Genomic DNA, 55,853 nt, shown 5'->3' on the forward strand with positions numbered 1-55,853 from the left:
GACGTCAGCATCAGGCAGGCGAGTCCGGGCATCAGGGCGCGCAGTTCCCGGCACACCTCGATCCCGGCGTGGTCGCCGCCCCGGTCGTCGCCGAGGCGTACGTCCAGCACCGCGACCTGCGGCCTGGTGGCCGGTACGCGCACCAGCGCCTCCCGGGCCGTGGACGCCTCGCCGACCACCTCGATGTCGCCCTCGGCCTCCAACAGGTCGCGCACCCCGCGCCGTACGACCTCGTGGTCGTCGAGGATGAAGACGCGCACGGGGGCCGCGGGCCGCGACGGGTCCGCGTCCGGCGGGGTCGCGCCCAGGGGGTCCGTGCTCGGCGGGGTCGTGCTCGGTGGGGTGTTCACGAACTCACTCACATCAGGCTCTATCGGTTCGGGGAGAGGGCCGGGAACAGTATGTGCCCGGCTCCGGAGGTGCTTGTGGCGGGGTGTCACGGCATGGTGAACGGCGTCTGAACAGGGCCGAAAGTCCCTGTTGCCGGGGGCCGGTCAGCGGGCGGGGTCCGGTGCCATACTGACGCCGCCAAGATCGTCCGGGCGCCACGGACATCTCCCTTCCGGCCACCCCCACTGCGCTGCATCAAGGAGCCCCCGGCCCATGAACACCTCCAGCGAGGACTACCACGCACTACTCGCACGGCACGACGCCATGCGGCTGCGACGACGCATCCTGGCGCCGGCCGACAGCCGTACGGACCGGTGGGGCGCCGAGGTCCCCCGGGCCTACGACGGCACGGCCGACCAGTTGCTGATCAGCGACTCGCTGGCGCTGGTGGCCCCGATGGAGGAGCTGATCGCCGAGCTGTACCGGGTCCTGTTCGAACGACACCCGTACCTCCGGGCGCTGTTCCCCGAGTCGATGGCGTTCCAGCAGGACCATCTCGCGTCGATCTTCCACTACTTGATCGGCAATCTGCACCGCACGGACGAACTGATCAGGGTCTTCGGCCAGTTGGGGCGCGACCATCGCAAACTCGGGGTCCGTCCGGCGCAGTTCGCGGCCTTCGAGGCGGCCCTCGTCGAGGCGCTGCGGCTGCGTGCCGGGGGCCGGTGGACCGGTGCGCTGGAGGACGCCTGGCTGCGGATGCTGGACCTGGCGGTCTCGGCGATGGTCCGGGGCGCGGACGAGGCGATCGCCGAACCGCCCAGCTGGGAGGCGACGGTGACCTCGCACGAGCTGCGCGCCCCCGGCCTGGCGGTGCTGCGGATCCGCCCGCACCAGCCCTACGCCTTCGAGGCCGGCCAGTACGCGTCCCTGGAGTCGCCGCTGCTGGAGCAGGCATGGCGCCCCTACTACCTGGCCCGCGCGCCGCACCCGGACGGCGAGCTGGAGTTCCACGTACGGGCCCGGGGTGCCGGCGGGGTGAGCGACGCGCTGGTGCACGGTACGCGGGAGGGCGGCACCGTCCGTCTGGGCGCGCCGCGCGGTGCGCTGGCCCTGCCGGACCACCTGCTCTCCGCGGACCTGCTGCTGCTCGCCTCGGGCACGGGCTGGGCTCCGATGAAGGCGCTGCTCCAGCGGATCGACGCGGACCGCTCCGGTGTGCACCGGGTGCGGCTGCTGCTGGGACCCGCCGGTCCGGGGGAGGCGGCGGGCGAGGAGATGTACGACGCGGCGTGCCTGGAGGTGCTGCGGCGCACCCGGCCCTGGCTGACCGTCGTCACGTCGGACGCCGCGGGGGCCTCCTTCGGGGACCTCGGGGCGCGGGCCCTCGCCCGGCAGCACGCCTTCGTGGCCCTCTCCCCCGAGACCACCGCGGCCGGGACGGAGCAGGCCGTCGCCGCCCGGCTGGCCGCCGCCGGGATACCGGACGCGCACATTCATCTCGACACCACCGGCATGGGAACGGTCACAGGAATGTCCGCCAGTACGGCCAGAAGCGGACTGCTATCAGCATGACGACGGCCAGGCACCAGGTCACCGGCACCACCAGCGGGAACTCCAGCGCCGCCGCGACCAGCGCGCGCGGCGCAGGCAGCACGCCGTGGCGCAGGTTGTGCACCGTGACGCGCCAGAACATGAAGATCGTGACCGCCCACACCAGCATGCACCACAGGCACAGGGCGCCGATCTCGTACAGGGCCTGGGTCATCAGCCACATGCAGAAGCCGACGCCGAACAGCATGCCGAGGTTCAGCCCCAGCCAGTACCAGCGCCGGTAGCGCGCACCGGCGAGCAGGCCCGCGCCGGTGCACAGCACCACCGCGAAGCCGATCAGCCCGATGAGCGGGTTGGGGAAGCCGAACACCGACGCCTGGTCGCTGGTCATCACGCTCGTGCAGGACACCACGGGGCTGAGCGAGCAGGCGGGCACGAAGCCGGGGTCGACGAGCAGTTCGATCTTATCGACCGTGATGACGAACGAACCGAGCAGCCCGAGCGCGGCGGTGACGACCAGCAGCCAGGCCGGTCCCCGCCCCGCTCCGGTGCGCTCCGGGGCGTGGCCGGTCCCGTTCCGCCCTCCGCCGTCGGCGTCCCCGTCGTCCTCCACGACGTGTTCCGACGGTTTCATGCCCGCCCCCGCACCGAGCCGTCCGGCCAGACGACCTCCACCTCGATGCCCCGCGCACGCGCGAAGGCGACCAGGTGGGCGGTGGCGTCCCGGCCGTCCGACGGCGATCCGTCCCACACCGCGAGCACCGTCCGGCAGGTCTCCACCAGCCGTTCGTCGGCACCGACGCACGCGTCCCGGTCGGCCGGGTCGAAGGCCAGCAGCCGTACGTGTTCGGCCAGGACCAGCAGTTCGCCCGCGGCCGAGCGGTCCGGCTCGGGCAGGGGGGCGGGCACCGCGCCCCGGGCCGGCAGCAGCACCGTCAGCTTCCGGCCCGCCTCCCGGGCGGCCCGCCCGAAGACCACCGGCAGCCCCGAACCGGCCCGCACCAGCGCGGCGGCCCCCTCCGCCAACCGGTCCAGCCTCGCCCTCAGTTCGGCTTCCACCAGCTCCAGGGTCGGTTTGCCGAGGTCCCTGTGCCCGACGACTGCGATCACCATGATTCCCTCCCGCGCGCACCTGCGGCGTGCGACGCATCGCAGTGAACCCATCGGCAGCCCGTGGCCACTAGGGCCGATCGGCCCCGGGTCGGTCGGCGACCGGCGGCCGGGACCGGACGAGGTCCCCTGCGGCGTGCCGCGGTTGTGCCCGTGCGGTGCTCACCCGGCCGTCAGGGACGGGAAGCGCACTCCGGTCAGCCGTTCCGACAGCTCCCACAGCCGGCGCCCGGTGGCGGCGTCCTTCGCGCGGGGCGCGAGGGTCACCCGCGTCGGCGCCCCGCGCAGTTCTCCCGCGCCGCCGGGCCCGATGAACTCGCCGCCGCGCACGCCCGGTTCGATCGCCGCGTACAGCTGGGAGAGCGCGCCGTCGGCCGGCTTCTGGGCCAGCGGGGACAGCAGGCGGCCGTACAGCAGTCGCACCGTTCCGACCGGCGTGCCCTTCTGGAGCCCGGTGGCGGTGTACCCCGGATGGGCGAGCACGCTCCGTACCGGGCTGTCGGCCCCGGCCAGGCGCAGGTGCAGCTGATGCCCGAAGACGGCGTTGGCCAGTTTGGACTGGTTGTAGTGGCCCATCGGGGAGTACGCACGCTCCCCGTCCACGTCGTCGAAGGCGATCCGGCCCTGCCGGTAGTTGGGCGAACTCACGGTGACCACGCGGGGGTCGACGCCCTCGGCCAGCAGGTCGAGCAGCAGGCCGGTGAGCGCGAAGTGGCCCAGATGGTTGGTGGCGAACTGCAGCTCGTGGCCCTGCGGGCTCAGGGTGCGGGGCGGTGCCATGATCCCGGCGTTGTTGACCAGCACATCGACGTGCGAGTGGTCCGCGCGCAGCGCGTCGGCGAAGGCGCGCACCGACCCGAGGTCGGCCAGGTCGACGTGGCGCACCTCCAACCGGGCGTCGGGGGTGTCGGCGGTGATCGTGGCGGCGGCCCGTCGGCCCTTCTCCGTGTCCCGCACCGCGAGGACCACCCGTGCTCCCCGCCGGGCGAGTGCGTGAGCGGTCGCGAGACCCAGTCCGCTTCCGGCCCCGGTGACGACGAACACCCGGCCGGTCTGGTCGGGGATCAGCCCGGCGTTCCAGCGTTCCTGTTTCATGCGGCACAGACTGACTGTACTGGCACTTGGTGTCAAGGAGATACCGAGTGCCGTATTCGGCACGGCATGTACCATGCGAGGGTGAGTACGCGATCCGATCTGAGCCTGGCCGAGCGCAAACGTCGGCTCGTCTCGGACGAACTGACCGAGGCGGCCCTGCAGCTGCTGGCCCTCAAGGGCTTCGACGCCGTCACCGTCGACGAGATCGTGGCGGCCGCGGGCGTCTCCAAGCGGACGTTCTTCCGCTACTTCGCGTCCAAGGAGGACGTCGTCGTCCAGTTCCTGGCCGACATGGGGGCGGACATGCGGGCCGCGCTGGCGGACCGGCCCGCCGAGGAGCCGCCGGCCGAGGCGCTTCGGCACGCCGTGCGGGTTCCGGTGACCACGTGTGCCGCCCACTCGGAACGGGCCCTGCGCGTGGTGCGGCTGATCCTGCGCACCCCCGCGCTGCTCGCCCGGTTCCTGGAGCGGCAGGACCGGTGGCGCGACGAACTCGCCGAGGAGCTCGCCCGCCGGGTCGGCCGCGACGTCGGGAGCGACCTCTACCCGCGCCTGGCCGCCGGGACGGCCCTGGCCGCCTTCCACGTGGTCCTGCGGCGCTGGAGCGAGAGCGACACGGCCCCGGACCCGGTGGCTCTCCTGGACGAGGCGTTCGACCTCGTAGCCCCGGCCCTCGGTCCCGCCCCGGGCACCCGCTGAGGGCTGTCGGACCGGGGGGGGCGGGCCCGCGGCGCTCCGTCGGAGCACCGCCCTTTTCCGTCAGGGGGTCGCCGCGGAGACCACGTAGACGACCGGGTTCATCGGGTCGGTCATGTTCACCATGATGTTCTGGGTGGGCCGGGGGTCCTTGTTGGTGTGCGTGGTGCCCGCCCAGTCGGTCCCGGGGTCGAAGGACCAGCCCGAGACCTCCCGGTCGCGGGCGCCGATGGTCACCTCGTCGGGCCGCAGGTCGCCCCGCCCGCTGCCGAGCCGGCTGAGGAACCGGTCCAGCCCGGCGGACGTGGTGCGGAACTCCACGTACAGCCGGCTGGCCTTCCAGTTGTTGGTCTCGTAGTACTGCACGTCCAGGGAGTTGCCGGGCATCGGGAGCTCGAAGATCCGGCGCTGCATCCGGGACGGCCAGCCCTCCCGGAGCCCCTGGGCGGCCGCCTCGGCCTCCTTGTTCTGGCCGGCGCGGCGGCTCTGGCCGGCGGAGATCAGCAGGTAGCCGGCCGGGATGCCGATGAGCAGCACGATGATGGTCGCCGTGATCAGACGACGGCGGATCATCCGGCGCCGGTCCCGCGGCGGCCGTTCGTCGTCGGGCGGCGGGGACTGGCGCGGCAGGACGGGGTGCTCGGCTGCGGTCATGTGTCTGCGGGTCCCTAGGAGGTGCGGGTGTTTCGCGTGTTGCGGATGGTGCTCGCGGCCTGGTCGTAGATCTGGGCGTACCGCTCGTACCGTTCGACGCGGCGGCGGTTGGTGCGGCGGAACCTGCGGGCCACCAGCCGGGCCAGGTCCGCGGCGCCGACCATACCCGCCTCCGGGCCGAGCTGGGCCTTCGCGATCCGGGCCTCGGGGCGGTAGCCGCGGCCGGTGAGGTGGCGCTTGAAGGCGTCCCTGGCGGGGCCGATGAGCAGGTCGTCGGCGGCGCTGACGCCACCGCCGATGACGAAGCAGGAGGGGTCGAGCGCGGCGGCCAGGTTGGCGATGCCGACGCCGAGCCACTGGCCGATGTCCTGGAGGAGTTCGACGCACATGGCGTCGCCCTCGCGGGCCAGTTCGGTGATGAGGGGGCCGGTGATGTCGGGGATGTTGCCCTTGACCCGCTCGATGATGCCGTGCGCGACCGGGGAGTCGGCCGCGGCCAGCTCCCTGGCCTCGCGGACCAGGGCGTTGCCGGAGCTGTACTGCTCCCAGCAGCCGCGGTTCCCGCAGGGGCAGCGGTGTCCGCCGGGCACCACCTGCATGTGGCCGAACTCACCGGCTACCCCGTACTTGCCGCGCTTGACCTGGCCGTCCTCCAGGATCGCGCCGCCGATGCCGGTGCCGAGCGTGATCATGACGAGGTGGTCCTCGCCGCGGCCCGCGCCGAAGCGCCATTCCGCCCAGGCGGCGGTGTTGGCGTCGTTGTCGACCATGACGGGGACGACGAGCCGGGAGGCGAGGGCGTCGCGCAGCGGTTCGTCGCGCCAGGCGAGGTGCGGGGCGAACAGCACCCGGGAGCGGTCCGCGTCGACCCAGCCGGCCGCCCCGATGCCGACGGCGTGCACGTCGTGCCGGTCGGAGAGGTCCAGGACCAGTTCGACGATGGTGTCCTCGACGACCTTGGGGCTCTTGGACTTGTCCGGCGTCTCGGTGCGCAGCTGCTCCAGGATGTTGCCGTCGGCGTCGACGACGCCGGCCATCACCTTCGTGCCGCCGATGTCGATGCCGACGGTGGGGACCCGGGGCGCCGTGAGGTGGGAGCGCCGCTCCCGGGTGCCCACGGTCCGCAGGACGGTGGCGCGGGCGGAGCCGCGGTGTGTGAGGTCGCGGTACGTGCTCATCGTCCCTGCGGGGTCGGGGAGCCGGGAGTGGTGCCCCCGGCGGCGGACTGCGCCCGTCGGGCTCGATTCTGCCACTGCCGGGGGGCCGGGGGCGGCGGCCGGTGCGGGCGGGGCCGGTAACCGCCGGGGCTACGCGGGGCCGTCGGCGTCCGGGCGGGCGGGGGGCCGGGCCGGGCCGGTGGCCCGTTCCAGCTCGTGGCTGAGCTCCTCCAGCTCGCTGCCGCCCGCCATCTGGCGGGTCAGCTCGTCCAGCGTGACGCTCCCCTTGGTGTGGCTGCCGGCCATGGCGCCCCGCTTGAGCAGGACGAACCGGTCACCGACCAGATACGCGTGGTGAGGGTTGTGCGTGATGAGGACCACGCCGAGACCCGCGTCGCGGGCGGCCGCGACGTACTTGAGCACGACCCCGGACTGCTTGACCCCGAGCGCGGCGGTGGGCTCGTCCAGCACGAGCACCTTGGCGCCGAAGTGGACGGCCCGCGCGATGGCGACGCACTGGCGCTCGCCGCCGGACAGGGTGCCGATCGGCTGGTCGACGTCGCGCAGGTCGATGCCCATGCGCAGCAGTGCGGAGCGGGTCGTCTCGCGCATCAGGCGCACGTCGAGGCGTTTGAAGGGGCCCGAGCCCGTGGTCGGCTCCGAGCCGAGGAAGAAGTTGCGCCAGACCGGCATGAGGGGGACGACGGCCAGGTCCTGGTAGACCGTGGCGATGCCCCGGTCCAGGGCGTCGCGCGGATTGACGAGGGTGGTCTCCTCGCCGTCGACGAGGAAGGTCCCGGCGTCGTGCCGGTGCAGCCCCGCGATGATCTTGATCAGGGTGGACTTGCCGGCGCCGTTGTCGCCGAGCACGCAGGAGATCTCCCCCGCGTGGACCTCCAGCGAGACGTCGTCGAGCGCCCTGATGTTGCCGTAGTACTTGCTGACGTGGTCCAGCTCGACGAGCGCCCGGCGGGGCGTCTCCGGGGCGGCCGGTGCCTGGGGGGCCGTCATTTCGTCGCCTCCGCGCGCTTGCGTACCCATGCGTTGAGCAGGGTGGCCAGGAGCAGCATGGCTCCGAGGAAGAACTTGAACCAGTCCGGGTTCCACTCCGCGTACACGATGCCCTTGCTGGTCATGCCGAAGATGAAGGCACCGACCGCGGAGCCGATCGCGGAGCCGTAGCCGCCGGTGATCAGACAGCCGCCGATGACGGCCGCGATGATGTAGATCAGCTCGTTGCCGACGCCCTCGCCGGACTGGACGACGTCGTACGAGAACAGCAGGTGCTGGCCGGAGACCCAGGCGGCGAAGGCGACGCCGAGGTAGAGCCCGATCTTGGTGCGGATCACCGGGACGCCGACCGCGCGGGCCGCGTCGGCCTCGCCGCCGACCGCGAAGATCCAGTTGCCGAAGCGGGTGCGGAGCAGGATCCAGGTGGCGATCGCGACGAGGACGGCCCACCACAGGATGGTGACCTTGAGCTCGACGCCGCCGATGGTCCACTGCGAGGCGAACACCTTGCGGGCCGAGTCGAAGCCCTCCATGTCGCCGATGGCCTTCGTCGAGACGGTGCCGCTGATCAGCTTGGTGAACCCCAGGTTGAGGCCGGTCAGCATCAGGAACGTGCCGAGCGTGATGATGAAGCTCGGCAGTTTCGTACGGGTCAGCATGAAGCCGTTGAACGCGCCGAAGGCCAGGGTGACCAGCAGCGACACGAGGACGCCGACCCAGACGTTGGCCGTCATCTGGTAGCTGAACATCGACGAGATCAGCGCGGAGCTGGTGACCAGCACCCCGGCGGAGAGGTCGAACTCGCCGCCGATCATCAGCAGCGCCACCGGCGCGGCCATGATCCCGATCGTCGAGGCCGCGTAGAGCACCGTGCCGAGGCTGGAGGCGCGCAGGAAGCTGTCGGCGACGATCGAGAAGAAGACGAAGACGGCCGCGGCGCCGACCACCGAGCCGAGCTCGGGGCGGCCGAGGAGCCTGCGCAGCGGTGAGGTGTGCAGCAGCCGCTCGTCCTTCCCCGCCGGGGCGGACGGTCCGGCGATCGCGCTCATCGGGTCCCCCGCTTCGTGTACTGGGCCAGTTCGGCGGCGTCCTTCGCGGTGATGATCTGCGGCCCGGTGAGGACCGGGCGTCCGCCGCCGAGCACGTTGCCGTTGTAGCGGTTGAGCCAGAGCAGGTCGACCGCCTCGTAGCCCTGGAGGTAGGGCTGCTGGTCGACGGCGAAGCCGAGGGTCTCGTCCTGGAGGGCCGTGGCGACCTTGGCGTTCAGGTCGAAGGTGTCGATCTCGGCCCTGCTGCGCGCGGTCCTCTTCGCCTTGACGGCGGCGTCCGCGAAGGGCGCGCCGAGGGTGACGACCGCGTCGATGCCCTTGTCGGCCTGGAGCTTGGCCTCGATGGACGCCTGGACGTCGGGCATGTTGGTGCCCTCCACGTACAGGTTCTGCAGCTGTCCGTCGAAGGACTTCTTCGCTCCGGCGCAGCGCTGCTCGTGGCCGACGTTGCCCTGCTCGTGCAGGATGCACAGGGCCTTCTTGCGGCCGCGCGCGTTGAGCTCCTCGCCAACGGCCTCGCCCGCGATGGACTCGTCCTGGCCGATGTGGGTGAGCGCGCCGAACCGCTTGGACTCCGCGGAGCCCGAGTTCACCGTGATCACCGGGATTCCGGCCTTCACCGCCTTGGTGACGACGTCCTTCATCGCGTCGGGCTTGGCGAGGGTGACGATCAGCCCGTCGACCTTCTGGTCGATGGCGGCCTGCACCAGCTGGGCCTGCTGCTGCGCCTCGTCGTTGTGCGAGTACAGGAACTTGATGTTGTCCTTGACGGCCGCCTGCTCGGCACCGCGCTGGACGATGTCCCAGAAGGTGTCGCCATCGCCCGAGTGGGTGACCATGGCGAAGGTCCAGCGGGGTGTGTCCACCGCGGCCCGGCCCTCGGCGGCGGCCCGGGCCGCGCGCTCCTCCGCCCGCTTGCCGCCGGTGCTGCTGCATCCCACGAGGGAGGCCCCGAGCACCGCCGCAAGCACGGCGCCCATCGCACGTACCCCTGTCCGAACCCTTGCCACGACGCCGTGCCCTTCTTGTGCTGCTCGCTGTACCGCCTGGAGCGGCCGGGGGCGGTTCGCGCCCCGACCGGCTGGCCAAGTATCCCCGAGGCGTCCGCGGCGCGGCCCGGCAGGGGCGGAGGGCGTGTGTCGGGGCCGGGTGCGCGCGGCGGGGCGCGGAGGGTTCACCGGGTACCGCGCGCGGTGTACTTCTCCAGCTGTGGCACGTCGTCGGCGGTGACGATCGCCGGGCCGGTGAGCACCGGTTTCCCGCCGCCGACGACGTTGCCGTTGGTCCGGTGCAGCCACAGTCCGTCGACGGCGAGGTAGCCCTGGAGGTAGGGCTGCTGGTCGACGGCGAAGCCGACCTCCCCGGCCTTCAGTCGTCCGACGACCTCGGCGTTCAGGTCGAAGGTGTCGATCTCGGCCCCGCTGCCGGAGCCGTCCTTGGCCTTGACGGAGGCGGCGGCGAAGGGGGCGCCGAGGGTGACGACGGCGTCGATGCCCTTGTCGGCCTGGAGCTTCGCCTCGATCGAGGAGGTGGCGGCCGGCATGTTGGTGCCCTCGACGTTCAGGTTCTCGACGTGGCCCCCGAAGGTCTTCCGCACCCCGGCACAGCGCTCCTCCAGCGATACGTTGCCCTGCTCGTGGATGACGCAGAGGACCCTCTTGCGCCCGCGCGCGGCGAGCTCCTCGCCGACCGCCTCGCCGGCGACGGCCTCGTCCTGGCCGATGTGCCCGAGCGCGCCGAACTCCGCGGAGAACCGTGCGCCCGCGTTGATGGTCACCACGGGTATGCCGGCCTTCACCGCCTTGGTGACGACCGTTTTGAGCGCCTCCGGTTTGGCGAGGGTGACGACGATGCCGTCGACCTTCTGGTCGATGGCGGCCTGGACGAGCTGGGCCTGTTCCCTGCCCTCCTTGTTCGCGGAGTAGAGGAACTCGACGTTGTCCTTGGCCGCCGCCTGCTTCGCGCCGTTCTGCACGATGTCCCAGAAGGTGTCGCCCTCCCCCGAGTGCGTGACCATCGCGATCTTCATCCGGGGGGTGTCGGCCGCCTTCCCGCCGCCGCTTCCCGCCGCGGGCCTCTCCTCGGCGTCCTTGCCGCCGGAGCCGCTGCATCCGGAGACGGCGAGGCCGATGCCGAGGGCCGTGACGGTGATCAGGGCCGCTGCCCTGCGGGAGGTGCGCATGGTGGGGTCCGCCTTCTCTCCACGGCCGCCGGAGTGCGGCTGGACGTTTTCTAGCGGCGGTCGCACGGGACGTCAACGGCGCCCGGCAGTACGGGTGTTGTGATGCCGGGATGTCATGACGAACGAACAATTCACACCTTGTAAGGACATATGGTTGACAGGGCAGCCGGAGGGCGGCACGTTGGGTCCATGCGTATCGGACTCATCGGCACCGGCCGGATCGGTTCCTTCCACGCGGGTGTGCTGGCCCGCCACCCCGAGGTGGACGCCCTGGTGGTGACGGACACCGACGGGGGCCGGGCGGCCGGGGTCGCGCGCCGCGTGGGCGCGTCGGCCGTGGGGAGCACGGCCGAGGTGTTCGGCGCCGGGGTGGACGCCGTGGTGATCGCCTCGGCCACCGCGGCCCACGCCGAGCTGATCGGCCGGGCCGCGCGCGCCGGGCTCCCGGCATTCTGCGAGAAGCCGATCGCGCTGGACCTGCCGGGGACGCTGGGCGCGCTGCGGGAGGTCGACGAGGCCGGCAGCGTGCTCCAGCTGGGCTTCATGCGCAGGTTCGACGCCGGTTACGGGGCGGCCCGCGCCGCCGTCCGGGCCGGGACGCTCGGCAGGCTGCACACCGTACGGGCGGCGACGATGGATCCGGCGCCGCCGCCCGCCGCGTATCTGCCGCTCTCCGGGGGGCTGTTCCGGGACTGCCTGGTCCATGACTTCGACATCCTGCGGTGGGTGACGGGCCGTGAGGTGACCGAGGTGTACGCCACCGGGTCGGACGCCGGGCCCGCGATGTTCCGGGCGGCGGGCGACGTCGACACGGCGGCGGCGCTGCTGACCCTCGACGACGGCACCCTGGCCACGGCGACGGCCACCCGTTGCAACGGCGCCGGTTACGACGTGCGGATGGAGCTGGCGGGCGAGCTGGACCAGATCACGGTCGGCCTGGACGACCGCACGCCGGTCACCTCCGCCGAGCCGCTGGGGCCCGCCGCCCCCGCCCGTCCCTGGCCCGGTTTCCTGGAGCGGTTCGCCCCGGCGTACGAGGCCGAACTGGACGCGTTCGTACGGGTGGTGCGGGGCGAGCTGCCCAATCCGTGCGACGGCCGGGAGGCGTGGTACGCGCTGCTGGTCGCGGAGGCGTGCGAGGTGTCCCGCCGGGAGCGGCGCCCCGTGACGGTCGCGGAGGTCGCGAAGGCCGCCGGGTGACCGACGGGCCCGCACCGCCCCTCGTGCGGGGGCGGCCCGGGCCGGGGCGTGGTCAGGAGGACGGGGCGCCGGCCGACAGCACGGTTCCCTGCGCGACCGCGCAGAGCGTCTCCGCCCCGTCCTCCCCCGCGGCGAACAGCTCGCAGCGCACCACGGCCTGGCGGCGGCCGGTGTGCACGACCTCGGCCCTGGCCACGAGCGTGCGTCCGGTGGCGGGCCGGACGTACTGGATGGAGAAACCGCCGGTCAGCACGGCCGGGCCGAGCGTCGTACCGGCGGCGAAGGTGATCGAGTTGTCGGCGGCGTAGGCCAGTACCCCGCCGTGCAGAAAGCCGTTCTGTTGCTGGAGTTCCTGGCGTATGTCCACTTCGAGGGTGGCCGCACCGCCCCCGAAGGCGGTGATCCGTGCCCCGACGAGGCCGCTGAACGGCTGGCTGTCGAGAACCTTCTGGGCCATGGGCAGATCGAGTCCGGTCATGACGACTTCCTACCTCACCGGGTTGCTCCGCTCACCGGTTTTCCCGCCCACCGGATCTCTCCCACCGAACTCCCGCCCCGTCGTGCTTCCCGTCTCACCAGCGGACCGGCAGCCCCCGTCGGCCCCGCATCAGCAGGCCGGGAATCCAGTCGTACTCCCCCGTCTCCGCGTCCGGTGCGAGGTCCGGGCACCGCTCCAGCAGCGTACGGATCGCGATCCGGCCCTCCATCCTGGCCAGCGGCGCGCCCATGCAGAAGTGCACCCCGTGCCCGAAGGCCAGGTGCCCCTGGGTGTCACGGCGGATGTCGAAGGTGTCCGGCGCCGGGTAGCGGGCGTGGTCGCGGTCGGCGCCGGCCAGCGACACCAGCACCGGATCGCCGGCCGGGACGGTCCGCGATCCGATCTCGACCTGCTCGCGGGGGTAACGGAACGTCGCGGTCTCCACCGGCCCGTCGTAGCGCAGCATCTCCTCGACCGCGCCGTCGAGCAGGCCCGGGTCGGCGCGCAGGGCGGCGAGTTGGTCGGGGTGGTCGAGCAGCGCCCGTACCCCGTTGGCGATCAGGTTGACCGTGGTCTCGTGCCCGGCGACGAGCAACAGGAAGGCCATGCCCACGAGTTCGTCGGGCGACAGCCCGTCCCCCTCCTCGTCGCGCGCCCTGACCAGCGCGCTCATCAGGTCGTCGCCGGGCGAGCGCCGCTTCTCCCCGATGAGTTCGCCGAGGTACGCGTTCATGGCGCGCACCGCTTCCTGCTCCTGCTCCGGCGAGGCGGGGGTGATGATCTCGTTCGACAGCCGGCGGAAGGCGTTGCGGTCCAGGTCGGGGACGCCGATCAGTTCGCAGATGACGGTCATCGGCAGCGGGAAGGCCAGGGCGTCGACGAGGTCGGCGCGCCCGGCGGGCAGCATCACGTCGAGGAGTCCGTCGGTGATCTCCTGGACCCGCGGGCGCAGCGCCTCGACCCTGCGGGCGGTGAACTCCCGGGCGACGAGCTTGCGCAGCCGGGTGTGGTGGGGTGCGTCCAGCTCCAGCATGTTGCGGAAGATCGGGTCGCTCTCGCCGGGCGCCCCCGGCAGGCCCCGCCAGTCCTTGGCGAACCGCTGGTCGGCCAGGACCGCGCGGGCCTCGTCGTACCCCACCACGAGCCAGACCCGATCGAACTCGTCGGTACGGACGGTGTGCACGGGACCCGCGGCGCGCAGTTTCTCGTAGTACGGATACGGGTTCGCCGTGAAGTCCTTCGCCCCGCGCAGATCGGCATCGACGTCGGGGCCGGCCTCGGCTCGGGCGTCGGCGGCGGGGTCACTGGCTTCGGACATGGGACCGTCCCTCCCGGTCTGATCGGTTCGATCGTCCGGGCCGATCGTCCCCGATCGCTTCGGATCGACCGGTTCAGCCTACGTCGCCGTCCTCCGCGGCATCGTCGTCGAGCAGACCCGAGTCGTGCACCAACAGCGCGATCTGGACACGGTTGTTGAAGTCGAACCTGGTCAGGATCCGGGACACCTGGGTCTTCACGGTCGCCACGCTGAGGTAGAGCGCCGCGGCGATCTCGGCGTTGGAACGGCCGCGGGCGACGGCGATCGCGACCTCGCGTTCCCGCTCGCCGAGGGCGGCGATCCGCAGGCGCGCCCGGTCGGCGCGGTCCACGCGGTCGTTCCGGCCGCCCCGGGGTCCGGTCCCGGCGGCGCGGGCCATCAACTGGCGTGTCACCGCGGGCGACAGCACCGGATCGCCGGCCGCCACCCGCCGCACCGATTCGACGATCTGCGCCGGAGGGGTGTCCTTCAGGACGAATCCGGCAGCCCCGGCGCGGATGGCGCGCAGCACCTGTTCGTCGGCGTGGAACGTCGTCAGGACGATGACCTCCGGCGCGTCGGGGCGGGCGCGCAGGGCCTCGGTCGCGGTCAGCCCGTCCACGACCGGCATCCGGATGTCCATCAGCACCACGTCGGGGCGGACCCGGTCGACGAGGTCCGCGACGTCGGCGCCGTCGGCCGCCTCCCCCACGATGCGGATGTCGTCCGCGCCCCCGAGCATGAGGGCGAGCCCGGCCCGTACGAGCGGGTCGTCGTCGACGACGGCGATCCGGACGGGCGGTGCCGGGTGGTTCTCCGGAGATGGGGTGGTCATGACGACCACCGTAGCCAGGCCCGAACACCGTCCGTACCCGGGGCCGTTGGTACGGCGGCGGGAACGTTCCGCCCCGTGCTCACGCGGGCCACGGCAGCGCGGCCCGGACGCGGAAGCCGCCGTCCGGTTCGGGGCCGTGGTCGAGGTGGCCCCCGGCCAGCACGGCGCGTTCCGTGAGGCCGATGAGCCCCTGTCCGGAGCCGGGCACCTGCGCGAAGGGTTCGGTGGGTGCCGGGTTGCGCACCTCGATGGTGAGTCCTTCCCCCGGACCGCCGGTGACCGTGACGGTGACCTCGGCGCCGGGCGCGTGCTTGCGGGCGTTGGTCAGGGCCTCCTGGGCGATGCGGTAGACGGTGCGGCCGGTGGCGGCGGGGGCCGCGGCGGGGTCGGCGACGCGGTTGTCGAGGGTGACCTTCATGCCGGCCAGCCGGGACTCGGCGATCAACGGGTCCAGGGTGGCGAGGGTGGGCTGCGGCCGGTCGCCGTCGCTCTCGCCGGGGCTGCGCAGCACCCCGATGATCTCGCGGAGGTCCTGGAGCGCCTCGTGCGCGCTGTCCCGGATGACGCCGGCGGCCCGCGCCACCTCGGCGGTCGGGGCGTCGGGGCGGAATTCGAGGGCGCCGGCGTGGACGCTGAGGAGGGTCAGCCGGTGGGCCAGGACGTCGTGCATCTCCCGGGCGATGGCCTCGCGGGCCAGCCGTTGCGCCTGTTCGGCCCGGAGCCCGGCCTCCGCCTCGGCCCGGTGGGCCCGTTCGCGCAGGCTGAGGACGAGCTGGCGCCTGGACCGTACGACCATGCCCAGGCTGAGCACCAGCAGGGACAGCAGGGTGCCGATGATCACGGACTCGGCGAACGAGGTGTCCGGCTCCGGGCGCAGGTACGGCTGCACCGGACCGGTGATCACGGTGAGCGCCCCGATGGCCGCCACCGGCCGGAACGGGCGGTGCACCGCCACGCTGAACAGGGCGACGAGCGCGGCCCCCGAGGCGACCGGTTCGACGGCGGAGACCAGGACCAGGGCCACCGCGACGCCGACCGGCCACCTGCGCCGCACCCACAGGGCGCAGCAGGCGGCCGCCCCGACCACGCAGTCGATGAGGACGACGACGTCGGGGGTGGTGCGGTCGGCGTCGACCGTCGCCGCCGCGAGCATGCCGATCAGGGCCGCGCAGAGGAAGGCGGTCAGGTCGACGGCCCAGTCCCGCACGGTGCGTCGCGAACGGCCGCCCCGGTCGCTCGGCAGCTCGGGGTCGGCCATCGCCGAGGGCAGCAGCCAGCGGTACTCCGTACGTGTCATACGGCAAAACTACCCAGGTCGGGCGGGTGTTTCGGGGGTACGGGACCGGCGGGCGACCAAAGTCGTGGAACCCGAGACTTTCGGCGGCATCGCGCAGCCCGTCGGCCGACGCGGGGTCCGGGCCGCACCCGCGAGGCTCTCCGGCATGAAGAAACTCTGCGAGACGGTCGGCTTCCTCTTCTGCGTCCTGGGGATCGCCGGACTCCTGAACGAATGGTTCGACCGGTTCCGGTTCCTGGCGGTGGTGCGGCGGCTGGACTTCATCGGCCCGTACGCGATCTTCGTCAACATCGTGCTGATCGTGGCGGGGGTCGCGATGATGGTGGCGGCCGACCGGATCGAGGAGCAGAAGGGGTAGCCGGAGGGGCCGTTCAGGGGGCGGCCGGGGTCACCGCCCGGCGGCCCCAGGCCGTGCCGGCCAGGACCAGTACCGCACCCGCCGCGCCGAGGGCACCGAGGCGCTCGCCGCCGATCGCGATGCCCGCGGCGGCGGCCCACAGCGGCTCCGTGCCGAGCAGCAGGCTGACCCGGGACGGCGAGGTGCGGCGTACCGACCACATCTGCACGAAGAAGGCGAAGAGCGTGCAGAGGACGGAGAGGAAGAGCAGCCCGCCCCACTCCCGGACGCCGAACCCGGCGGCCACCGTCCACGGCGCCTCCCCGGTGCCGGGCACGGCCGCGAGCAGGGCGAAGACGACGACCGCGCCGCCGAGCTGGACCGTGGTGAGCGACAGCGAGTCCGCCCCCCGCACCGACTTGGTGCGGGCCATCAGCAGGACGTGGACGGTACGGAGGAGCGCGGCCACCAGCATCAGCAGGTCGCCCGTCGACGGGGCGGTGAATCCGCCGCCCTGGGTCAGCAGCACCACACCGGTCACCGAGAGTCCGGCGGCGGCGAGAAAGGCCCCGGACGGCCGGACCCGGGTCACGGCGGCCTCGGCGAGCGGGGTGAAGATCATGGTGAGGCTGATGATGAGCCCGGCGTTGGTCGCCGAGGTGTGCACGACGCCGTACGTCTCCACCAGGAAGATCGCGCCGAGGACGAGCCCCAGCAGACCGGCGCCCCGCCACTGCGCGGCGCCCAGCGCCCGCAGCCTGCGCCGGCCGGCCACCACCAGCACGGGCAGCACGACGGCGAAGCGCAGCACGAGGACGGCGAGGACGGTCTGCGCCGTGGTGATGCCCTTGGCCGTGAGGTAGCTGGCTCCCCAGACGACCGCGACGAGCAGGACGGGCAGGTCGGTGAGCCAGGCACGGCGCGAGGGGGCGACGGCGGGCACGGCGATCGAGGACACCTGGCGGTTCTCCTGGTTCTCCACGGTGGGAAACACGGTGGAGACGTCGGCGGCTCGCACACGGAACGATCACGCTACCCGGCGGTGCCCCGCTCCGGAATCCCCGTCCCACCCCTCGTCCGGCACGCCGGTTCCGGCCCGGAAGGGGGTGCGGAGGGCGCCGGACCTCACCCGTCGAGGTCGAAGGAACCGAACCGCGCCGGGCCGGTGGGCCGGTAGGTGTGGATCGAGATGCCGCTCGGGGTCTCCCGCGCCCCGATCCGTTCGAAGGCGGTCGGCCGTCCGCCCTCGGGGAAGAGCCGGCGGCCCCGGCCCAGTACGACCGGGTAGGTGAGGACGTTGTACTCGTCGATCAGCCCGTGCGCCATCAGGAACCGGGCCAGCCCGCCGCTGCCGTGGACCTGGAGCTCGCCCCCCTCGGTGCGCTCCTTGACGCGGGCGACCTCCTCGGCGACGTCCGTGGACACGACGGTCGTGTTCTGCCATTCGGGGTCGCTCAGGGTGGTCGAGACGACGTACTTGGGGCGCGTGTTGAGCGGGCCCGCGATCGGGTCGTCGGGATCGGTCACCTTCGGCCAGTACCCGGCGAAGATGTCGTAGGTGCGGCGGCCCAGCAGGAAGGCCGCGGACCGCCCCATCACCCCGTTCATGAAGTCGATCATGTCCTCGTCCGCGAACGGCACCGTCCAGCCGCCGTACTCGAACCCGCCGTCGGTGTCCTCGTCGGGGCCACCCGGTGCCTGCATGACGCCGTCGAGCGACAGGAAGGTGGTGAGGGTCAGCTTCGCCATGGTTCTTCTCCCGGTGCCTCGGTCGTCCGTCCTCCACTCTTCCGACTCCGGCGCCGGCCGCAACTCATCGCTCCGCCGCCCGGACGGGCCCTCCGCGCATCCGTACCGGCCGTCGCACGTCCCCCGTACCGGCCGTCGTGCGGCTTTGCCCAGGCGTCCGATTCCCGCCGGTGACCGCCGGGCGGAAGGACTTTCCTTGTCCATGTCGAAGCCACGGCAGGAGCCGCGGCGAAACCCGCGGCGAAGCGCCGGCCATCCGGCCGGACTCCGCCCCGACCCGCGAGGAACCACCATGACCAGCACCATCGCCGGCACCGGCGCGCCCCGCACCGCACTCGTCACCGGCGGCAGCCGCGGCATCGGCGCCGCGACCGCCCTGCGGCTCGCCCGGGACGGCGCCGATGTGGCACTGACCTATGTGGCGGACGAGACCGGAGCGCAGGAGGTGGTGGAGAAGATCCGCTCGTACGGCCGGCGCGGCACGGCCCTGCGGGTGGACGCCGCCGACCCCGAGGCGGTCCCGGCGGCGGTGGCCGGGGCCGCGGACGCACTCGGCCGGCTCGACGTCCTGGTCAACAACGCGGGCATCGGCGTCCTCGGCCCGATCGGCACCCTGAGCACCGCCGATGTGGACCGGGTGCTGGCCGTCAACGTACGGGCGGTGTTCCTGGCCTGCCGCGCGGCGGCGGAGCTGATGGGGCCGGGCGGCCGGATCATCTGCGTCGGCACGGCCCTGAGCCGGTACGCGGGCGGCCCCGGCTCCACTCTCTACACGATGAGCAAGTCGGCGCTGGCCGGGCTCACCAAGCCGCTCGCCCGCGAGTTCGGTCCGCGCGGCATCACCGTCAACCTGGTCCAGCCGGGCCCGGTCGACACGGATCTCAACCCGGCCGACGGCCCGTTCGCCGAGGGCCAGCGCGCGGCGACCGCCCTGGGCCGGTTCGGCACGACGGACGAGGTGGCGTCCCTGATCGCCTACCTGGCCGGTGACGAGGCCGGGTACATCACCGGTACGGAGGTGGCGGTGGACGGGGGCCACGCGGCCTGACCGGACCACGCGTCCGGGGCCCGGGGCCCGCGATCGGAGTCCGGCGGGCGGCCCCGGCCCGGGGCCGCCCGGCAGTCGCTCAGCCGCCCAGTTCGCGGTGGCGGGCGACCAGTCGTGCGGCGCCCTCCTCGGTCGGGGTGCCGAACAGCCGCAGCCGGGAGATCCCGCCGTCCGGGAAGATGTCGATGCGGACGTGCGTGGCCCGGACCGCCTCCGGCAGCACGAAGCGGTGATCGGTGTCGGGCTGCAGCCGGGTCCGGGGCAGCACCTCGGTCCAGTCGCCGCTCCCGCCGTCCCGGACCGAGAGGCTCGCCCACCCCGCCGAGTTGCCCTTCAGATACGCGGTGTCGATCTCGACCGCGCCGATCAGGGCCTGCTCGACGAGCCGGTAGCGGATCCAGTCGTTGCCCCGGTCGCGGCGGCGACGGGTCTCCCAGCCGTCGTCCATCTTGCGGGACCTGCCCGGCTGGATGGTGTTGGTCGCCGGGGAGTAGAAGCGGTCGGAGGCGTCCTCCACCGTGCCGCCGTTCTCCAGGGCGACCAGGTCGAAGGTGCCGAGGGCGGCCAGCCACGCCGGGTCGGGGACGACCTCGCCGTACACCCGCAGGCGGGCCACCCCGCCGTCGGGGTGCTGGTTGAGCCGCAGGTGGGTGAAGCACCGTTCGGCGTCGACGGCGAAGCCGTTGGCCGCGTGCCCCCCGACGGCCGTGCGGGGCACGAGCGTCGTCCACTTCACGTCGGGCGCCAGGAGCTCCTCCGGCGACGGGGAGCCGGGGAGGCAGGTCGCCTCGACGGAGACGGCCTGCGGGTAGTTGCCGCGGAAGTGGGCGGTGTCGACGACGATGCCGCGCACGACCCCGGGCGCGCCGAGCCGTACCAGCGCCCAGTCGTGGTCCTCGTCGGCCGGGTGCGGCGCGTCCGCGCCCGTGCCCCGGCGGCGGCGGGTCTCCCAGCCGTCCATGACCTTGCCCTTGTGGCCGAAGCGCTCGGGGTCGAACTCGGCGGGCTCCGGCTTCAGCAGGTTCTCCCGCTCGGCGAAGAACTCGTCGTTGGCCGCGATCACCCCGGCGCCGAGCCGCCGGTCGGCGAGGTCGACGAGGTCGGTGAAGGGGAAGTCGTCGGTGCGGTAGTCGGCGTACGGGTCGCCGCCGCCGTACGGGTTCGCGTCACCGGTGAAGCGGGCTGTCGCCGTCATGGTCAGTGGTTCCTTTCGAGGAGGTGGCCGGTGGGTCCGGCGACGGTGCCGTCGGCCGCGATCCGTACCCCGCGCAGCCAGGTGGAGCGCACCACGCCGTACAGGGTCCGGCCCGCGTACGCGGTGACCCGGTTGCGGTGGAGGAGTTCGGCGGGGTCGACGATGAACGTGTCGTCGGGGGCGAGCACCGCGAAGTCGGCGTCGCGGCCCGCCGCGATGGCGCCCTTGCAGGTCAGCCCGGCGAGTTCGGCGGGGGCGGCCGACATCCAGCGGGCGACGTCGTCGAGCGAGTGGCCGCGCCTGCGGGCCTCGGTCCAGATGGCGGGCAGGCCCAGCTGGAGGGAGGAGATCCCGCCCCAGGCGGAGGCGAAGTCCGGCGTCTTCAGGTCGGTGGTGCACGGCGAGTGGTCGGAGACGATGCAGTCGATCGTCCCGTCGGCGAGTCCCGCCCACAGCACGTCCTGGTTGGCGGCCTCCCGGATCGGCGGGCAGCACTTGAACTCCGTCGCGCCGTCGGGGACCTCCTCGGCGGTGAGGGTGAGGAAGTGCGGGCAGGACTCCACCGTGATCCGTACGCCCTCGCGCCTGGCGGCGGCGATCATCGGCAGCGCGTCGCCGGAGGAGAGGTGCAGGACGTGGACGCGGGCGTTCAGCCGCCTGGCGTGCGCGATCAGGCCCTCGATCGCGGTGTTCTCGGCGTCGCGCGGCCGGGAGGCGAGGAAGTCGGCGTACGCGGGGCCGCTGCGCTGCGGGGCGGAGGCCAGGTGGCGCGGGTCCTCGGCGTGCACGATCAGCAGGCCGCCGAAGCCGGCGATCTCGGCCATGGAGCGGGCCAGCTGCTCCTGGTCGAGCTCCGGGAACTCCTCGACGCCGGAGGGCGAGAGGAAGCACTTGAAGCCGAACACCCCGGCCTCGTGCAGGGGGCGCAGGTCCTTGATGTTGGACGGGACCGCGCCGCCCCAGAACCCGGTGTCGATGTGCGCCTTGGCTGCGGCCACCCGCTGCTTGGTGCGCAGGTGTTCGACGGTGGTGGTCGGCGGGAGGGAGTTGAGCGGCATGTCGAGCAGGGTGGTGATGCCGCCCGCCGCCGCCGCGCGGGTGGCGGTGTGGAAGCCCTCCCACTCGGTGCGGCCGGGGTCGTTCACATGGACGTGCGTGTCGACGAGGCCGGGCAGCAGGACGTCCTCGCCGAAGTCCTCCAGCCGGGCGCCGGCCGGCACCTCGGCGTCGTACGGCAGGACGGCGTCGATCCGCCCGTCGGCGACGGCGACCGTCGCGGGCCGCGTCCCGTCCGGGGTGACGACCCGCGTCGAGCGCAGCACCAGATTCACGTCAGCACCGGACACCCGTGCTCCTCACTTCGACTCTCCGCCGCGGCTTCCGCCACCGGCAGATTCAACGAACTGTTGAAGGAGTCTTCACTCGGGACCGGGGCCCGTCAAGACCCCGTCCACCGCGCCCGGCCCCCGGCCGGACCCCTCGCACTCGAACTTGGATATTTCCACAAAGTAAAAGGATAATTTCGGAGAGCGGAACGTAACATGGGACCAGCGCGACCCCGGGGAACTGCTCCGCCGAGCGCCGACACCGGGACAAACGGGCTCTGACCGGCCAGGACGCCTCGCCCGGGGCGGTGGGCCGATCGGGAACCGCCCGGTAGGCTGCTGGGTGCCTCGCCGGGCGGGGCGCCCGCCCTTCCGCCTCGAAAGGACCGTTGACGTGCCGCCGTCCCACGCCAGCACATCCGACTCCAAGCCCGCCGCTTCCGGCGGTGGTGTGCAGTCCCTTGAGCGTGCCTTCGATCTGCTGGAGCGGATGGCCGACGCCGGGGGCGAGGTCGGTCTGAGCGAACTCTCCGCGAGCAGCGGCCTCCCCCTGCCGACCATCCACCGTCTGATGCGGACACTGGTGCTCTGCGGATACGTGCGCCAGCAGCCCAACCGGCGCTACGCGCTCGGCCCGCGCCTGATCCGGCTCGGCGAGTCCGCGTCCCGGCTGCTCGGCACCTGGGCCCGCCCGTACCTCGCGCGGCTGGTCGAGGAGACCGGCGAGACCGCGAACATGGCACTGCTCGACGGCGACGAGATCGTCTACGTGGCGCAGGTGCCGTCCAAGCACTCGATGCGCATGTTCACCGAGGTGGGCCGTCGCGTCCTGCCCCACTCCACCGGGGTCGGCAAGGCGCTGCTGGCGAACACGCCGCCGGACGAGGTGCGGGCCCTGCTCGCTCGTACCGGGATGCCCGCCGCCACCGAGAAGACGATCACCACCCCGGACGGCTTCCTCGAAGCGCTGGAGCAGGTGCGCAGGGCCGGCTACGCGGTGGACGACAACGAGCAGGAGATCGGGGTCCGCTGCCTGGCGGTCTCCGTCCCCGACTCCCCCACCTCGGCCGCGATCTCGATCTCCGGTCCGGCGGGCCGGGTGACGGAGGCGGCGACGGAGCGGATCGTGCCGATCCTCCAGCAGGCCGCGAAGGAACTCTCCGACGCCCTGGCGAGCAGCGGCTCCGCCGGCTGAGGCGCGGGGAAACCGACCGGCGCACGAGGGGAAGGGGGGCGGCCCGCGAGACCGCCCCCCTTCCTCTTTCCGTTCCCCCGTCTCAGACCCGTTCGGGCACCGTGAGACGGCCGTCGTCCATCGTGACCGTGCGGTCCGTCCGGTGCAGATGGGCCCGGTCGTGCGTGACCATCACCGTCGCCGTCGACCGCTCCCGGGTCAGGGTGACCAGCAGGTCCAGCACCGCCGCGCCCCGTTCGTGGTCGAGCGCGCTGGTCGGCTCGTCGACGAGCAGCACCGCCGGGTCGTTCATCAGGGCCCGCGCGATGTTGATCCGCTGGCGCTGACCGCCCGACAGCTGGTGCGGCCTGCGGCCCGCCCGGTCCGCGAGGCCGACCGCGTCCAGCAGTTCCAGCGCCCGGCCGCGGGCCCCGCGGGCCGCTCTGCCCGACAGATGGGTCATGACCTGGAGCTGTTCGACGGCGGTGAGGGACGGCAGCAGATTGGGCTGCTGGAAGACGATGCCGATGCGCTCGCGGCGCAGCGCCGCCTTCTGCGCCCGGTCCAGGCTCCCGGCGTCCGCCCCGTCGACGACGACCCGGCCGGAGTCCGGTGTGACCAGGGTCGCGGCCACGGCGAGCAGGCTGGACTTGCCGGAGCCGGACGGTCCGACGACCGCGGTGAGCGTGCCCGCGGGCACCTCCAGCGAGACCCGGTCCAGGGCGGTGAGCCGGTCGTCGCCGTCGGGGTAGGTGAGGGTGACGTCGGCGAGGGTGAGGGTCATCGGGCACTCCCGAGTGCGGTGAGCGGGTCGACGGCGGTGATCCGCCGGATGGACAGGGCCGCCCCGAGCGCACCGAGGACGATCATGACGGCGGCCGGAACCAGCACGGTCGCCGGGTCGAGGACGAACGGCACCGTCCCGCCGCCGATCAGCGCGCCGATGCCGGAGGCGAGCGCGGCGCCCGTGCCCGTACCGGCGACGAGCATCACGACGGCCTGCCCGAGCGCGTCGCGCAGCAAGTACGGGGTGGAGGCGCCGAGCGCCTTGAGCACGGCGACGTCACCGCTGCGCTGAATCGTCCAGACGGTGAAGAAGGCGCCGATGACGAGGGCGGAGATGACGAAGAGGAAACCGCGCATGAGCTGGAGCGAACCGTTCTCCGCCTGGTAGGAGCCGATCGCGGTGAGGGAGTCCGCCAGGGCGAGGGTGCTGGTGCGGGCGGCCCGGTCGCCCGCGGCGAGGTCGACGCCGTCGTCGGTGGTCAGCGCGATCACCGTGGCGTGCCGCTCCCCGCCCGCGCCGTCCTCCCCGAAGCGCTGCCAGTCGTCGAGCGAGGTCCACACGACGGGGGTGTGGCTGTACGAGGCGTCCCCGGCGACCGACGCGACGGCGACCTCGGTGCCGCCGATCCGCAGCCGGTCGCCGGGCGCGGCGCCCAGATCGGCGGCGGCCGACTCGGACAGCACCACCTCGCCCGCGCCGACCCGCGCGCCGTCGGGCGCGAGGCCACCGTCCGGTTCCACACCGAACGCCGACACCGCCGCCGTGCGCCGCCCCTCGTCGGCGGCGGCGTTCAGGGTGCGGATGCCGAGCGGCTGCGCGGCGCGCACACCGGGCCGGGCCGCCCAGCTGCGCCAGGCGCTCTCCGCGACGACGGAGTCGGTGAAGGACACCGACCGGCCGTCGGGCGGGGCGGCGAACGCCAGGTGGTCGGCGGCCAGCCCGGTGACGGCCGAGGTGTTCTCCCGGGCGAGGCCGGCCGTGAGCCCGGACAACAGGCCCACGAGCAGCGTGATCAGCACCACGACCGTGCCCATGAGCGCGAACCGGCCCTTGGCGAACCGGAGATCTCTCCATGCGACGAACATGCTCCCAGCCTCGGCCTCCGGAGCCTTCGGCGGCATCGCCCGACGGTGGGGCCCGACATCAAACTTTCGATTGACCGGCGCCGGGCGCTCCTTGTCTACGCTGGACGAATCATGGATTCCCGTGCCCATCCCCCGGTCGCCGCCGCGCTGCGGCTGTGTCTGCACGCCCTGCTGGTCGGACTGCTCGCCCTCGCGGCGCTGCGGGCCGTCGGCGACCGCGCGCCGCACGCCGTCGCCGCCGTCGTGGTGTGCGCCCTGATGACCGCGGTGTACGCGGCGGGCGCGCTCGCCCCCGCCGTGCAGCCGCGCACCCGGGCGGCCGCCCTGTGGCTGGCGGTGCTGGGCGTCGGGTGGCTGGTGCTGCTCGGCCTGTCGCCCGACGCGCTGTGGGTGGCCTTCCCGCTGTACTTCCTCCAGCTGCACCTGCTGCCGACGCACTGGTCCCTGCCGGTCGTCGCGGCCACCGCGCTCGCCGCCGTCGCCGGTTTCACCCTGCACGGCCAGGCCGTCACGCCGGGTGCCTTCATCGGCCCGCTGCTCGGCGCGGCGGTCGCGGTCGCCACGGTGCTGGGGTACCAGGCGCTGTTCCGGGAGAGCGAACGGCGCCGGGAGCTCATCGAGGAGCTGGTGTCCACCCGGGCGGAGCTGGCCGAGGCGGAGCACACCGCGGGCACCCTCGCCGAACGCGAACGGCTGGCGCGCGAGATCCACGACACCCTGGCGCAGGGCCTGTCCAGCATCCAGCTGCTGCTGCGCGCCGCCGAGCGCACCCTGCCCGACGACGCCCCCGCCACCGCGCACGTCCGCCGGGCCCGCGAGGCCGCCCAGGACAACCTCGCCGAGGCCCGCCGTTTCGTGCGCGCCCTCTCCCCGCCCGACCTGGAGAACGGTTCGCTGGCGGCGGCGCTGGAGCGCCTCTCGGCCCGGACGACGGCCCCCGGTCTGACGGTGCAGTTCGCGGTGAGCGGCGCCCCGGTGGAGCTGCCGACCCCGTACGAGGTGGCGTTGCTGCGCACCGCGCAGTCGGCGCTCGCCAACACGGTGCGGCACGCCGCGGCCCGGCGGGCGGAGATCACCCTCAGTTTCATGGACACCTCGGTGTCGCTGGACGTGGTCGACGACGGCCGCGGCTTCACCCCCGGCGAGGCACCGGCCGCCGCGGACACCGGCACCGGTGGTTTCGGGCTGCCCGCGATGCGGGCGCGGGCCCGTTCGCTGGGCGGCACGCTCAGCGTCGAGTCGGCGCCCGGTCAGGGCACCGCCGTCGCCCTCACCCTTCCCCTCCCGCTCCCCGACGGCCGGCCAGGACAGGACGCCGCATGACCTCGCCCACACCCGATCCCATCAGGCTGCTGCTCGCCGACGACCACCCGGTGGTACGGGCGGGGCTGCGCGCCGTCCTGGACTCCGAGCCCGGGTTCCGGGTGGTGGCCGAGGCGGCCACCGCCGAGCGGGCCGTCGCGCTCGCGGCGGACGGCGGGATCGACGTCGTCCTCATGGACCTGCAGTTCGGCACGGGCATGCACGGTTCGCAGGCCACCGCGGCCATCACGGCGGAGCCGGACGCCCCCCGCGTCCTGATCCTCACCACGTACGACTCGGACGCCGACATCCTGGCCGCGGTCGAGGCGGGGGCGGCCGGTTATCTGCTGAAGGACGCCCCGCCGGAGGAGCTGGCGGCGGCGGTGCGCACGGCGGCGGACGGCCGGTCGGCGCTCGCGCCCTCCGTCGCCCACCGGCTGATGGACCGGATGCGGACCCCCGCCCAGGCACTGACCAAACGCGAGCTGGAGGTCCTCCAGCTGGTCGGCGAGGGGCTGTCGAACCAGCAGATCAGCAAGAAGCTGTTCCTCAGCCAGGCGACGGTGAAGTCCCATCTGGTGCACATCTACGCCAAGCTGGGCGTGGACTCCCGCACCTCGGCGGTCGCGGCGGCGACGGCGCGCCGGCTGATCCGCCGCTGACCCGCCGCCCCCTCACGTCGTTCAGTGGCGCGGCGATTCCCCGAAGAGGTCGACGGCGACCCGTACGTCCCTGAGCGCGGAGGCCAGGGCGCTGACCGAGCCGATCGCACCCGCGATCAGCAGTAGCGAACGGCGCAGGCGCGGGATCTCCGGCACACCGCTGAGCGCCATCGCGTCGAGCGCGGCCAGTTCGTCCTCGGCGATGCCCCGGTCCGGGAACTCCGCGGGGTGCCCGGCCAGTTCGCGGCGGAGCCGTGAGACCGCCGTGCGCAGCTCCGTCACCCTCGGGTCCTCGCCACTGCTGGTCACCCGCGTCTGCCCCACGCTTCGCAACAAAACACTCCCCCTCGCACAAGCTTGTGCCAGTGTTCCGCCTGGTCCGCGCACCGCGGTCAAGTATCCGGGCGTGCGCGCAAGTTAACGCCATGAAAGGTGTCGAGCGCCACTCCGCGGACAGAATTCGGGGGGTCCCGTAAGGGTGATCTCCGTGTCGTCCGGTGGACGGTGTTCCCCCTCGCATCCCCCGTCGCTTGCTTCAGCGAAGGGTGCGCGTCCGGGAGGCGGTGGGGTATCCAGTCCGCATGACTCGGACGACACGGCCCACCGAACGGACCCCCGCGGTCGCCGGACTGCTGCTCGCCGCGGGCGGCGGACGACGGCTCGGCGGACGGCCCAAGGCACTGCTCGAACACCGCGGCCGGCCCCTGGTCGAGCACGCGGTGCGGGTGCTGCGGGACGGCGGTTGCGACCCCGTCCACGTGGTGCTGGGCGCCGCCGCCGACGAGGTGCTGGCCCGCGCCGACCTCTCCGGCTGCGTCGTGACCGTCAACCCCGAATGGGCGCAGGGCATGGGCTCGTCGTTGCGGGCCGGGCTGGGGGCGCTCACCGGCGCGGGGGCGGACGCGGCTCTGGTCCTCCTGGTGGACCAGCCGGGCATCGGCGCACGGGCGGTGGACCGGGTGCGTTCGGCGTACCGCTCCCGAAGGAGCCTGGCGGCGGCCGCGTACGACGGGGAGCGCGGCCATCCGGTGCTGTTCGGGGCCGGCCGGTGGGCGGAGGTGGCGGCGGACGCGGTGGGCGACCGGGGGGCCCGCGCCTATCTGCGGGCACACCGCGATGCGATCACGCTCGTCGAGTGTTCCGATGTGGCCCAGGCGTACGACATCGACACGGCGGAGGACCTCGGGCACCTGGAGTGAACGGAGTGGCACGCCGCGCCGCCGCCTCCCCGCTTCTGTCGATCCGGAGAATCTCGACATCAACAAACCATTGAACTTCCACCATGAGGAAACTACTATCCACTGATCAGAAGCCCTCTGCACCTCAGACGGCGCCCCCACCCGTATCCCGGAGCCTTGGCACGCCGTGCCGCCCCAGGCGACCCGGCGGTCACGGGGCGCCGCCCGCACCGCCCGCTGAAGGAGTGACCGCTCATGTCCGCACCAGCGCCGTCCCCGCTGGCCATCGTCGATGCCGAGCCCCTGCCCAGGCAGGACGAGGTCCTGACCGAAGCGGCCCTCGCGTTCGTGGCCGAGCTGCACCGGCGGTTCACGCCCCGCCGTGACGAACTGCTCGCCCGCCGGGGCGAACGCCGCGCCGAGATCGCCCGCGCCTCCACGCTGGACTTCCTGCCCGAGACGGCGGCGATCCGCGCGGACGACTCCTGGCGCGTCGCACCGGCCCCGGCCGCGCTGAACGACCGCCGGGTGGAGATCACCGGTCCGACCGACCGCAAGATGACCATCAACGCCCTGAACTCGGGCGCCCGGGTCTGGCTCGCCGACTTCGAGGACGCGTCCGCCCCCACGTGGGAGAACGTCGTCCTCGGCCAGCTCAATCTGATCGACGCCTACACCCGCACCATCGACTTCACGGACCCGAGGTCCGGCAAGTCGTACGCCCTGAAGCCCGCCGAGGAGCTCGCCACGGTCGTCACCCGGCCGCGCGGCTGGCACCTGAACGAGCGCCACCTCCAGCTGGACGGCGTCCCGGTGCCGGGCGCGCTGGTCGACTTCGGCCTCTACTTCTTCCACAACGCCCAGCGCCTCATCGACCTCGGCAAGGGGCCGTACTTCTACCTCCCGAAGACGGAGTCCCACCTGGAGGCCCGCCTCTGGAACGACATCTTCGTCTTCGCCCAGGACTACGTCGGCATCCCGCAGGGCACGGTCCGCGCGACCGTCCTCATCGAGACGATCACCGCCGCGTACGAGATGGAGGAGATCCTCTACGAACTCCGCGACCACGCCTCCGGGCTGAACGCGGGCCGTTGGGACTACCTCTTCTCCATCGTCAAGAACTTCCGCGACGGCGGCGCCAAGTTCGTCCTCCCGGACCGCAACGCGGTGACGATGACCGCCCCGTTCATGCGCGCGTACACCGAACTCCTCGTCCGCACCTGCCACAAGCGCGGCGCGCACGCCATCGGCGGCATGGCGGCCTTCATCCCGTCCCGCCGCGACGCCGAGGTCAACAAGGTCGCCTTCGAGAAGGTCAAGGCCGACAAGGACCGCGAGGCCCACGACGGCTTCGACGGCTCCTGGGTCGCCCACCCGGACCTGGTGCCGATCGCCATGGCCTCCTTCGACGCGGTCCTCGGCGAGAAGCCGAACCAGAAGGAGCGCCTGCGCGAGGACGTCTCGGTGGCCGCCGGGGACCTGATCGCCGTCGACAGCCTGGACGCCAGTCCCACGTACGAGGGTCTGCGCAACGCCGTCGCGGTCGGCATCCGCTACATCGAGGCATGGCTGCGCGGCCTGGGCGCGGTCGCCATCTTCAACCTGATGGAGGACGCCGCCACCGCGGAGATCTCCCGTTCGCAGATCTGGCAGTGGATCAACGCGGACGTGGTCTTCGAGAACGGCGAGCACGCCACCGCCGACCTGGCCCGCCGGGTCGCGGCCGAGGAACTCGCCGCGATCCGCGCCGAGATCGGCGACGAGGCATTCGCCGCCGGCAAGTGGCAGCAGGCCCACGACCTGCTGCTGACGGTCTCCCTGGACCAGGACTACGCGGACTTCCTGACCCTGCCCGCGTACGAGCAGCTGGGCTGACCCGCGGCTTTGCCCCCGGCACCGCGCGGTGCCGGGGGCAAAGCCGTGTGCCGGGCCCGGGCCGGCCTCAGGAGGCCGCCGCCCTCACCTCGGCCTCGGCGGCCGACCTGTCCAGCGCGGCGAGTACGGCCCCGGGGTCGCCGCCCCTCAGCACCGCCCGGCCCACATCGGCGCGGATCGCCTCCCTGACGGCGGGCCAGGACCGCATGTTGACCGGGGCGAACTGCGCGTCCGACAGCTGCTCGACGAACGCCGACAGCGGCTGCTCGGAGGGGTTTCCGGTCGCCGCGTCGGACGCCGAGTACGTCACGGGGAGCGCGGACTGGCTGCCGCCGTAGGTCATGGCGGACTTCCCGCCGTAGAGGAACGAGAGGAACATGCCGCACTCCTCGCGGCGGCCGCCCCGCCGGAACGCCATCAGCCAGTCGCTCAGCCCCAGCGGAACGGCGGCCCCGCCGTCCTTCCCGGGGAACGGGGCGTGCGCGTAGGGGACCTTGGCCTGATCGGCCGCGCCCATCAGCACGGGGTGGGCGATCAGCATCCCGGTCTCGCCCCGCAGGAACTGCGCGTACGCGTCGGTCCGGTTGAGCTCCGCGGGGGCGGCCCCGGCCAGTCCCTCCCCGACCAGCTCGTCCCGCAGCCAGGTCAGGGCCTCGGTGTTGGCGGGCGTCGCGAACTCGTACTGGGCGGCGTCCCCCGTGTAGCCGCCGCCGGCCGAGAGCAGCCAGGACAGCGCCTCGTCATCGGCCGCCTCGGGGCCGAACTGGAGCCCGTACGGCGTCTTCACGCCGATCGACTTCAGTGCCCGGGCGGCCTTCCGGAGCTCGTCCCACGACGTGGGGGCGCCGCCCAGGCGCGCCCGCCGGAAGAGTTCCTTGTTGTAGAAGAGCCGGGGCGTGCTGGCCAGGAAGGGGATGCCGTAGGTGGCGCTGTCGACCGTGCCCGCCTCGGTGAAGGACCGGATGAAGTCGGCCTGGGTGACGATGTCGAACAGCTTGGTCATGTCGTGGAGCAGACCGTCCTCGGCATAGGGCGCGAAGATGTTCGACTGCGCGATGTCGGGCGCCCGGCCCTCCTCGACCCGGCGGGCGAGCGTCCGGTCGATCTTGTCGTAGGGGACCCGCTCCAGGTTGATCCCGATGCCGTCGTGCTGCTTCTCGAAAGCGGAGACGACCTCGTCCCACCGGTCGCCGATCGAGGCGCCCACGCTCTTGTCGTAGCTGGCCACGAGGAGGTTCAGCTTCACGTCCTTGCGCGTCTCGCAGCCGGTGAGCCCGAACGCCGCCGTGGCGCCGGCGAGGCCGGCCGTCTGAAGAAGGAACTGCCGCCGACGCACCGCTCTTGCCACCTCTTGCTGGTTCACCACATGCATTCGTGGCAGATTCTGCCACATGGGCAGTTGACGCCTGACGACTGCGGTGCCTCCAGGGCATAACCTGGCCCCCATGCAAGGTGGCTCGTTGACGGAGCGGCGCAAGGCCGCGACCCGGCTGGACATCGCCCGTACGGCGGCGGCGCTCTTCGTGGAGCACGGCCTGCGGAGCACGCGCGCCGAGGACATCGCCCGTGCCGCGGGCGTCGCCCCGCGCACCTTCTACCGCTATTTCGCGACCAAGGAGGAGGCCATCACCCCGCTGCTCGCCGTCGGCGCCCGGCAGTGGGTGGAGGCGGTGCGGGACGCGCCGGACACCCTGTCGGTGCCGGACGCGTTGCGGCACGCGGCGGGGCGCACGCTGGCCCCGGCCCCCGGCGACACGACGGCCTCGGAGTCCCTGGAGTGGGTGCGGTCGCTGCTGAGGATGGCGGCGGACAGCCCGGCCCTCCAGTCGGTGTGGAACGACGCGTGCCACGACGCGGACGCCACGCTGGCGGCGGTGCTCGCGGCGCGCACCGGGCTGCCGGACGGGGCGGACTCGCTGGAGATCCGGCTGACGGCCGGGGTCGCGGGCGCCGCGGTGCGGGCCGCGGTGGAGACCTGGGCGGCCGGCGACGCCCCCGCGACGGGTCCCGAGGGGCCCGCGGCGCTGGCCGAACGCTGTCTGACCTCGGCGGAGGGCGCGCTCGGGAGCGTCTGATCCCGGGTCGCCGTACGGCCGGTCCGCGGGGGCCGGCGGAGCCCCGCGGACCGGCCTGCTCCCCGCCCGGCTACTTCAGGCCGGTGTCCAGGGCGTTCATCAGGGTGCCCTGCGGGGTGTCACCCGACATCTCCCAGATCATCACCCCCAGCAGCCCCTTGGACTTCACGTAGGCGGTCTTCCTGCCGAGGGACCAGGTGTCGTCGAAGGACCACCACTGGTTGCCGGTGTAGCCGTACGTGGAGACCGACTGCTCGTCGTGGTGGACCGTCATCGTCGGGTATGCGCCGATGAGGTTGGAGTAGCCGCGGTTGCCGGCCTCCTCGGCGAACTGCCCGGGGGCGGCGCCGCCCGCGCCCTGCCACTCCCCCGCGGCCCCGCCGTCGGTGACGTTCTGCCAGCCCCGGCCGTAGAACGGTATGCCGAGGGTCAGCTTGCGGGGTTCGACGCCCGCGTCGGTGTACGCCTTGATGGCGGTGTCGGCGCTGAAGCGGGTCGCGTAGGGGTCCTGGTCGTCCGGGTAGAGGTTGGCCTGATGGCCGGTGCGGTCGGGTTCCCAGGAGTTGTCGCTGCCCGAGCCGTGGAAGTCGTAGCCCTGGACGTTGGCCACGTCGAGCGAGTCGAAGACCTTGGCCAGGTCCCAGCCGTCGCCGATCTTCTGCGGGTCGGCGGGGGTGAAGGCGGTGAGGAGCCGGTGCTCGCCGCCTAGGGCGTCCAGCTGCCTGCGGAACTCGGCGAGGAGCAGGGTCAGGTTGTCCTTGTCGTCGGGCGAGTAGTGGTTGCCGGGGTGCCCGGTGCCGGTGCCCGGCCACTCCCAGTCGATGTCGAAGCCGTCGAAGATGCCCGCGGCGACCCCCGGGCCGCCCGCGCCGTTGTATTCGGGCAGGTTGCCCTTGATGTACATGTCGACGCAGGAGGAGACGAACTTCTTGCGGGCGGCGTCGGTGGCCGCCACGTCGGAGAAGTACTTCGAGTACGTCCAGCCGCCGAGCGAGACCACGATCTTCAGATTCGGATTGAGCTTCTTCAGCTTCTTCAACTGGTTGAAGTTCCCGCGCAGTTTGGCCCAGCCGTCGTCCGCGACGCCGTCGACGGACTGGGCCGCGGCGAACGGGCGGGCGTAGTCGGCGTCGGCGTCCCCGGCACCGGTGCCCTGTTCGGGGTCCTGGGGGTCGGCGGTGGTGCCCTTCGTGACGCCGTTCAGGCAGGTGAGGTTGTTGGGGTCGATGTTGGCGAAGGCGTAGTTGATGATGTCGAGCTTGCCCGCGGCCCCGGAGTCCTGGAGGTTCTTGACGAAGTACTGGCGGCCGTAGATGCCCCACTGGACGAAGTAGCCGACCTTGGCGTAGTCGCCCGCGCCGACGATGTCGTCGGTCTTCACCGTGAGCGCGGCGCTCGCCGGGGACTCGTTGTCGGCGGCGTCGCGGGCCTTGACGGTGAAGGTGTACGGGGTCGCGGGCGAGAGTCCGCCGATGGTGGCGGTGGTCGTCGTGCCGGAGACCGTGGTGGCGAGCCGGCCGCCCCGGTAGACGTCGTACGCGGCGACCCGCTGGTCGTCCGTGGCCGCGTTCCAGGCCAGGGTGACGGACGAGGAGTCGGCGGCCGTGGAGCGCAGCGATCCGGGTGCGGTGGGCGGGGATGTGTCGGTGGCCGGGTCGACGGTGGTGACGGTCAGCGGCGCGCTCTCGGCCGAGGTGTTGCCGCGGGTGTCCTTGGCGCGGACGGTGAACGAGTAGGCGGTGGCCGGGGTCAGTCCGGTGACCGTGGTGGAGGTGGTCGCGGTGGCGGACCCCACCACCTCGCCGCCGGCCAGGACGTCGTACGAGGCCACGGGGAAGTCGCCCGCCGCGGCCGCCGTCCAGGACAGGGACGCGGTGCGGGCGGTGACGTCGGTCCGCTTCAGCCCGCCGGGCGCGCCCGGCGGCACGTCGGCGGAGCCGTCGCACTTGTCGCCGTTGACCCGGCAGCCGGTGGGCGCGGTGACGGGCCCCTTGGCGACGAACCAGAAGCTGTACGGCTCGCTGGTGCCGTGTGCGGCGATCGTGCCGTTGTAGTGGGCGTTGGCCGCGGTGACGTGGCTGCCCCGGGTGGTGACGGTGCCGTTGTAGGAGGTGTCGATCGTGACCCCGGCGGGCAGGTCGAATTCGAGTTCCCAGCCGGTCACGGCGGTGTCGGTGTCGTTGTGCAGGACGTAGGTGCCCTTCCACCAGGAGCCGTTGTCGGCCGAGGTGAAAGTCGCCGTCAGCTTGCCCGCCGCGTGCGCGGGGGCGGCCTGGAGCGAGAGCAGCGCGAGGAGCAGCCCGAGGACGGCGACGAGCGCGGTCGCCGTCCTCCGTCCGAGGGTCATGTGCTCGAACATGGTGTTCTCCCATGAGGCAGGGACCGGTGAGGCGGTCCTGAGGGGGAGCCGGATTCCTTGGTGCCATGGAGCACAGGGGAAACTAAAAGGTCTGGACCAACTCGTCAATAGGTACAGACCAATCACGGGTAAAGCCTCCGCCCGCCCAGGCGGTCGCGGTCACCCCGCCCGACCCGGCCGCCCCACTCCCCTCCCTTGCCTCACTCGCCGAGGACGACCGTGCGCTGGGCGGAGAAGTCACCCCACTTCCCGTCGGGCAGCTTCGCGCGGATCTTCAGCGAGTAGCGGGTGCCGCGCGGGTCGCTCACGGTGAGCCGGTACTTCGCCCGCCCCTCGGGCGGGGCCCCGCCCCACACGATCGTGGTGGTCAGCCGGCCGTTCATGAACAGCTGGTACGCGGGAATCTCCCCGCCGGTCTCCGGCTGCTCCCAGTCCAGGTCGATGGCGTACTCCCCGCCCTGGACGCGGTTGTCGACCCGCAGGTCGGTGGGGGCGGTGGCGGCCGGGGCGCCCGGGGCGGACTCGGTCGTGAGGTCGACGGCGTTGCTGTCCGGCGAGGAGGTGTCGGCGGCGTCGCGGGCCCGGACGGTGAAGGTGTAGACGGTGCCGGGGCGCAGTCCGGTCAGGTGCGCGGTGGTCCGGTCGCCGGGCACGCTGTGGATCCGGGAGTCCTCCTGGTAGATGTCGTACGAGGTGACGCCGACATCGTCCGTCGAGCCGCCCCAGGAGAGGTTCACCGCCCGGCTGCCGTCCACCGTGCCGCGCAGCTTCACCGGGCGGGTCGGCGCCTCCCGGTCGGCGCGGGTGGCGGCGGGCGTGGTGACGCGCGCGGCGGCACCGGGCGCGGAGAGGTTCCCGGCGGCGTCGCGGGCCCGGACGGTGAAGGCGTGGGCGGTCGACGCGGTCAGCCCGTCGACGTCGATCATCAGCTTGGCCGCCGGGACCGACTTCACCCGCTTCCCCTCCCGGTAGACCTCGTAGCCGACGACCGCCCTGTTGTCGGAGGACCGCTCCCACATGACGTGCACGGAGGTGGCACTGCCGGCCTGCGCCGTCACATGACCCGGCACCGTCGGCCGCTCGGTGTCGGCGCCGGGGGCGGATTCGCAGGCGGTCAGTGCGGCGAGCAGGACGACGGAGCAGGCCAACGCGGCGGTTGCGTGGGGGCGTTGCACGGTTGCGCCTTCCAGCCGGGGGCAATGGTCCAGACCTGTATCGCACGGCGTGGGGGTCGTCGACAAGAGGACGGATCGGAACGTTCCGCAATGTGCCGGTGTGACCGTGCGTCCCGCGGGGCGGGACGGTGACGCTCCACCGGCGGAGCGCCCTCGTGTCGTACGGTCGTCCGATGCTGTGCATACGAGGGATCGTGCTGCCGGAGCGCGAGGAGCGCGTCTTCCTGATCGACGGCGAGGTGCTCCGCGCGGGCGGCCCGCCGGGCGGCCTCTCGGGCCGGGACGTGGAGATGGTCGTGGACGGCGGCTGGCTGCTGCCCGGCCTCGTCGACGTGCACACGCACCCCGGCACGACGGACCCCGGCGTGCCCTTCGACGAGGGGCTGCTGCGGCGGCAGTTGGTGGAGCACCGGGACTCCGGGGTGCTCGCGGTGCGCACCCCGGGCACGGCGCGGCGGATGCCCGGCTGGGTGACGGACGACCCGGAGCTGCCGCGCGTGACCTCGGCGGGGCGGTGGCTGGCCACGCCCGGCCGGTTCATCCCCGGCTTCGGACGCGACGTGAGCGAGGCGGAGTTGGTGCGGGCGGCCGTGGAGGAGGCGACCGCCTCGTCCGGGTGGTGCAAGGTCGTCGGGGACTGGGCCGCCGACGAACCCGCCGTACCGCTGGCGCTGTTGACCTCGGTGGTGGAGGCGGTGCACGCGGCCGGCGGCAAGGTGGCGGTGCACTGCCAGACCGCCGAGGGCACCCGCAACGCCGTACTGGCGGGCGCCGACAGCCTGGAGCACGGCATGCACCTCGATCCGGCGCTGCTGGACCGGATGGCCGCACGGGGCACGGCGTTCGTGCCGACGCTGAGCGTCTTCGCCGCCGGAGCGGACCGGATGCGGGCCCGGGAGCCGAGCGTGCGCCGCGATCTGTGGCTGGCCGGGTGGGACACCATGCTCGACAATGTGCGCGCGGCCCACGAGGCCGGTGTGACGGTGCTGGCGGGGACGGACTCCTTCCCTTGCGGGACCGTCGCGGGCGAGATGGAATGGCTGGTACGGGCCGGTCTGCCGGCCCACGCGGCACTCGGTGCCGCGTCCTGGACGGCACGGGCCTGGCTCGGACTGCCGGGCCTCGTGGACGGCGCGCCCGCCGACCTCGTCGCATACGCCACCGACCCGACCGAGGACCCTGCCGTGCTGAACCACCCGAGCCGGATCGTGCTCCGTGGACGCGTCGTGCGATGAGCGATGAGTTCGGGGCGCGGGAGAGGTCTGCACTGTATGGACACGCATACCGAGACGATCCCCACGATCGACCTGGAGCCCGCCGCGCGCCGACTCGCCGCCCTGCTCGACGGCGTCGACGAACAGCATCTGACCGGTCCGACGCCCTGCCCCGACTACACGGTGCGCGAGCTGCTCGGCCATGTGGTCGGGCTGAGCACGGCCTTTCGCGACGCGGCGCGCAAGGACCTCGGGCCGACGACCGACACTCCACCGACCGACAGCCTGCCGGTGCTCCCCGACGACTGGCGCGAGACGCTGCCGCCGCTGCTGGACGAGCTGGTGGCGGCCTGGCGCGCCCCCGCCGCCCGGCAGGGGATGACCAGGGCGGGCGGGGTGGATCTGCCGGCCGAGGTGGCGGTGGTGATCGCGCTGGACGAGCTGGTGATCCACGGCTGGGACCTGGCCCGTGCGACCGGTCAGGAGTACGAGCCGGACGAGGCGAGCCTGCGCGTCTCGCTGGCCCTGCTGACCCCTGACGACGACGCTCCCCGCCCGGCCATCTTCGGTCCCCCGGTTCCGGTGCCGGCCGACGCGTCCCTGCTCGAGCAGACCGTCGCCATGAGCGGCCGTCGCCCGGACTGGCGGCCGGGCGCCTGAACCACGCCGCCCCGGGCGGAGCCGTGCCCCGGCCCGGGGCGTGGTCCGGCCCGGTCGCGGGCCGGTGACGGCGACGGCGCGCCAGTCAGCGGGTTGGCGGGTCAGCGGGTCGGCCCAGGCTGCGCGCCGCCTCGCGGGCCTGTTCCCGCAGCTGTTCGTCAGCCGGGCATATCGCCGGCTCCACGCCCGAGGCCCGTACCCGGAGGTCCTGTTCGGCCAGGGCCGTCAGCCTGCGCCGGTGGTCCTCGGTGAGGGCGGCGGGGCCGAGGAGGACCAGGGCCTCCAGCGCGAGTTCCGGGTCCTCGTCCGCCTCCGCCGAGTCCAGGAGCAGACCGGCCGTGCGCGGTCCGTCGAGGGTTTCGGGGGCGATCGCGCGCAGGGCGAGCACCGCCGCCGGAACGTGTGCCCGGTCGGTCAGCAGCCCCTCCAGCGCGGGCACCAGCGGCAGGGCCGCCCCGCCCATCGCCGCGGCCGCCCGCGCGGCCCGGCGGAACGTCCAGCGCATCCATATGTTCCCGGTCTCCGCCAGCACACCGGCCAGCACCGGCACCGCCTCCGCGGCGTCGCCCGTGATCCGCCACAGGGCCGACGCGACCGCGATGTCGCGGTCCATCTGCGGGGTGACGCGGTCGCTGCCGGGGTCGCCGAGCGCGGCCCGCAGGGCCGGTACCAGCTCCGACGCCTCCGCGCCCAGCCCGGCGGCGAGTTCCGCGGCCTCCTGCACGTCGTCGCCGTCGGCGAGGCATGCGGCGACGGCTTCCTTCAGCGGCCCGGTCTCCCCCGTCAGTTCGCGCACCGCCTTCGCGGCGGCGAGCCGGCCGTTCTCCGGCCCGGAAGCGGCGGCGGCGGTCAGCAGCCGGGCCGTCCGCGTACGGTGTTCCGGCGGGCAGACCGCGACCAGCGTCCTCGGCACGGCCACCGGGAAACGCGGCAGCAGGGACCGCAGCTCGGGCAGGGCGGCCGCCGCCCCGCTCCCCCAGGAACCGAGCAGGGACAGCAGGTGGACGGGCTCGTCGCCCCCGACGTCCTCGGCGACCAGCCGGGCACGGACCGCGGCCAGCAGCGCCTCGTCGCACGGCAGGCGCCGGATGCCGACCACCACCCCGAACAGGGAGCCGCCCGCCGCGCGGAGCGCTCGCGGGCGCCGTCCCAGGTCACGGGCGAGGAGCGGCGCCGCCAGGCCGGGGGCCACGAGGACGAGCGTCTCCAGGGCACAGTCCGCCGGATCGCCCTCGCCCCCGGCGATCCGGGCCAGCTCCGGGGCGGCCGCGGCGGCGTGCGGGCCCAGCTTCTGGAGCAGCGAGTACGCCGCGGGCAGGGCGTCCGGATCGGCGGCCAGCGCCGGCACGGCGTCCGCGAGCCGCTGCGGGGCGCTGCGCGACAGCAGACATGCCTGCTCGGCCGCCCACAGCGCCTCCGTGCGCGCCTCGGGAACCGGGCTGCGCAGGGCGGCGGCCAGCAGCGCGTACGCCGCGTCCCGGTCCGCGTCGGTGTCGCGGAGCAGCAGTGCCTCGACGACGTACTGCAGGGGCTCGTTCCGCTCCTGGTCGAGGTGGTCCACGACCAGTCCGTCCGCGGGCAGCAGGGACAGCATCGCCCCGTGGTGCTCGGGTCCCCAGGGCAGGCCGCCGTCCACGCAGGCCAGCAGGGCCGCGATGCGCACCTCGTCCGGCTCCGGCCCGTCGATGACCGCGCCCGCCCCCGCGGCGGTGCCCGACGGGTCCAGACGCGCCATGGCCCCGATCAGCTCGGCCCGCACCCTCGGGTGCTCCTCCGTCTCCCGGCGCCGCCGGAGCACCGGCAGCACCCGATCGGCCGCACCGGTCATCGCGGCGGCCCACACCGCGGCGCACCGGAGCCCCGGCTCCTCGGCGTCGGCCGACGACAGGATCAGCGGCAACTGGTCCACGACGGCCGCCCGGCAGGCGGCCTCGTCCGTGTCCCCGTCGTCCGCGCCGCCCTCCGCCACCCCGCCGAGGAGCACCAGCAGGTCCTCCGTGCGGTACCCGGCCCCGGCGAGCCGCGCGAGGTACGGGACGGCGTGGGCCGTCGCCCCGTAGACCGAACCCTGGTGCAGGATCGCGGAGTACAGCTCGGAGACCGCCTCGCCCGCGGCCTCCTCGTCGTCGCCCGCGAGCGCCCGCAGGTGCCCGGGAACGTCGGCGGCGGCTCCGTAGGCGTGCTGCAACTCCGCCCAGGGCTGCGCGTCGACGTCGGCGAAGAACTGTTCGAGGTCCATGCGACGGATCATGGCACCCGGCACCGACATCGATGCCGGTGCCGGGTTCCGGTGGTCGTGACCGGGACACCGACCGGTGCCCTGCCGAGTCGTCCTTTCACCGGTCCGGCCGGCCGGTACTGCCTTCGGCGGGGAAGGCAGTACCGGCATGGCACCGGGAGGCCGCGGCGGACGCCGTGGACCGGGACGTGTCCGACGGGGGACGAGGCACCCCGGTCCGGACGATGGCGCTCGCGGAAGGGGAAGCGGTCCGCGCAGGTCGCCTATCGCACGGCGACGTAATCCCCGGTCGACGACTTCGCCCCGGAGGTGGAGTTCCCGTAGTACGTCCACCGCCATGTTCCCGGCCCGGTGGCCTTCACCGTGGTTCTGAGCGCCCCGGTTCCGCTCGACGTCGCCTTCTTGACCGTCGTGTACGAGGAGGCGCCCGCCGCCTTGAACTGCAGGCTGACCGTGCGGCCCGCGTAGCCCTGGTACGTGTGGGTGTCCCAGTTCGCGCGGGTGACCCGCCCGGTCACGGTGATCGTCCGCCCTTTGGCAACCGGCTCCGGCGAGGCGTTGACCGTGACGCGGGTGGCCCGCTTGACCTGCAACGGAAGGTCCTTGTCGTCGGTGTCGTGGGCGTCACCGGCGAGAAAGACCCGAGCAGCGGTCCGCCAGGTGCCGGCGTCCTCGTTCCCGAAGTCGAGGTTCCGCGGGTCGATGTACAGCCACTCCTCGAAGTCGCAGATCCCCTTCGCCCGGTCCACGACCTTGCAGTCGCTGGTGATGACGGCGCTGTGCAGGGTGTCCCCGGTGTCGGGCTTCCCCCGGTAGGGGAACACCGTCGGCCCGGGGTCGTGTCTGAGTGTGGTCGTCATCCGGAAGGTCGCGTGCACCTCGACCTCCTCCTTGACCCCGATCACGATCGGCTTCCCGCCGTTCACCGAGACCCGGCTGAAGGAGACCCCGCCCTCCGCCGCCCCGGCCGGCACCGCCGCCGTCCCGCTGAACACCGCCGCCGCACCACCGGCCACCACCGCTTTCCACATCGTTCTCGCCATCCTCGTGCTCGCCCTTTCCTCTACGACCTTGGTCCGGACGCGCAGGCGTCCCGGCCGGAGGTTCGTCCCCGCGGCTGACTGTGGGACAGGAGAGGGCCGGAGGTGGTTGTACGCGGTGCGGCAACGGTTTGATCACCACGGCATCGCCGGGGCCCGGGTCCCCGCGTCCAAACCCCCGGCCGACGGGCGCCAGAAGCGTCCGCCCGCCCCCCGCGCACGCCGGTGCGCACATCGTGTGAACTGCACTTTCACTGCTGCCCGAACGGAGCATCCGGCCCGTGACCGGACGGTCCGCGGCCGCGTTGGGGTCGACGGACGGCTCGCGCGGACGCGAGCCGGAACACGGAGGAGAGAACCGCATGGTGAAGAAGATGATGCTGGCCGCGACGGTCCTGGCGGCCGGTCTCGGGTTCGCCCTGAGCCCCGCCGCCCAGGCCGTGCAGGGCCCCGTCACGGCGCAGGCCGCGAAGGCCGCCGCAGTGGTCTGCACCGTCAACGACAACGGGGTGAACTTCCGCGGCGGGCCCGGCTCCAGCTACCCGGTCCTGGGTCAGGTGAACCGGGGTCAGAAGCTCAACGCCCGCGGCCAGGAAGGCAGCTGGGTCATGGGTGACCTGTGGGGCGGCACCACCGGCGTCTGGATCCACGCCGGTTACCTCGACTGCTGAGACCGGCGCGCCCCGGTCCGTGCCCCAGCCCCGTACCAGGCCCGGATTCCGGCTCGCCCCGGCCCCGTATCGCGCCCTTCGCGCGGTGCGGGGCCGTTCCGCGTTCCGGGGAAGTTCTCAACTTCCCCCTGCCGAGGGGGTGTACGACCCTCACTCCCTCCTGATAGGAAAGCTTCCTAACAGACCGACGGAACGAAGAACTCCCTTTGGAGGACTCTGGTGCACGCTCCCCATAAGCGCGCCGCACGTCGCAACGCCCGCCCCGTGCGCATCGCGGTCGTCGCGCTCGGGCTTTCCCTCACGGCGATCCCCGTCGCAGCCCATGCCGGTGCCCCCACGCACCAGGCGACACAGCAGTCCTCGGCGGCGGTCCGGCCGGCCGCGACCGTCGCCGCGGCGACCGGTCTGGACGACCCGGCGAAGAAGGAGATCGCCATGCAACTGGTCTCCAGCGCCGAGAACTCCTCCCTCGACTGGAAGGCCCAGTACAAGTACATCGAGGACATCGACGACGACCGCGGGTACACCGCGGGCATCATCGGTTTCTGCTCCGGTACCGGGGACATGCTCGACCTCGTCGAGCTGTACACCGAGCGCAAGCCCGACAACGTCCTCGCGAAGTACCTCCCCGCGCTGCGGAAGGTCGACGGCACCCCCTCGCACGAGGGTCTCGACCCGAACTTCACCAAGGACTGGGTGAAGGCCGCGTCCGACTCGGCGTTCCGGAAGGCACAGGACGACGAGCGCGACCGGGTGTACTTCAACCCGGCCGTCAAGCAGGGCAAGGCCGACGGCATCGGCACGCTCGGCCAGTTCGCGTACTACGACGCCATCGTCATGCACGGCGACGGCGGCGACAGCACCGGCTTCAGCTCCATCCGCAAGCGCGCCCTCTCGAAGGCGAAGCCGCCGTCCCAGGGCGGTGACGAGGTCACGTACCTCAACGCCTTCCTGGACGCCCGGGTCTGGGCGATGAAGCAGGAGGAGGCCCACGAGGACACCAGCCGGGTGGACACCGCCCAGCGGGTCTTCCTGAAGAAGCGCAACCTGAACCTCGACCCGCCGCTCGACTGGAAGGTGTACGGGGACAGCTTCCACATCGGCTGACGCGTCCGGACCCCATGACCGTGGTGGGTACGGCGGCACCCGGAGGTGCCGCCGTACCCACCATCGCGTCCCACCGGTCCGTACGGAGTCAGTGCGCGCCCGCCGGGGCCGCCACCGGCCGGTCCCCGTCCTGCTCGGGCACCTCCGGGTCCGGCTTCCGGCCGAGGTGGTTGAAGGCCAGGTTGAGCACGATCGCCACCACGCAGCCGGTCGAGATCCCGGAGTCGAGCACGACGAGCAGGTCCTCGGGGAACGCGTGGTAGAACTCCGGTGCGGCGATCGGGATGAGGCCGACGCCCACGGCCGCGGCCACGATCAGCGCGTTCTCGCCCTTCTCCAGCGCGGCGGCCGCCAGGGTCTGTATCCCGCTCGCGGCGACCGAGCCGAACAGCACGATGCCCGCGCCGCCGAGGACCGGCAGCGGGACGAGCGCGATGACCGAGGCGGCGACCGGGACCAGCCCGAGGACGATCAGGATGCCGCCGCCGGCCGCCACCACGAAGCGGCTGCGCACCTTGGTCATCGCGACGAGGCCGATGTTCTGGGCGAAGGCGCTGCACATGAAGCCGTTGAAGAGCGGGCTGATGGCACTGCCGAGCGTGTCGGCGCGCAGACCGCCCTCGATGGTCCGCTCGTCCGCCGGCCGGTCGACGATCTTGCCGAGCGCGAGCATGTCGGCGGTGGACTCGGTCATGCAGACCAGCATCACGATGCTCATGGAGACGATCGCGGCGATCTCGAACTGCGGCGCCCCGAAGTGGAACGGGGTGGGGAAGCCGATCGGGTCGGCGTCCCCGAGGGCGCCGAAGTCGGTGATGCCGACCGGTATCGCGATCAGCGTGCCGATGACCAGGCCCAGCAGGATGGAGATCTGCTGGAGGAAGCCGCGCAGCAGTTTCCGCAGCGCCAGGACGATCACCAGGGTGACGGCGGCCATGGTGATGTTGGTCGTGGAGCCGTAGTCCGCGGCCTTGGCGTTGCCGCCCTGGGACCAGTTGAAGGCGACCGGCAGCAGTGACACGCCGATCAGGGTGATCACGGTGCCGGTGACGACGGGCGGGAAGAAGCGGACCAGTTTGCAGAAGTACGGAGCCAGCAGGAAGCCGAGCAGGCTGGCGACGATGATCGCACCGAAGATGACGGCGATGCCGTCGTGCCCCCGGTCCTTCCCGATCGCCACCATCGGGGTGACCCCGGCGAACGAGACGCCGTTGACGAACGGCAGCCGGGCGCCGATGCGCCAGAAGCCGAGGGTCTGGAGCAGGGTGGCGATGCCCGCGGTGAACAGGCTCGCCCCCATCAGGAAGGCGGTCTCCTTGGCCGTGAGGCCGACGGCGGGCCCCACGATCATCGGCGGGGCGACCACGCCCGCGTACATCGCGGCCACGTGCTGGAGGCCGCTGGTGAACATCTTCAGCGGGGGGAGCGTCTCGTCGACCGGATGTTTCCGGTCCGCCGAGGACGGCCCGGGGGCGGGGCCGGTGTCGGGTGCTGCGACTGCGTCGTTGTGAAACCTGGGCTTAGCTGCCACGGCGGTTCCTCCGGTCGGTTACACGCCTGGGGCGGCGTGGGTGTCAGGGAGGTGGTGCAAGTGGGGCGTTGATGCAGGTGGAACGTGACGTGCAGCTGGTGCGGGCAGCTTGGGTCGCCGGTGCGGCGGCGCGTGCGCGAGCACGCTCCACCGCACCGGTTTGCCGTGGACCCCTTCGGGGTCCGCGGCGGCCGGTCGAGGGCCGTCCCCCTCGACCGGCCGGTACGGGGGGTTCCGGGGCGTCAGGCCCCGGCGGCGACCTGCGCGAGGCGGCGGGCCTCGTCGCGGGTGGCGCGGGCGATGGCTTCCTCGTCCGCGGTGATCAGGTGGTTGTCCTCGACGACGGGCCTGCCGTCGACGAGGGAGAGGGTGACGGGGGCGGCGGCGCCGAACACGAGCGCGGTCACCGGGTCGGCGATGGAGGCGTGGGCGAGGGTGTCCAGCTTCCAGAGCACCAGGTCGGCGAGCTTGCCCGGCTCCAGGGAGCCGATCTGCTCGGCACGGCCCAGGACCTGGGCGCCGCCGTACGTTCCCAGGCGCAGGGCCTGCCGGGCGTTCAGGGCCTTCTCCCGGTGGGCGCCGAGGCGGTTGATGAGGAGGGCGTTGCGCAGCTCGGTGTGGAGTTCGCCGGCCTCGTTGGAGGCGGTGCCGTCGACGCCGAGGCCGACCGGGACGCCGGCCGCGAGCATGTCGGGGACCCTGGCGATGCCCGCGGCCAGCCGGGCGTTGGACGAGGGGCAGTGCGCGACGCCCGTTCCGGTACGGGCGAACGCGGCGATGTCGGAGTCGTTCATGTGGACGCAGTGCGCCATCCACACGTCGTCGCCGAGCCAGCCGGTCGACTCGAAGTAGTCGGTCGGACCCATCCCGAACAGCTCGTGGCAGAACTTCTCCTCCTCCACGGTCTCCGAGCCGTGGGTGTGCATGCGCACCCCCTTGCGCCGGGCCAGTTCGGCGCCCTGGCGCAGCAGTTCGGTGGAGATGGAGAACGGGGAGCAGGGTGCGGCGGCGACCTGGGTCATCGCGTCGAAGGAGGGGTCGTGGTGCGCGTCGATGGTAGCCTCGGTGCCGGCCAGTGCGCCGTCGAGCGTCTCGACGGCGAAGTCCGGCGGCAGGCCGCCGTCCTTCACGCTGCGGTCCATGGAGCCCCGGGCGAGGGTGAACCGTACGCCCATGTCACGGGCGGCCCCGATGATGGCGCCGGACAGGTCGCCGGAGCCGCGCGGGTAGACGTAGTGGTGGTCCATGGCGGTGGTGACGCCGCCGCGGGCCATCATGGCGAGCGAGCCCTGCGCGGCGGCGCGGACCATCGGTTCGTCGATGCGCGCCCACGTCGGGTACAGCGCGACCAGCCAGTCGAACAGGTTGTGGTCGGTGGCCAGGCCGCGGGTGATCCACTGGTAGAAGTGGTGGTGCGTGTTGACCAGGCCGGGGGTGGCCAGGTGTCCGGTGCCGTCGACGCGGCGCACGACGTTCTCCAGGCCCTCGGGTGCCCGGCCGGCGCCGACGGATTCGATGCGGTTGCCGGCGACGACGATGTGGCCCGAGGCGTACTCGGTGTCGTCGGCGTCGACGGTCGCGATCGAACAGTTCTCGATGACGACGCGTTCCACGTGCTCGGGGGTCGGCGTTGCTGCCATGGCGCTGCTTCCTTCTCTTTCCGGGGGTGCGGGCACGGCAGGACCCTAGGAGGATTTGAGTGCCACGGCCGGGCGGCCGTGGGTGCCGAGATGGTGGAAGAACAGGTTGAGCAGGACCGCGACGAGCGCTCCGGCGCTGATTCCGGAGCCCAGGACGGTCTGTGCCCAGGAGGGGAATCCCGCGTAGAAGCCGGGCGCGGCGAGCGGGATGATGCCCGCGCCGAGGGCCACGGCGACCAGGATGATGTTGGAGCTGTCGTCGAGTCCGGCCTCCGCGAGGGTGCGGATGCCGCTCACCGCGATCGAGCCGAACAGGACGACTCCGGCGCCGCCGAGCACGGGCATCGGGACGAGGGAGACGACCGCGCCGAGCACCGGGAAGGCGCCCAGGACCAGCAGGGTGCCGCCCGCGGCCGCGACGACGTAGCGGCTGCGCACCTTCGTCAGGGAGACCACGCCGACGTTCTGGGCGAAGGCGCTCGTCGGGAAGCCGCCGAAGACCGGGCCGAGCACGGTGGCGATGCCGTCGGTGCGCAGTCCGCGGGTGATGGTCCGGCCGTCGGTGGGCCGGTCGCAGATCTCGCCGAGGGCCAGCATTCCGGCGCTGGACTCGGTCATCAGGACGAGCATGACGATGCAGAGCGAGAGGATCGCGGCGGGGTGGAACTCGGGGGCGCCGAAGGCGAAGGGGGCGGGCAGCGCGGCGACCGGCGCGGACCTCAGCGCGCTGAAGTCGGCGAGTCCGAACGGGATCGCGGCCAGTGTGCCGACCAGCAGCCCCATCAGCAGGGCGATCTGCTTGAGGAAGCCGCGTCCGAACCGCTGGATGAGCAGGATGACGACGAGGGTGAAGGCGGCCATCGCGAGGTACTTCATGTCGCCGAAGTCGGCGGCCTCCTTGTCGCCGCCCTGGGCCCAGGAGACCGGTACGGGCATCAGGGTGACGCCGATCAGGGTGATGACCACGCCGGTGACCAGGGGCGGGAAGAAGCGCAGCAGCCGGCCGAAGAACGGTCCGACGGCCAGGCAGAAGATCCCGGCGACGATCACCGCCCCGTAGATCGCGGGGAGTTGGCGGCCGGGCGCGGTGGTCTCGGCGATGGCGAGCATCGGGGCGATGCCCGCGGAGGAGGCCGCGTTGACGAACGGCAGCCGGTTCCCGGCGAGGCCGCCGATGCCGAGGGTCTGCAGGAGGGTGGCACAGCCGGCGATCAGGAGACCGGCCGCGATCAGCCGGGTCATGCCCGCCGGGTCGAGGCCGACGGCCTGGCCGATGATGAGCGGAGGGGTGACGACGCCCGCGTACATGGCGGCGATGTGCTGGAGCGCGGCGGGGACGAGCCGCGCGGGACGGAGCTTTTCGTCCACCGGATGGACCGAGGTCGCCGGTGGGGTGGGGCACGGGCCGTCTGCTTCCGCCGGTCCGTGTGCAGGCTGTGCCATGAGGGTTCCCTCCGGTCCGGCCGGTCCCCGTCCGGCGGTGCGCTCGGGACGGGGACCGGCTCGGCGCCGCGTCAGAGGTTGGTCATGTCGACCGGGATCTGCGGCTCGATGCCGTCCCGCAGCACGGTGGCCTCGATCAGGCCGTACGGGCGGTCCGCCGCGAAGTAGACCTCGTTGTCGTTCTTGAGCCCGAACGGTTCCAGGTCCACCAGGAAGTGGTGCTTGTTCGGCAGCGAGAAGCGGATCTCGTCGACCTCGCTGCGGCTGTTGATGATGCGCGAGCCCATCTGGTACAGGGTCTGCTGGAGGGAGAGGGAGTACGTCTCGGCGAAGGCATGGAGCATGTGCTTGCGCACCTGCTCGTAGGACTTCTCCCAGTTCGGCATCCGCGTGTCGTCGCTGGTCCAGTTGTACCGCCACTTGGCGGACACCTCGGTCGCGAGGATGCGGTCGTACGCCTCCTTGAGCGTCGTGTACTCGTCCTTGACGTAGCCCCAGAACTCGGAGTGCGTGGAGTTCATCACCACGAGGTCCTTGAGCCCCGAGACGACCTGCCACTTCTCGCCGTCGAAGGTGATCTGGGTGGTGCGCGTCTCCTGGCCCTTGCGGACGAAGGAGTGCTTGACCTCGTCGGCGCCGATGAACTGCGAGTTGGCGTCGGAGGTGGCGATGCGCTCCCAGGCGTACTCCTCGATCCGGATCCGGGCGGTCCTGATCGGCTCCTGCGACGTCACGAAGTGGCGGGCGAGGTGGATGCCGAACTGCTCGGCCGACTCGATGCCGTGTTCCTTGGCGAACGCGTACACCGTGTTCTTGGTGGTGTCGGTCGGCAGGACGTGGGCGTTGGAGCCGGAGTAGTGGACGTCCTCCATGTCGCCGGAGAGCGCGACGGAGACGTTCAGGTCCTTGATGTGGTGGGTGTCGCCGTCCCGCGTGATCCTGACGACGCGGTTCTCGGCCTTGCCGTACTGGTTCTGTCCGAGGACCACAGGGCGGGGCTGGTGGGGATTGACTGTCATGTCGGTGCTAGCTCCCTCGGTAAACGGAGTAGCCGAACGGGTTGAGCAGCAGCGGTACGTGATAGTGCTCGCCCGGAGTGACGGCGAAGGTGATCGCCACCTCCGGGAAGAACACACCGCTGTCCCTTACGCGGGGGGCGTCCTGCTGCGCCTCGGCTTGCTTCTTGCTGGCGAAGTACGTCCCGGTCTCGAATTCGAGCCGTACGTGGGTGGTGCCCTCCGGCAGTGCCGGCAGGTCCTTGCAGCGTCCGTCCGCGTCGGTCGCGGAGCCGCCGAGCGCCGTCCACGGCGCGTCGGCACCGCTGCGGGCGGCGAGCGTGACGGCGACGGCTGCGGCGGGGCGGCCGATGCTGGTGTCCAGGATGTGGGTGGACACCGATGCGGTGGCGGAGGTGCTCAAGACCTTCACTCTCCTTCTGATGCGCGTTCTGCGGTACGTGTCCGGGGTGTTTCCGGGACGCGTCCCGTGTTACGTGTCTTCCGTGACGAGACGGGTGAGGCGGATGCGGTTGATCTTGCCCAGTTCGGTGCGCACCTGTTCGCGCTCCTGCTCGGGCGAGTTCCCGATCCGGGACTTCACCGCGTCGCGCATCTGCTCCCCGGTGGCCCCGGTGGCGCAGATCAGGAAGACGTGTCCGAACCGCTCCTGGTAGGCCAGGTTCAGTTCGAGCATCTCGGCCTTGAGTTCCTCGGAGGCTCCGGCCATCCCCCGCTGTTCGCGGGAGGAGGTCGGGTCCCCGGGCTTCGGGCGGCCTATCGGCGGATGTCCGGCCATCGCTTCGGCCAGGTCCTCCGGGGCCAGCACGGCCATGGCGGCGTCGCTGGCGGAGAGCAGGTCCTGCAGGGTGGCGTACGGGCGTCGGGAGAGGATCGCTCTTCCCCATGCCGTACTGGCGCACACCTCGTGCAAGGTGGCGATGGCCTCGTCGTCCGCCAGAGTGTTGAACCGGGCGGGGCCCGGCGTGGAGCTCGAAGTCACGGGAGCCTCCGTGGCTGTTTTCGCTGTGCGTTTCTTCGCGCCGCGTCGGTCGGGCTGCGGATAGCTAACGCCCTCCGCAACACCACGTCAACACTTTGTTGAAATTACGCGAACGCAAAAGGCCGCCGCCCGTTCCTCCGGACGACGGCCCCGCACGATCCCGCACCGTCTTTGTTCGCCTGCGGCCTCAACTACTCGGCTTTGGCGGCATTTTCCCTGTTCAGGTAGTTGTAGATGGTGAAGCGGCTGACACCGAGCGCACTCGCCACGGTCTCCACCCCGTGCCGCACCGAGAAGGCACCGCGTGCCTCCAGGCTCCGCACCGCCTCCTGTTTGGTCCTGCGGTCCAGCTCGGCGAGCGGCTTGCCGTGCCGGCGCTCCATGGCGGCCAGGATGTGGCCGAGCGACTCCGAGAGCTGGGGCAGCCGCACGGCCATGACGTCCTCGCCCTCCCAGGAGAGCACGACGTCGTCGGCGCGGGCCTGCTCCGGTACGAGCAGCTCCGCGCCCATGGCGTCGACGAGCGGCTTGACCGCGGCGACGAGCGGGTGATCGGCCGGTTCGGTCACTTCGCGTCCTCCCCGATCACGTTGACCTGGAGCGACACCCGAGTGGCACCCGATGCCAGGGCCCTGCGCAGCAGGGTGTCCACCGCCGTGAGCACCTCGTCCGCGCCGCCCTCGGCCGTGTTGCCGAAGGGGCCGACGTCGACCGCGTCCAGATCGGCCGTCTGGATGACCTCGCGGGCCACGACCGCGTGGGCGGGCGCCTCGTCGAGATCGAAGGGCTCGGTGGTGAACTCCACTCTCAAGCGCACTGTGCCTCCCTCGTGCGCGCTCCGCTTCGCTGCGGAACCCGCGGTTCGGGCCCGACCCTAACGGACCCGCGCCGGGGCCGGGCGGCGGCGGCCCGCCCCGGTCAGCCCCGGCCCGGGGCGCCGCCCCCGTACGGCAGGACGCACACGGCGACCGGGGCCGCGAAGGCGCCCCCGGTGCGGGTCAGACCGCCGGTGCGGGCGTCGACCCGGAAGACCGTGACGGTGCTCGACCTCTGGTTGGCCGCGAAGAGCAGCCTGCCGTCGGGCGAGAGGGCGGTGTGCCGGGGGAAGTCGCCGCCGACCGGCACCGTGTCGAGCAGCCGCAGCGCGGCCCCGCCGCCCTCGACCGCGTAGCGCGCCAGGCTGTTGTGCCCCCGGTTGGCGAGGTAGGCGAACCGGCCGTCGGCGGTGACCAGGAACTGCGCGGGGTAGCTGGTGCCGGGGCCGGTCCCGGTGGACTGCGGGGCGCCCGGGGTCAGGGTGCCGGTGGCGGGGTCGTAGCCGCAGACGACGGCGGTGTCGTCGAGTTCGCAGGCCAGGTAGGCGAAGCGGCCGCCGGGGTGGAAGGCGAGGTGCCGGGGCCCGGATCCGGGGCGCAGCGACGCGTGGGAGACCCGGGCGAGCGTGCCGCGTTCCTCGTCCAGCCGGTAGGTGTACACGGTGTCGTTGCCGAGGTCCACGGCGAGGACGTGGCCGCCGTCGGGGGTGGTGACGATCTGGTGGGCGTGCGGCCCGTCCTGGCCGGGGCCGGGCGGCGGCGCGTCGTGGGCGACCAGGTCCGTGCGCTCCCCCAGCGAGCCGTCGGCCCGGACGGGGTGCACCGCGACGCTGCCCGAGGTGTAGTTCGCGGTGAGCAGCCACCTGCCGCCGGGGTGGACGGAGAGGTGGGTGGGACCCGCCCCGCCGGTGTCGCGCGCTCCCAGCACCCGGTGGGCGCCGTCGGGCGAGAGGGCCACGGCCGTCACCCGGCCCGGGTCCTGCTCGTCGACCGCGTAGACGGTGGCGCCCGAGGGGTGCACGGCCAGGTACGAGGGGTCGGCCACGCCGGTGATGACGGGGCCTGCGGTGATCGCCCCGGTGCGGGGGTCGTAGGTCGCGGTCCCGATGCCCGTGCCGCCGCCCGGCGCGGAGGTGTACGTGCCGAGCAGCAGGCCCGGGGCGGTGCGCGGGCGCGCGGCGCGCACCGGGTCCGGCGCGGGCTCCGGGGCGCCGGCCGGGGCGGGGGCCATCGAGAGGGCGGCGCCGCCGATCAGCGCTCCGAGGACGGTGCGGCGGCTGGTGGCGTGGTTCATGCGGGACACCTCGCGTGGGGGTCGGTTGCGTCGGACGCACCGGCCACCCTGACCCGCCCCGCACTCCCTCGGCAACCGGCCCGATTCCGCCACGCCCCGCGCGATCCGCTCGAAGACGGCCGGCCCGAATTCCGGGCACCCCCTTGACAGCCTCCACACCGCCGGGCAACCTTCCATCACGTAGAAACTAACTTCCGCAATACGGAAGGAGCGCCGAACCCTCATGGGCTACCCGGACCAGCGCTTCGATGTGAACCTTTCGATCCTCTTCACCGAGCTCCCGCTCCTGGAGCGCCCCGCGGCCGCCGCCGCGGCCGGCTTCACGGCGGTCGAGCTGTGGTGGCCCTGGATCGAGACCCCCACCCCGCCGCAGGCCGAGCTCGACGCCCTCAAGAAGGCGCTCGACGACGCCGGCACCCAGCTGGTGGGGCTGAACTTCTACGCCGGCCGGCTGCCCGGCCCCGACCGCGGTGCGCTCTCCGTGCCCGGTACCGAGTCGGAGCGCTTCCGCGCCAACATCGAGGTGGCGGCCGACTTCGCCGCCTCGGTCGGCTGCCGGGCGCTCAACGCGCTCTACGGCAACCGGGTCGACGGCGTGGACCCCGCCGCGCAGGACGAACTCGCCCTGGAGAACCTGGTCCTCGCCGCCCGCGCGGCCGACCGGATCGGGGCGGTGCTCCTGATCGAGACCCTCAACGCGCCGGAGTCCCCGCACTACCCCCTGGTGAGCGCACCGGCCGGGATCGAGGTCGTCGACCGGGTCAACGCGGCGACCGGCCTCGGCAACGCGAAGTTCCTCCTCGACCTGTACCACCTGTCGATGAACGGCGAGGACCTCGTCGAGGCCATCGAGCGGTACGCCGGGAAGACCGGCCACGTCCAGATCGCCGACAACCCGGGGCGCGGCGCGCCCGGCACCGGCTCGCTCCCGCTGGAGCAGCTCCTCGACCGGCTGACGAAGACCGGTTACGACGGCTGGGTCGGCCTGGAGTACAAGCCGGGCGACCGGCCGAGCGCCGAGTCCTTCGAGTGGCTCCCGGCCACCGCGCGGGCCGCCCGCTGAGGGCGGCCGCCCCCTCGTACACACGCTTATTCGGAAGGCACCCTCATGAGCAGCAATCTCCCCAAGGTCGCGTGGATCGGGCTCGGCATCATGGGCTCCCCCATGTCCGAGAACCTGATCGGGGCCGGGTACGACGTCACCGGGTACACCCTGGAGCGGGCGAAGGTCGACCGGCTGGTCGCCGCCGGCGGCACCGGCGCGGCCTCGGTCGCCGAGGCGGTCCGGGACGCCGACGTCGTCATCACGATGGTGCCCGCCTCCCCGCAGGTCGAGGCCATCGCCTACGGCCCCGAGGGCATCCTGGAGAACGCGCGGCCCGGCACCCTGCTGATCGACATGTCGTCGATCACGCCGCAGACCTCCGTGGACCTCGCGAGGAACGCGAAGGCCAAGGGCATCCGGGTGCTCGACGCCCCGGTCTCCGGCGGCGAGGCCGGTGCGATCGAGGCAGTGCTGTCGATCATGGTCGGCGGCGAGCGGACCGACTTCGAGCAGGCCGGACCGATCCTCCGGGCGCTCGGCAAAACCATCGTGCTGTGCGGTCCGCACGGCTCGGGCCAGACGGTGAAGGCCGCCAACCAGCTGATCGTCGCGGTCAACATCCAGGCGTGCGCCGAGGCCGTCGTCTTCCTGGAGAAGTCCGGGGTGGACCTCACCGCCGCGCTGGACGTCCTCAACGGCGGTCTGGCCGGCTCGACCGTCCTGACCCGCAAGAAGGACAACTTCCTCAAGCGGGACTTCGCACCGGGCTTCCGGATCGACCTGCACCACAAGGACATGGGCATCGTCACGGACGCCGCCCGCAACGTCGGCGCCGCGCTGCCCGTCGGCGCCGTGGTCGCCCAGCTCGTCGCCTCGCTGCGCGCGCAGGGCGACGGCGGCCTGGACCACTCGGCGCTGCTGCGGGCGGTCGAGCGCCTGTCGGGGCAGCCCGTCCAGTCCTGACCGGGCGGGGCCGCGAGCCCGTCCGCCCGGACGCCCCCTCGCGAAACGCCCCGTCCCCCTCGACTTCCGGACGGCGTCGGCGCTGACACCTGTCCTGTCGCGCCCAGGCGCCGGCGCCGTCCGGAACACCTCACAGCCAGATTCAACAAACTGTTGACGCCGGGTTCGGGGCGTACTTACGCTCCTGGAGCCCTGAGCCGTCGCAGTTCAGCAACTCAGCAGCTCCCGTACGGAAGGTCGCCCCGACACCATGACGCAGCGTGTGCTTACGACCGAGTCAGGCGCCCCGGTCGCCGACAACCAGAACTCCGCCACCGCAGGCGTCGGTGGCCCGATCCTCCTCCAGGACCAGCACCTGCTGGAGAAGCTGGCCCGCTTCAACCGGGAGCGCATTCCGGAGCGCGTGGTCCACGCCCGCGGCTCCGGCGCGTACGGCTACTTCGAGGTGACCGACGACGTCACCGCCTTCACCCGGGCCGACTTCCTCTCCGAGGTCGGCAGGCGCACCGAGACGTTCATCCGCTTCTCGACCGTCGCCGACTCGCTGGGCGGCGCGGACGCGGTGCGCGACCCGCGCGGCTTCGCCCTCAAGTTCTACACGGACGAGGGCAATTACGACCTGGTCGGCAACAACACCCCGGTGTTCTTCATCAAGGACCCGATCAAGTTCCCCGACTTCATCCACTCCCAGAAGCGCGACCCGTTCACGGGCCGCCAGGAGCCGGACAACGTCTGGGACTTCTGGGCCCACGCCCCCGAGGCGACGCACCAGGTCACCTGGCTGATGGGTGACCGCGGCATCCCCGCCTCGTACCGCCACATGAACGGCTACGGCTCGCACACCTACCAGTGGACGAACGCCGCGGGCGAGGCGTTCTTCGTCAAGTACCACTTCAAGACGAACCAGGGCGTGCGCTCCCTCTCCGCCGAGCAGGCCGCCGAGCTGGTGGGCAAGGACGCCAACTCGCACCAGACCGACCTGCTGCAGGCCATCGAGCGCGGGGTGCACCCGTCCTGGACGCTGTACGTGCAGGTCATGCCGGCCGCCGAGGCCGCGGACTACCGCTTCAACCCGTTCGACCTGACCAAGGTGTGGCCGCACGCCGACTACCCGCTCCAGCGGGTGGGCCGGCTGGTGCTGGACCGCAACCCGGACAACGTCTTCGCCGAGGTCGAGCAGGCCGCTTTCTCGCCCAACAACTTCGTGCCCGGCATCGGCCCCTCCCCGGACAAGATGCTCCAGGGCCGGCTGTTCGCCTACGCGGACGCGCACCGCTACCGGCTCGGCGTCAACCACACCCAGCTCCCGGTGAACGCGCCGCGCACCGCCGTCGTCGACAACTACGGCCGCGACGGCCTGCACGCCACCCGCAACGGCTCGCGCCACGACAAGAACTACGAGCCCAACTCCTACGCGGGCCCCGCCCAGACCGACGCGGCGCTCTCCGCCCCGCTCGCGGTCCACGGCTGGACCGGCACCCACGCGGCGCCCGCCCACACCAAGGACGACGACTTCTTCCAGGCGGGCGAGCTGTACCGGCTCATGTCCGAGGACGAGAAGGGCCGGCTGGTCGCCAACATCGCGGGCGGGCTCTCCCAAGTGACCCGCGACGACGTGATCGAGAAGAACCTCGCCCACTTCCACGCCGCCGACGCCGACTACGGCAGGCGCGTGGAGGAGGCGGTCCGCGCCCTGCGCGAGGACTGACCCCCGGACCCTGCCCGTGCCGTGTACCCGGATGAGGGGTGGCACACCGCACGGGCAGGACGGGGCCGCGGCGGCGCGACGCCAGTGCGGTGGCGGAGGCCGGAGCGTCTCCCCGCCCCCCGACCTGAGGGGGGCGGGGGCGCCCGGCCCGCTCGCCGCCGCCGCGGCCCCCGTCACTTCCCCGGCCGGGGCGTGGCGCACGGAACCGTATCCGTGCTCCGCGCCCCGGCCGCTTCCGTGTCCCCCTCTCCGTTCGGACGGCCGGTCCCGGAGCAGCGCGCGAGGGACCGGGACCGCGTACGGGGGACCCGCACGACGCCTCGTGGAACGGATGCGCCGCGGCCCCCGCCCCGGGACTCGGGACGGGGGCCGCGGCCGGCCGCAGGGCGCTCAGGACACCGGGAGCGGGCGGATCGCGGTCGGTGCGTGGGACGGTTCCGTGGCGAGGTCCTCGAACTCGTTGACGGACGCGATGTCCGTACCGCTCATCGCGATGTTCGTCACGCGCTCCAGGATCGCCTCGACCACCACCGGGACCCGGAACTCGGCGGCCAGCTTCTTCGCCTCCTCGAAGGCGGGCAGCAGCCGGTCCGGCTCGGTGACGCGGATCGCCCTGCAGCCCAGCCCCTCGACGACCTTGACGTGGTCGACGCCGTACCCGCCGAGCTCCGGCGAGTTGATGTTCTCGAACTCCAGGTTGACCTGGAAGTCGATGTCGAAGTTGCGCTGCGCCTGGCGGATCAGCCCCAGGTAGGAGTTGTTCACCAGGACGTGGACGTACGGGATGCGGTGCTGCGCGCCGACGGCCAGCTCCTCCAGCATGAACTGGAAGTCGTAGTCGCCCGAGAGCGCGACGACGGAGCCCTCCGGGTCGGCCGTGGCGACGCCGAGCGCGGCCGGGATGGTCCAGCCGAGCGGCCCGGCCTGGCCGCAGTTGATCCAGTGGCGCGGCCGGTGGACGTGCAGCATCTGGGCGCCGGCGATCTGGGAGAGGCCGATCGTGGTGACGTACCGGGTCTCGGGTCCGAACGCCCGGTTCATCTCCTCATACACCCGCTGCGGCTTCAGCGGCACGTCGTCGAAGTGCGTACGGCGTTGCAGCGTGGCGCGGCGCTCCTGGGTGGCGGCGGCCCACCGCGAGCGGTCCTTGAGCCTCCCGGCCGCCTTCAGCTCGCGCGCCACCTCGACGAACAGCTTCAGCGCCGCCCCGGCGT

General features: G+C 72.6%; 54 protein-coding genes (2 of these 54 running past the window's edge). 18 read left to right on the forward strand and 36 right to left on the reverse strand.

Translation table 11 applies throughout. The features are described 5' to 3' along the window. A protein-coding gene (locus ACFYW1_RS00755) for a response regulator (protein WP_388985892.1) crosses the window boundary here: on the reverse strand, positions 1–308 show its 5' portion. The gene continues 409 nt to the left of window position 1, outside the view; only the first 308 of its 717 coding nucleotides appear in the window; its start codon is at positions 306–308; its stop codon lies off the left edge, out of view. Between the two features lie 295 nt (positions 309–603). Between ACFYW1_RS00755 and ACFYW1_RS00760 the strand changes: the two genes are divergently transcribed. Continuing rightward, positions 604–1,905, forward strand: coding sequence for a globin domain-containing protein (locus ACFYW1_RS00760; protein ID WP_388985259.1), 1,302 nt, complete (start codon positions 604–606; stop codon positions 1,903–1,905). Here ACFYW1_RS00760 and ACFYW1_RS00765 read toward each other — a convergent pair. The 3 genes from ACFYW1_RS00765 to ACFYW1_RS00775 form a co-directional block, all read right to left on the reverse strand. Further along, positions 1,856–2,518 carry a vitamin K epoxide reductase family protein gene (locus tag ACFYW1_RS00765; protein ID WP_388985261.1) on the reverse strand — a complete coding sequence of 221 codons (663 nt, stop codon included), beginning with the start codon at positions 2,516–2,518 and terminating at the stop codon, positions 1,856–1,858. The two genes, ACFYW1_RS00760 and ACFYW1_RS00765, sit on opposite strands and share 50 nt — an antisense overlap. Beyond that, entirely contained in the window at positions 2,515–2,994 is a 480-nt protein-coding gene (locus tag ACFYW1_RS00770; RefSeq protein WP_388985894.1) for a hypothetical protein, read from the reverse strand. Before ACFYW1_RS00770 ends, ACFYW1_RS00765 begins: the two co-directional genes overlap by 4 nt. 162 nt (positions 2,995–3,156) lie before the next feature. After that, on the reverse strand, positions 3,157–4,089 hold the full coding sequence (locus ACFYW1_RS00775) for an oxidoreductase (protein ID WP_388985263.1): 933 nt from the start codon (positions 4,087–4,089) through the stop codon (positions 3,157–3,159). A gap of 66 nt (positions 4,090–4,155) precedes the next feature. On the opposite strand from ACFYW1_RS00775, the gene ACFYW1_RS00780 reads away from it, so the two are divergent. Next, entirely contained in the window at positions 4,156–4,788 is a 633-nt protein-coding gene (locus tag ACFYW1_RS00780; RefSeq protein ID WP_388985265.1) for a TetR family transcriptional regulator, read from the forward strand. A gap of 60 nt (positions 4,789–4,848) precedes the next feature. On the opposite strand, the gene ACFYW1_RS00785 is transcribed toward ACFYW1_RS00780, so the two are convergent. From ACFYW1_RS00785 to ACFYW1_RS00810, 6 genes are all read right to left on the reverse strand, one after another. Next, a complete protein-coding gene (locus ACFYW1_RS00785) occupies positions 4,849–5,439 on the reverse strand; it encodes a hypothetical protein (RefSeq protein ID WP_388985267.1) in 591 nt (196 codons plus the stop codon). Between the two features lie 14 nt (positions 5,440–5,453). Continuing rightward, positions 5,454–6,617, reverse strand: coding sequence for an ROK family glucokinase (locus tag ACFYW1_RS00790; RefSeq protein ID WP_388985270.1), 1,164 nt, complete (start codon positions 6,615–6,617; stop codon positions 5,454–5,456). Between the two features lie 129 nt (positions 6,618–6,746). After that, positions 6,747–7,607: an ATP-binding cassette domain-containing protein gene (locus tag ACFYW1_RS00795; RefSeq protein ID WP_388985272.1), complete on the reverse strand. Its 861-nt coding sequence runs from the start codon at positions 7,605–7,607 to the stop codon at positions 6,747–6,749. Then, on the reverse strand, positions 7,604–8,656 hold the full coding sequence (locus ACFYW1_RS00800) for an ABC transporter permease (protein WP_148840183.1): 1,053 nt from the start codon (positions 8,654–8,656) through the stop codon (positions 7,604–7,606). Before ACFYW1_RS00800 ends, ACFYW1_RS00795 begins: the two co-directional genes overlap by 4 nt. Next, a complete protein-coding gene (locus ACFYW1_RS00805; protein WP_388985274.1) occupies positions 8,653–9,636 on the reverse strand; it encodes a sugar ABC transporter substrate-binding protein in 984 nt (327 codons plus the stop codon). Before ACFYW1_RS00805 ends, ACFYW1_RS00800 begins: the two co-directional genes overlap by 4 nt. A gap of 194 nt (positions 9,637–9,830) precedes the next feature. Continuing rightward, positions 9,831–10,838, reverse strand: a complete 1,008-nt coding sequence (locus tag ACFYW1_RS00810; protein ID WP_388985276.1) for a sugar ABC transporter substrate-binding protein — start codon at positions 10,836–10,838, stop codon at positions 9,831–9,833. Positions 10,839–11,027: 189 nt separating this feature from the next. On the opposite strand from ACFYW1_RS00810, the gene ACFYW1_RS00815 reads away from it, so the two are divergent. Then, positions 11,028–12,038 carry a Gfo/Idh/MocA family oxidoreductase gene (locus ACFYW1_RS00815; protein ID WP_388985278.1) on the forward strand — a complete coding sequence of 337 codons (1,011 nt, stop codon included), beginning with the start codon at positions 11,028–11,030 and terminating at the stop codon, positions 12,036–12,038. 52 nt (positions 12,039–12,090) lie between these two features. On the opposite strand, the gene ACFYW1_RS00820 is transcribed toward ACFYW1_RS00815, so the two are convergent. From ACFYW1_RS00820 to ACFYW1_RS00835, 4 genes are all read right to left on the reverse strand, one after another. Further along, the gene (locus ACFYW1_RS00820; protein ID WP_388985280.1) at positions 12,091–12,516 is read right to left on the reverse strand and encodes a PaaI family thioesterase; all 426 of its coding nucleotides are present in this window, start codon (positions 12,514–12,516) and stop codon (positions 12,091–12,093) included. 94 nt (positions 12,517–12,610) lie between these two features. Next, positions 12,611–13,834 carry a cytochrome P450 gene (locus ACFYW1_RS00825; protein ID WP_388985282.1) on the reverse strand — a complete coding sequence of 408 codons (1,224 nt, stop codon included), beginning with the start codon at positions 13,832–13,834 and terminating at the stop codon, positions 12,611–12,613. 73 nt (positions 13,835–13,907) lie between these two features. Then, the gene (locus tag ACFYW1_RS00830; protein WP_388985284.1) at positions 13,908–14,648 is read right to left on the reverse strand and encodes a response regulator; all 741 of its coding nucleotides are present in this window, start codon (positions 14,646–14,648) and stop codon (positions 13,908–13,910) included. Positions 14,649–14,727: 79 nt separating this feature from the next. Next, positions 14,728–15,945, reverse strand: coding sequence for a sensor histidine kinase (locus ACFYW1_RS00835; RefSeq protein WP_388985286.1), 1,218 nt, complete (start codon positions 15,943–15,945; stop codon positions 14,728–14,730). Positions 15,946–16,009: 64 nt separating this feature from the next. Between ACFYW1_RS00835 and ACFYW1_RS00840 the strand changes: the two genes are divergently transcribed. Next, positions 16,010–16,303, forward strand: coding sequence for a hypothetical protein (locus ACFYW1_RS00840; RefSeq protein ID WP_388985288.1), 294 nt, complete (start codon positions 16,010–16,012; stop codon positions 16,301–16,303). Between the two features lie 13 nt (positions 16,304–16,316). Here the strand turns inward: ACFYW1_RS00840 and ACFYW1_RS00845 are convergent, their stop codons facing one another. Beyond that, entirely contained in the window at positions 16,317–17,240 is a 924-nt protein-coding gene (locus tag ACFYW1_RS00845; RefSeq protein WP_388985895.1) for a DMT family transporter, read from the reverse strand. 167 nt (positions 17,241–17,407) lie between these two features. Further along, on the reverse strand, positions 17,408–18,031 hold the full coding sequence (locus tag ACFYW1_RS00850) for a dihydrofolate reductase family protein (RefSeq protein ID WP_388985290.1): 624 nt from the start codon (positions 18,029–18,031) through the stop codon (positions 17,408–17,410). A 292-nt stretch (positions 18,032–18,323) separates the two neighbouring features. Between ACFYW1_RS00850 and ACFYW1_RS00855 the strand changes: the two genes are divergently transcribed. Next, positions 18,324–19,079: an SDR family NAD(P)-dependent oxidoreductase gene (locus tag ACFYW1_RS00855; RefSeq protein WP_388985292.1), complete on the forward strand. Its 756-nt coding sequence runs from the start codon at positions 18,324–18,326 to the stop codon at positions 19,077–19,079. A 79-nt stretch (positions 19,080–19,158) separates the two neighbouring features. Here the strand turns inward: ACFYW1_RS00855 and alc are convergent, their stop codons facing one another. Together alc and allB are read right to left on the reverse strand one after the other, a co-directional pair. Beyond that, positions 19,159–20,274, reverse strand: coding sequence for an allantoicase (alc, locus tag ACFYW1_RS00860; protein WP_388985294.1), 1,116 nt, complete (start codon positions 20,272–20,274; stop codon positions 19,159–19,161). Positions 20,275–20,276: 2 nt separating this feature from the next. Next, the gene (allB, locus tag ACFYW1_RS00865) at positions 20,277–21,620 is read right to left on the reverse strand and encodes an allantoinase AllB (RefSeq protein ID WP_388985295.1); all 1,344 of its coding nucleotides are present in this window, start codon (positions 21,618–21,620) and stop codon (positions 20,277–20,279) included. A 373-nt stretch (positions 21,621–21,993) separates the two neighbouring features. Between allB and ACFYW1_RS00870 the strand changes: the two genes are divergently transcribed. Next, on the forward strand, positions 21,994–22,794 hold the full coding sequence (locus tag ACFYW1_RS00870; RefSeq protein ID WP_388985297.1) for an IclR family transcriptional regulator: 801 nt from the start codon (positions 21,994–21,996) through the stop codon (positions 22,792–22,794). Between the two features lie 82 nt (positions 22,795–22,876). Here ACFYW1_RS00870 and ACFYW1_RS00875 read toward each other — a convergent pair whose 3' ends face one another. Together ACFYW1_RS00875 and ACFYW1_RS00880 are read right to left on the reverse strand one after the other, a co-directional pair. Further along, complete coding sequence (locus tag ACFYW1_RS00875) at positions 22,877–23,557, reverse strand: ABC transporter ATP-binding protein (RefSeq protein WP_388985299.1); 681 nt, start codon at positions 23,555–23,557, stop codon at positions 22,877–22,879. Then, positions 23,554–24,645, reverse strand: a complete 1,092-nt coding sequence (locus ACFYW1_RS00880; RefSeq protein WP_388985301.1) for an ABC transporter permease — start codon at positions 24,643–24,645, stop codon at positions 23,554–23,556. Before ACFYW1_RS00880 ends, ACFYW1_RS00875 begins: the two co-directional genes overlap by 4 nt. 111 nt (positions 24,646–24,756) lie before the next feature. On the opposite strand from ACFYW1_RS00880, the gene ACFYW1_RS00885 reads away from it, so the two are divergent. Then, entirely contained in the window at positions 24,757–25,968 is a 1,212-nt protein-coding gene (locus ACFYW1_RS00885) for a sensor histidine kinase (protein WP_388985303.1), read from the forward strand. Further along, the gene (locus ACFYW1_RS00890) at positions 25,965–26,609 is read left to right on the forward strand and encodes a response regulator (protein ID WP_388985305.1); all 645 of its coding nucleotides are present in this window, start codon (positions 25,965–25,967) and stop codon (positions 26,607–26,609) included. The genes ACFYW1_RS00885 and ACFYW1_RS00890 overlap by 4 nt, the downstream gene beginning before the upstream one ends. 21 nt (positions 26,610–26,630) lie before the next feature. On the opposite strand, the gene ACFYW1_RS00895 is transcribed toward ACFYW1_RS00890, so the two are convergent. Further along, complete coding sequence (locus ACFYW1_RS00895; RefSeq protein ID WP_388985307.1) at positions 26,631–26,933, reverse strand: DUF5955 family protein; 303 nt, start codon at positions 26,931–26,933, stop codon at positions 26,631–26,633. 257 nt (positions 26,934–27,190) lie between these two features. Here ACFYW1_RS00895 and ACFYW1_RS00900 point away from each other — a divergent pair, with 257 nt between their 5' ends. Together ACFYW1_RS00900 and aceB are read left to right on the forward strand one after the other, a co-directional pair. Beyond that, entirely contained in the window at positions 27,191–27,808 is a 618-nt protein-coding gene (locus ACFYW1_RS00900; RefSeq protein WP_388985309.1) for an NTP transferase domain-containing protein, read from the forward strand. Positions 27,809–28,042: 234 nt separating this feature from the next. Further along, the gene (gene aceB, locus ACFYW1_RS00905) at positions 28,043–29,662 is read left to right on the forward strand and encodes a malate synthase A (protein ID WP_388985311.1); all 1,620 of its coding nucleotides are present in this window, start codon (positions 28,043–28,045) and stop codon (positions 29,660–29,662) included. 67 nt (positions 29,663–29,729) lie between these two features. Here the strand turns inward: aceB and ACFYW1_RS00910 are convergent, their stop codons facing one another. After that, entirely contained in the window at positions 29,730–31,025 is a 1,296-nt protein-coding gene (locus tag ACFYW1_RS00910; RefSeq protein WP_388985313.1) for an extracellular solute-binding protein, read from the reverse strand. 82 nt (positions 31,026–31,107) lie between these two features. On the opposite strand from ACFYW1_RS00910, the gene ACFYW1_RS00915 reads away from it, so the two are divergent. After that, positions 31,108–31,737 (forward strand): TetR/AcrR family transcriptional regulator, encoded by a 630-nt coding sequence (locus ACFYW1_RS00915; protein WP_388985315.1) that lies wholly within the window; start codon positions 31,108–31,110, stop codon positions 31,735–31,737. A 70-nt stretch (positions 31,738–31,807) separates the two neighbouring features. On the opposite strand, the gene ACFYW1_RS00920 is transcribed toward ACFYW1_RS00915, so the two are convergent. After that, complete coding sequence (locus ACFYW1_RS00920; RefSeq protein WP_388985317.1) at positions 31,808–34,096, reverse strand: glycosyl hydrolase family 18 protein; 2,289 nt, start codon at positions 34,094–34,096, stop codon at positions 31,808–31,810. Positions 34,097–34,296: 200 nt separating this feature from the next. Next, positions 34,297–35,286, reverse strand: coding sequence for a fibronectin type III domain-containing protein (locus tag ACFYW1_RS00925; RefSeq protein ID WP_388985897.1), 990 nt, complete (start codon positions 35,284–35,286; stop codon positions 34,297–34,299). 158 nt (positions 35,287–35,444) lie between these two features. On the opposite strand from ACFYW1_RS00925, the gene ACFYW1_RS00930 reads away from it, so the two are divergent. Beyond that, on the forward strand, positions 35,445–36,506 hold the full coding sequence (locus ACFYW1_RS00930) for an amidohydrolase family protein (RefSeq protein WP_388985319.1): 1,062 nt from the start codon (positions 35,445–35,447) through the stop codon (positions 36,504–36,506). Between the two features lie 36 nt (positions 36,507–36,542). Next, the gene (locus ACFYW1_RS00935) at positions 36,543–37,145 is read left to right on the forward strand and encodes a TIGR03086 family metal-binding protein (protein ID WP_388985321.1); all 603 of its coding nucleotides are present in this window, start codon (positions 36,543–36,545) and stop codon (positions 37,143–37,145) included. An 85-nt stretch (positions 37,146–37,230) separates the two neighbouring features. Here the strand turns inward: ACFYW1_RS00935 and ACFYW1_RS00940 are convergent, their stop codons facing one another. Continuing rightward, positions 37,231–39,384 carry a hypothetical protein gene (locus ACFYW1_RS00940; RefSeq protein WP_388985322.1) on the reverse strand — a complete coding sequence of 718 codons (2,154 nt, stop codon included), beginning with the start codon at positions 39,382–39,384 and terminating at the stop codon, positions 37,231–37,233. A 263-nt stretch (positions 39,385–39,647) separates the two neighbouring features. After that, positions 39,648–40,427, reverse strand: a complete 780-nt coding sequence (locus ACFYW1_RS00945) for a hypothetical protein (protein WP_388985324.1) — start codon at positions 40,425–40,427, stop codon at positions 39,648–39,650. 359 nt (positions 40,428–40,786) lie between these two features. Between ACFYW1_RS00945 and ACFYW1_RS00950 the strand changes: the two genes are divergently transcribed. Both ACFYW1_RS00950 and ACFYW1_RS00955 read left to right on the forward strand, forming a co-directional pair. Beyond that, positions 40,787–41,095, forward strand: a complete 309-nt coding sequence (locus tag ACFYW1_RS00950; RefSeq protein ID WP_388985326.1) for an SH3 domain-containing protein — start codon at positions 40,787–40,789, stop codon at positions 41,093–41,095. Between the two features lie 219 nt (positions 41,096–41,314). Then, a complete protein-coding gene (locus ACFYW1_RS00955; protein WP_388985327.1) occupies positions 41,315–42,202 on the forward strand; it encodes a chitosanase in 888 nt (295 codons plus the stop codon). A gap of 88 nt (positions 42,203–42,290) precedes the next feature. On the opposite strand, the gene ACFYW1_RS00960 is transcribed toward ACFYW1_RS00955, so the two are convergent. The 9 genes from ACFYW1_RS00960 to ACFYW1_RS01000 form a co-directional block, all read right to left on the reverse strand. After that, positions 42,291–43,733, reverse strand: a complete 1,443-nt coding sequence (locus ACFYW1_RS00960) for a nucleobase:cation symporter-2 family protein (protein ID WP_388985329.1) — start codon at positions 43,731–43,733, stop codon at positions 42,291–42,293. 242 nt (positions 43,734–43,975) lie between these two features. Next, a complete protein-coding gene (locus tag ACFYW1_RS00965; protein ID WP_388985331.1) occupies positions 43,976–45,373 on the reverse strand; it encodes an 8-oxoguanine deaminase in 1,398 nt (465 codons plus the stop codon). A 45-nt stretch (positions 45,374–45,418) separates the two neighbouring features. Beyond that, entirely contained in the window at positions 45,419–46,816 is a 1,398-nt protein-coding gene (locus ACFYW1_RS00970; protein ID WP_388985332.1) for a nucleobase:cation symporter-2 family protein, read from the reverse strand. A 71-nt stretch (positions 46,817–46,887) separates the two neighbouring features. Then, the gene (gene pucL / locus ACFYW1_RS00975; RefSeq protein WP_388985334.1) at positions 46,888–47,835 is read right to left on the reverse strand and encodes a factor-independent urate hydroxylase; all 948 of its coding nucleotides are present in this window, start codon (positions 47,833–47,835) and stop codon (positions 46,888–46,890) included. A gap of 7 nt (positions 47,836–47,842) precedes the next feature. Then, positions 47,843–48,235: a hydroxyisourate hydrolase gene (gene uraH, locus ACFYW1_RS00980; RefSeq protein ID WP_388985336.1), complete on the reverse strand. Its 393-nt coding sequence runs from the start codon at positions 48,233–48,235 to the stop codon at positions 47,843–47,845. Between the two features lie 69 nt (positions 48,236–48,304). Further along, the gene (uraD, locus tag ACFYW1_RS00985; protein WP_388985338.1) at positions 48,305–48,814 is read right to left on the reverse strand and encodes a 2-oxo-4-hydroxy-4-carboxy-5-ureidoimidazoline decarboxylase; all 510 of its coding nucleotides are present in this window, start codon (positions 48,812–48,814) and stop codon (positions 48,305–48,307) included. A gap of 191 nt (positions 48,815–49,005) precedes the next feature. Continuing rightward, complete coding sequence (locus tag ACFYW1_RS00990) at positions 49,006–49,383, reverse strand: helix-turn-helix domain-containing protein (protein WP_388985340.1); 378 nt, start codon at positions 49,381–49,383, stop codon at positions 49,006–49,008. Further along, positions 49,380–49,631, reverse strand: a complete 252-nt coding sequence (locus tag ACFYW1_RS00995; RefSeq protein ID WP_388985342.1) for a hypothetical protein — start codon at positions 49,629–49,631, stop codon at positions 49,380–49,382. Before ACFYW1_RS00995 ends, ACFYW1_RS00990 begins: the two co-directional genes overlap by 4 nt. Positions 49,632–49,732: 101 nt before the next feature. After that, positions 49,733–50,923 (reverse strand): lactonase family protein, encoded by a 1,191-nt coding sequence (locus ACFYW1_RS01000; protein ID WP_388985344.1) that lies wholly within the window; start codon positions 50,921–50,923, stop codon positions 49,733–49,735. 223 nt (positions 50,924–51,146) lie between these two features. On the opposite strand from ACFYW1_RS01000, the gene ACFYW1_RS01005 reads away from it, so the two are divergent. The 3 genes from ACFYW1_RS01005 to ACFYW1_RS01015 all read left to right on the forward strand — a co-directional run bounded on the left by ACFYW1_RS01005 (position 51,147) and on the right by ACFYW1_RS01015 (position 54,639). Further along, positions 51,147–51,986, forward strand: coding sequence for a TIM barrel protein (locus ACFYW1_RS01005; protein WP_388985346.1), 840 nt, complete (start codon positions 51,147–51,149; stop codon positions 51,984–51,986). Between the two features lie 45 nt (positions 51,987–52,031). After that, on the forward strand, positions 52,032–52,931 hold the full coding sequence (locus tag ACFYW1_RS01010; protein ID WP_388985348.1) for a 2-hydroxy-3-oxopropionate reductase: 900 nt from the start codon (positions 52,032–52,034) through the stop codon (positions 52,929–52,931). Between the two features lie 250 nt (positions 52,932–53,181). Further along, on the forward strand, positions 53,182–54,639 hold the full coding sequence (locus ACFYW1_RS01015; RefSeq protein ID WP_388985350.1) for a catalase: 1,458 nt from the start codon (positions 53,182–53,184) through the stop codon (positions 54,637–54,639). A gap of 390 nt (positions 54,640–55,029) precedes the next feature. On the opposite strand, the gene gcl is transcribed toward ACFYW1_RS01015, so the two are convergent. Continuing rightward, positions 55,030–55,853: the 3' end of a glyoxylate carboligase gene (gene gcl, locus ACFYW1_RS01020; protein ID WP_388985352.1), read on the reverse strand. 952 nt of this gene lie beyond the right edge of the window; only the last 824 of its 1,776 coding nucleotides appear in the window; its start codon lies off the right edge, out of view — the gene reads right to left on this strand; the stop codon is at positions 55,030–55,032.

It is taken from the genome of Streptomyces sp. NPDC002669 (genome assembly GCF_042889165.1).
In the GTDB taxonomy this organism is placed as follows: Bacteria; Actinomycetota; Actinomycetes; order Streptomycetales; family Streptomycetaceae; genus Streptomyces.

Coding starts and splice junctions, on each gene's coding strand:
- ACFYW1_RS00940 (WP_388985322.1), bottom strand. CDS start 39,384: ATGGACCTCGAACAGTTCTTCGCCGACGTCGACGCGCAGCCCTGGGCG.
- aceB (WP_388985311.1), top strand. CDS start 28,043: ATGTCCGCACCAGCGCCGTCCCCGCTGGCCATCGTCGATGCCGAGCCC.
- ACFYW1_RS00785 (WP_388985267.1), bottom strand. CDS start 5,439: ATGACCGCAGCCGAGCACCCCGTCCTGCCGCGCCAGTCCCCGCCGCCC.
- ACFYW1_RS00760 (WP_388985259.1), top strand. CDS start 604: ATGAACACCTCCAGCGAGGACTACCACGCACTACTCGCACGGCACGAC.
- alc (WP_388985294.1), bottom strand. CDS start 20,274: ATGACGGCGACAGCCCGCTTCACCGGTGACGCGAACCCGTACGGCGGC.
- ACFYW1_RS00885 (WP_388985303.1), top strand. CDS start 24,757: ATGGATTCCCGTGCCCATCCCCCGGTCGCCGCCGCGCTGCGGCTGTGT.
- ACFYW1_RS01005 (WP_388985346.1), top strand. CDS start 51,147: ATGGGCTACCCGGACCAGCGCTTCGATGTGAACCTTTCGATCCTCTTC.
- ACFYW1_RS00765 (WP_388985261.1), bottom strand. CDS start 2,518: ATGAAACCGTCGGAACACGTCGTGGAGGACGACGGGGACGCCGACGGC.
- ACFYW1_RS00965 (WP_388985331.1), bottom strand. CDS start 45,373: ATGGCAGCAACGCCGACCCCCGAGCACGTGGAACGCGTCGTCATCGAG.
- ACFYW1_RS00945 (WP_388985324.1), bottom strand. CDS start 40,427: ATGGCGAGAACGATGTGGAAAGCGGTGGTGGCCGGTGGTGCGGCGGCG.
- ACFYW1_RS00850 (WP_388985290.1), bottom strand. CDS start 18,031: ATGGCGAAGCTGACCCTCACCACCTTCCTGTCGCTCGACGGCGTCATG.
- ACFYW1_RS00855 (WP_388985292.1), top strand. CDS start 18,324: ATGACCAGCACCATCGCCGGCACCGGCGCGCCCCGCACCGCACTCGTC.
- ACFYW1_RS00790 (WP_388985270.1), bottom strand. CDS start 6,617: ATGAGCACGTACCGCGACCTCACACACCGCGGCTCCGCCCGCGCCACC.
- ACFYW1_RS00795 (WP_388985272.1), bottom strand. CDS start 7,607: ATGACGGCCCCCCAGGCACCGGCCGCCCCGGAGACGCCCCGCCGGGCG.
- ACFYW1_RS00875 (WP_388985299.1), bottom strand. CDS start 23,557: ATGACCCTCACCCTCGCCGACGTCACCCTCACCTACCCCGACGGCGAC.
- ACFYW1_RS00815 (WP_388985278.1), top strand. CDS start 11,028: ATGCGTATCGGACTCATCGGCACCGGCCGGATCGGTTCCTTCCACGCG.
- ACFYW1_RS00805 (WP_388985274.1), bottom strand. CDS start 9,636: ATGGGCGCCGTGCTTGCGGCGGTGCTCGGGGCCTCCCTCGTGGGATGC.
- ACFYW1_RS00820 (WP_388985280.1), bottom strand. CDS start 12,516: ATGACCGGACTCGATCTGCCCATGGCCCAGAAGGTTCTCGACAGCCAG.
- ACFYW1_RS00935 (WP_388985321.1), top strand. CDS start 36,543: ATGGACACGCATACCGAGACGATCCCCACGATCGACCTGGAGCCCGCC.
- pucL (WP_388985334.1), bottom strand. CDS start 47,835: ATGACAGTCAATCCCCACCAGCCCCGCCCTGTGGTCCTCGGACAGAAC.
- ACFYW1_RS01010 (WP_388985348.1), top strand. CDS start 52,032: ATGAGCAGCAATCTCCCCAAGGTCGCGTGGATCGGGCTCGGCATCATG.
- ACFYW1_RS00970 (WP_388985332.1), bottom strand. CDS start 46,816: ATGGCACAGCCTGCACACGGACCGGCGGAAGCAGACGGCCCGTGCCCC.
- ACFYW1_RS01000 (WP_388985344.1), bottom strand. CDS start 50,923: ATGAACCACGCCACCAGCCGCCGCACCGTCCTCGGAGCGCTGATCGGC.
- ACFYW1_RS00920 (WP_388985317.1), bottom strand. CDS start 34,096: ATGTTCGAGCACATGACCCTCGGACGGAGGACGGCGACCGCGCTCGTC.
- ACFYW1_RS00950 (WP_388985326.1), top strand. CDS start 40,787: ATGGTGAAGAAGATGATGCTGGCCGCGACGGTCCTGGCGGCCGGTCTC.
- ACFYW1_RS00930 (WP_388985319.1), top strand. CDS start 35,445: ATGCTGTGCATACGAGGGATCGTGCTGCCGGAGCGCGAGGAGCGCGTC.
- ACFYW1_RS00900 (WP_388985309.1), top strand. CDS start 27,191: ATGACTCGGACGACACGGCCCACCGAACGGACCCCCGCGGTCGCCGGA.
- ACFYW1_RS00890 (WP_388985305.1), top strand. CDS start 25,965: ATGACCTCGCCCACACCCGATCCCATCAGGCTGCTGCTCGCCGACGAC.
- ACFYW1_RS00880 (WP_388985301.1), bottom strand. CDS start 24,645: ATGTTCGTCGCATGGAGAGATCTCCGGTTCGCCAAGGGCCGGTTCGCG.
- ACFYW1_RS00830 (WP_388985284.1), bottom strand. CDS start 14,648: ATGACCACCCCATCTCCGGAGAACCACCCGGCACCGCCCGTCCGGATC.
- ACFYW1_RS00780 (WP_388985265.1), top strand. CDS start 4,156: ATGTACCATGCGAGGGTGAGTACGCGATCCGATCTGAGCCTGGCCGAG.
- ACFYW1_RS00810 (WP_388985276.1), bottom strand. CDS start 10,838: ATGCGCACCTCCCGCAGGGCAGCGGCCCTGATCACCGTCACGGCCCTC.
- ACFYW1_RS00835 (WP_388985286.1), bottom strand. CDS start 15,945: ATGACACGTACGGAGTACCGCTGGCTGCTGCCCTCGGCGATGGCCGAC.
- ACFYW1_RS00825 (WP_388985282.1), bottom strand. CDS start 13,834: ATGTCCGAAGCCAGTGACCCCGCCGCCGACGCCCGAGCCGAGGCCGGC.
- ACFYW1_RS00915 (WP_388985315.1), top strand. CDS start 31,108: ATGCAAGGTGGCTCGTTGACGGAGCGGCGCAAGGCCGCGACCCGGCTG.
- ACFYW1_RS00800 (WP_148840183.1), bottom strand. CDS start 8,656: ATGAGCGCGATCGCCGGACCGTCCGCCCCGGCGGGGAAGGACGAGCGG.
- ACFYW1_RS01015 (WP_388985350.1), top strand. CDS start 53,182: ATGACGCAGCGTGTGCTTACGACCGAGTCAGGCGCCCCGGTCGCCGAC.
- ACFYW1_RS00775 (WP_388985263.1), bottom strand. CDS start 4,089: ATGAAACAGGAACGCTGGAACGCCGGGCTGATCCCCGACCAGACCGGC.